At 53.9% G+C, this 57671-nt stretch carries 52 protein-coding genes and 2 pseudogenes (2 of these 54 cut by a window edge); 25 read left to right on the top strand and 29 right to left on the bottom strand.

Annotated elements, in window-relative coordinates; all coding sequences use genetic code 11:
- Positions 1 to 810, top strand: the 3' portion of a protein-coding gene (locus VHE34_RS13155; protein ID WP_325588583.1) for a site-specific integrase. Its footprint begins 501 nt before the window's first position; the window shows 810 of its 1311 coding nt (coding positions 502–1311); the start codon falls outside the window, past its left edge; it ends in the stop codon at positions 808 to 810.
- A 33-nt stretch (positions 811 to 843) separates the two neighbouring features.
- Here VHE34_RS13155 and VHE34_RS31135 read toward each other — a convergent pair whose 3' ends face one another.
- The gene (locus tag VHE34_RS31135) at positions 844 to 1071 is read right to left on the bottom strand and encodes a helix-turn-helix domain-containing protein (protein WP_414709897.1); all 228 of its coding nucleotides are present in this window, start codon (positions 1069 to 1071) and stop codon (positions 844 to 846) included.
- A gap of 339 nt (positions 1072 to 1410) precedes the next feature.
- Here VHE34_RS31135 and VHE34_RS13150 point away from each other — a divergent pair, with 339 nt between their 5' ends.
- Entirely contained in the window at positions 1411 to 3087 is a 1677-nt protein-coding gene (locus VHE34_RS13150) for a hypothetical protein (protein WP_325588581.1), read from the top strand.
- A gap of 78 nt (positions 3088 to 3165) precedes the next feature.
- On the opposite strand, the gene VHE34_RS13145 is transcribed toward VHE34_RS13150, so the two are convergent.
- The 4 genes and pseudogenes from VHE34_RS13145 to VHE34_RS13130 all read right to left on the bottom strand — a co-directional run bounded on the left by VHE34_RS13145 (position 3166) and on the right by VHE34_RS13130 (position 9589).
- Complete coding sequence (locus VHE34_RS13145; protein WP_325588579.1) at positions 3166 to 4113, bottom strand: hypothetical protein; 948 nt, start codon at positions 4111 to 4113, stop codon at positions 3166 to 3168.
- Positions 4114 to 4166: 53 nt separating this feature from the next.
- Complete coding sequence (locus VHE34_RS13140) at positions 4167 to 7964, bottom strand: hypothetical protein (protein ID WP_325588577.1); 3798 nt, start codon at positions 7962 to 7964, stop codon at positions 4167 to 4169.
- A 123-nt stretch (positions 7965 to 8087) separates the two neighbouring features.
- Positions 8088 to 8987: pseudogene (locus tag VHE34_RS13135) on the bottom strand (IS481 family transposase); the annotation flags it as partial.
- A 74-nt stretch (positions 8988 to 9061) separates the two neighbouring features.
- Positions 9062 to 9589: a hypothetical protein gene (locus tag VHE34_RS13130; protein ID WP_325588573.1), complete on the bottom strand. Its 528-nt coding sequence runs from the start codon at positions 9587 to 9589 to the stop codon at positions 9062 to 9064.
- Between the two features lie 168 nt (positions 9590 to 9757).
- On the opposite strand from VHE34_RS13130, the gene VHE34_RS13125 reads away from it, so the two are divergent.
- Entirely contained in the window at positions 9758 to 10672 is a 915-nt protein-coding gene (locus VHE34_RS13125; protein WP_325588571.1) for an ADP-ribosylglycohydrolase family protein, read from the top strand.
- A 289-nt stretch (positions 10673 to 10961) separates the two neighbouring features.
- On the opposite strand, the pseudogene VHE34_RS13120 reads toward VHE34_RS13125, so the two are convergent.
- The 4 genes and pseudogenes from VHE34_RS13120 to VHE34_RS13105 form a co-directional block, all read right to left on the bottom strand.
- Positions 10962 to 11315, bottom strand: a pseudogene (locus VHE34_RS13120) (DUF86 domain-containing protein).
- Entirely contained in the window at positions 11299 to 11601 is a 303-nt protein-coding gene (locus VHE34_RS13115; protein WP_325588569.1) for a nucleotidyltransferase family protein, read from the bottom strand. The pseudogene VHE34_RS13120 and the gene VHE34_RS13115 overlap by 17 nt, the downstream one beginning before the upstream one ends.
- Before the next feature lie 133 nt (positions 11602 to 11734).
- On the bottom strand, positions 11735 to 12427 hold the full coding sequence (locus VHE34_RS13110) for a LytTR family DNA-binding domain-containing protein (RefSeq protein WP_325588567.1): 693 nt from the start codon (positions 12425 to 12427) through the stop codon (positions 11735 to 11737).
- The gene (locus VHE34_RS13105; protein ID WP_325588565.1) at positions 12424 to 13476 is read right to left on the bottom strand and encodes a sensor histidine kinase; all 1053 of its coding nucleotides are present in this window, start codon (positions 13474 to 13476) and stop codon (positions 12424 to 12426) included. Before VHE34_RS13105 ends, VHE34_RS13110 begins: the two co-directional genes overlap by 4 nt.
- Before the next feature lie 329 nt (positions 13477 to 13805).
- Between VHE34_RS13105 and VHE34_RS13100 the strand changes: the two genes are divergently transcribed.
- Together VHE34_RS13100 and VHE34_RS13095 are read left to right on the top strand one after the other, a co-directional pair.
- Entirely contained in the window at positions 13806 to 14729 is a 924-nt protein-coding gene (locus VHE34_RS13100; RefSeq protein ID WP_325588562.1) for a GLPGLI family protein, read from the top strand.
- Positions 14726 to 17404, top strand: a complete 2679-nt coding sequence (locus VHE34_RS13095) for a carboxypeptidase regulatory-like domain-containing protein (protein WP_325588560.1) — start codon at positions 14726 to 14728, stop codon at positions 17402 to 17404. Before VHE34_RS13100 ends, VHE34_RS13095 begins: the two co-directional genes overlap by 4 nt.
- A 3-nt stretch (positions 17405 to 17407) precedes the next feature.
- Here VHE34_RS13095 and purU read toward each other — a convergent pair whose 3' ends face one another.
- Positions 17408 to 18235 (bottom strand): formyltetrahydrofolate deformylase, encoded by an 828-nt coding sequence (gene purU / locus VHE34_RS13090; RefSeq protein ID WP_325588558.1) that lies wholly within the window; start codon positions 18233 to 18235, stop codon positions 17408 to 17410.
- A gap of 88 nt (positions 18236 to 18323) precedes the next feature.
- Here purU and VHE34_RS13085 point away from each other — a divergent pair, with 88 nt between their 5' ends.
- Positions 18324 to 18992 (top strand): FadR/GntR family transcriptional regulator, encoded by a 669-nt coding sequence (locus VHE34_RS13085; protein WP_325588556.1) that lies wholly within the window; start codon positions 18324 to 18326, stop codon positions 18990 to 18992.
- 15 nt (positions 18993 to 19007) lie between these two features.
- Entirely contained in the window at positions 19008 to 19454 is a 447-nt protein-coding gene (locus VHE34_RS13080; RefSeq protein WP_325588554.1) for a GNAT family N-acetyltransferase, read from the top strand.
- Positions 19455 to 19457: 3 nt separating this feature from the next.
- Here the strand turns inward: VHE34_RS13080 and VHE34_RS13075 are convergent, their stop codons facing one another.
- From VHE34_RS13075 to VHE34_RS13065, 3 genes are all read right to left on the bottom strand, one after another.
- A complete protein-coding gene (locus VHE34_RS13075; protein ID WP_325588552.1) occupies positions 19458 to 19907 on the bottom strand; it encodes an SRPBCC domain-containing protein in 450 nt (149 codons plus the stop codon).
- Positions 19908 to 20022: 115 nt separating this feature from the next.
- Complete coding sequence (locus VHE34_RS13070; RefSeq protein ID WP_325588550.1) at positions 20023 to 20418, bottom strand: OsmC family protein; 396 nt, start codon at positions 20416 to 20418, stop codon at positions 20023 to 20025.
- Between the two features lie 26 nt (positions 20419 to 20444).
- Positions 20445 to 21857, bottom strand: coding sequence for a hypothetical protein (locus tag VHE34_RS13065; protein WP_325588548.1), 1413 nt, complete (start codon positions 21855 to 21857; stop codon positions 20445 to 20447).
- Positions 21858 to 21918: 61 nt separating this feature from the next.
- Here VHE34_RS13065 and VHE34_RS13060 point away from each other — a divergent pair, with 61 nt between their 5' ends.
- Genes VHE34_RS13060 through VHE34_RS13050 form a run of 3 tightly spaced genes read left to right on the top strand, consistent with a single transcriptional unit; the run spans position 21919 to position 25054 of the window.
- On the top strand, positions 21919 to 22266 hold the full coding sequence (locus VHE34_RS13060; protein WP_325588546.1) for a Bor/Iss family lipoprotein: 348 nt from the start codon (positions 21919 to 21921) through the stop codon (positions 22264 to 22266).
- A 17-nt stretch (positions 22267 to 22283) separates the two neighbouring features.
- A complete protein-coding gene (locus tag VHE34_RS13055; RefSeq protein ID WP_325588544.1) occupies positions 22284 to 23786 on the top strand; it encodes an FAD-binding protein in 1503 nt (500 codons plus the stop codon).
- An 11-nt stretch (positions 23787 to 23797) separates the two neighbouring features.
- The gene (locus VHE34_RS13050) at positions 23798 to 25054 is read left to right on the top strand and encodes a hypothetical protein (protein ID WP_325588542.1); all 1257 of its coding nucleotides are present in this window, start codon (positions 23798 to 23800) and stop codon (positions 25052 to 25054) included.
- Between the two features lie 4 nt (positions 25055 to 25058).
- On the opposite strand, the gene VHE34_RS13045 is transcribed toward VHE34_RS13050, so the two are convergent.
- From VHE34_RS13045 to VHE34_RS13035, 3 genes are read right to left on the bottom strand one after another with little or no spacing between them, the layout of a single operon-like run.
- Positions 25059 to 25793 (bottom strand): class I SAM-dependent methyltransferase, encoded by a 735-nt coding sequence (locus VHE34_RS13045; protein WP_325588540.1) that lies wholly within the window; start codon positions 25791 to 25793, stop codon positions 25059 to 25061.
- 28 nt (positions 25794 to 25821) lie between these two features.
- On the bottom strand, positions 25822 to 26703 hold the full coding sequence (locus VHE34_RS13040; protein ID WP_325590229.1) for an outer membrane beta-barrel family protein: 882 nt from the start codon (positions 26701 to 26703) through the stop codon (positions 25822 to 25824).
- Positions 26631 to 27434 carry a hypothetical protein gene (locus VHE34_RS13035; RefSeq protein WP_325588538.1) on the bottom strand — a complete coding sequence of 268 codons (804 nt, stop codon included), beginning with the start codon at positions 27432 to 27434 and terminating at the stop codon, positions 26631 to 26633. Before VHE34_RS13035 ends, VHE34_RS13040 begins: the two co-directional genes overlap by 73 nt.
- 38 nt (positions 27435 to 27472) lie before the next feature.
- On the opposite strand from VHE34_RS13035, the gene VHE34_RS13030 reads away from it, so the two are divergent.
- On the top strand, positions 27473 to 28228 hold the full coding sequence (locus tag VHE34_RS13030; RefSeq protein ID WP_325588536.1) for a hypothetical protein: 756 nt from the start codon (positions 27473 to 27475) through the stop codon (positions 28226 to 28228).
- 2 nt (positions 28229 to 28230) lie between these two features.
- Here the strand turns inward: VHE34_RS13030 and VHE34_RS13025 are convergent, their stop codons facing one another.
- From VHE34_RS13025 to VHE34_RS13015, 3 genes are all read right to left on the bottom strand, one after another.
- Positions 28231 to 29862 carry a hypothetical protein gene (locus VHE34_RS13025; protein ID WP_325588534.1) on the bottom strand — a complete coding sequence of 544 codons (1632 nt, stop codon included), beginning with the start codon at positions 29860 to 29862 and terminating at the stop codon, positions 28231 to 28233.
- Between the two features lie 9 nt (positions 29863 to 29871).
- On the bottom strand, positions 29872 to 31065 hold the full coding sequence (locus VHE34_RS13020) for a hypothetical protein (RefSeq protein WP_325588532.1): 1194 nt from the start codon (positions 31063 to 31065) through the stop codon (positions 29872 to 29874).
- A 162-nt stretch (positions 31066 to 31227) separates the two neighbouring features.
- Positions 31228 to 32001: a murein L,D-transpeptidase catalytic domain family protein gene (locus tag VHE34_RS13015; protein ID WP_325588530.1), complete on the bottom strand. Its 774-nt coding sequence runs from the start codon at positions 31999 to 32001 to the stop codon at positions 31228 to 31230.
- 269 nt (positions 32002 to 32270) lie between these two features.
- Here VHE34_RS13015 and VHE34_RS13010 point away from each other — a divergent pair, with 269 nt between their 5' ends.
- The 7 genes from VHE34_RS13010 to VHE34_RS12980 are packed head-to-tail and all read left to right on the top strand — an operon-like array spanning position 32271 to position 40284.
- On the top strand, positions 32271 to 33020 hold the full coding sequence (locus tag VHE34_RS13010) for an ABC transporter permease (protein WP_325588528.1): 750 nt from the start codon (positions 32271 to 32273) through the stop codon (positions 33018 to 33020).
- A complete protein-coding gene (locus VHE34_RS13005) occupies positions 33017 to 33784 on the top strand; it encodes an ABC transporter ATP-binding protein (protein WP_325588526.1) in 768 nt (255 codons plus the stop codon). The genes VHE34_RS13010 and VHE34_RS13005 overlap by 4 nt, the downstream gene beginning before the upstream one ends.
- Positions 33781 to 34758 carry an MlaD family protein gene (locus VHE34_RS13000; protein WP_325588524.1) on the top strand — a complete coding sequence of 326 codons (978 nt, stop codon included), beginning with the start codon at positions 33781 to 33783 and terminating at the stop codon, positions 34756 to 34758. Before VHE34_RS13005 ends, VHE34_RS13000 begins: the two co-directional genes overlap by 4 nt.
- On the top strand, positions 34755 to 36575 hold the full coding sequence (treZ, locus tag VHE34_RS12995; RefSeq protein WP_325588522.1) for a malto-oligosyltrehalose trehalohydrolase: 1821 nt from the start codon (positions 34755 to 34757) through the stop codon (positions 36573 to 36575). The genes VHE34_RS13000 and treZ overlap by 4 nt, the downstream gene beginning before the upstream one ends.
- Before the next feature lie 9 nt (positions 36576 to 36584).
- A complete protein-coding gene (treY, locus tag VHE34_RS12990; protein ID WP_325588521.1) occupies positions 36585 to 39014 on the top strand; it encodes a malto-oligosyltrehalose synthase in 2430 nt (809 codons plus the stop codon).
- A 25-nt stretch (positions 39015 to 39039) separates the two neighbouring features.
- A complete protein-coding gene (locus tag VHE34_RS12985) occupies positions 39040 to 39609 on the top strand; it encodes a 2,3-bisphosphoglycerate-dependent phosphoglycerate mutase (protein WP_325588519.1) in 570 nt (189 codons plus the stop codon).
- 60 nt (positions 39610 to 39669) lie between these two features.
- Positions 39670 to 40284, top strand: coding sequence for a hypothetical protein (locus VHE34_RS12980; protein ID WP_325588517.1), 615 nt, complete (start codon positions 39670 to 39672; stop codon positions 40282 to 40284).
- A 5-nt stretch (positions 40285 to 40289) separates the two neighbouring features.
- Here VHE34_RS12980 and bshC read toward each other — a convergent pair whose 3' ends face one another.
- The 5 genes from bshC to rimO all read right to left on the bottom strand — a co-directional run bounded on the left by bshC (position 40290) and on the right by rimO (position 46849).
- Entirely contained in the window at positions 40290 to 41897 is a 1608-nt protein-coding gene (gene bshC, locus VHE34_RS12975) for a bacillithiol biosynthesis cysteine-adding enzyme BshC (RefSeq protein ID WP_325588515.1), read from the bottom strand.
- A 127-nt stretch (positions 41898 to 42024) separates the two neighbouring features.
- On the bottom strand, positions 42025 to 43026 hold the full coding sequence (locus VHE34_RS12970) for a 4-hydroxyproline epimerase (RefSeq protein ID WP_325588513.1): 1002 nt from the start codon (positions 43024 to 43026) through the stop codon (positions 42025 to 42027).
- A gap of 4 nt (positions 43027 to 43030) precedes the next feature.
- Positions 43031 to 44509: an aldehyde dehydrogenase (NADP(+)) gene (locus tag VHE34_RS12965; RefSeq protein ID WP_325588511.1), complete on the bottom strand. Its 1479-nt coding sequence runs from the start codon at positions 44507 to 44509 to the stop codon at positions 43031 to 43033.
- Positions 44510 to 44545: 36 nt separating this feature from the next.
- A complete protein-coding gene (locus tag VHE34_RS12960) occupies positions 44546 to 45454 on the bottom strand; it encodes a dihydrodipicolinate synthase family protein (RefSeq protein WP_325588509.1) in 909 nt (302 codons plus the stop codon).
- A 78-nt stretch (positions 45455 to 45532) separates the two neighbouring features.
- Complete coding sequence (gene rimO, locus VHE34_RS12955) at positions 45533 to 46849, bottom strand: 30S ribosomal protein S12 methylthiotransferase RimO (RefSeq protein WP_325588507.1); 1317 nt, start codon at positions 46847 to 46849, stop codon at positions 45533 to 45535.
- 111 nt (positions 46850 to 46960) lie between these two features.
- Between rimO and VHE34_RS12950 the strand changes: the two genes are divergently transcribed.
- Complete coding sequence (locus VHE34_RS12950) at positions 46961 to 47437, top strand: hypothetical protein (RefSeq protein ID WP_325588505.1); 477 nt, start codon at positions 46961 to 46963, stop codon at positions 47435 to 47437.
- A 13-nt stretch (positions 47438 to 47450) separates the two neighbouring features.
- Here VHE34_RS12950 and ftsY read toward each other — a convergent pair whose 3' ends face one another.
- From ftsY to VHE34_RS12925, 5 genes are all read right to left on the bottom strand, one after another.
- Positions 47451 to 48419, bottom strand: a complete 969-nt coding sequence (gene ftsY / locus VHE34_RS12945) for a signal recognition particle-docking protein FtsY (RefSeq protein WP_325588503.1) — start codon at positions 48417 to 48419, stop codon at positions 47451 to 47453.
- A 69-nt stretch (positions 48420 to 48488) separates the two neighbouring features.
- Positions 48489 to 48662 (bottom strand): DUF4295 family protein, encoded by a 174-nt coding sequence (locus tag VHE34_RS12940; protein ID WP_188927787.1) that lies wholly within the window; start codon positions 48660 to 48662, stop codon positions 48489 to 48491.
- Between the two features lie 2 nt (positions 48663 to 48664).
- Positions 48665 to 48847 (bottom strand): 50S ribosomal protein L33, encoded by a 183-nt coding sequence (rpmG, locus tag VHE34_RS12935; protein ID WP_325588496.1) that lies wholly within the window; start codon positions 48845 to 48847, stop codon positions 48665 to 48667.
- A 31-nt stretch (positions 48848 to 48878) separates the two neighbouring features.
- Positions 48879 to 49115, bottom strand: coding sequence for a 50S ribosomal protein L28 (gene rpmB / locus VHE34_RS12930; protein ID WP_325588494.1), 237 nt, complete (start codon positions 49113 to 49115; stop codon positions 48879 to 48881).
- Positions 49116 to 49212: 97 nt separating this feature from the next.
- Complete coding sequence (locus tag VHE34_RS12925; protein WP_325588492.1) at positions 49213 to 51126, bottom strand: pyrroloquinoline quinone-dependent dehydrogenase; 1914 nt, start codon at positions 51124 to 51126, stop codon at positions 49213 to 49215.
- 176 nt (positions 51127 to 51302) lie between these two features.
- Here VHE34_RS12925 and ppk1 point away from each other — a divergent pair, with 176 nt between their 5' ends.
- From ppk1 to VHE34_RS12895, 6 genes are all read left to right on the top strand, one after another.
- Complete coding sequence (gene ppk1 / locus VHE34_RS12920; RefSeq protein WP_325588489.1) at positions 51303 to 53438, top strand: polyphosphate kinase 1; 2136 nt, start codon at positions 51303 to 51305, stop codon at positions 53436 to 53438.
- A gap of 10 nt (positions 53439 to 53448) precedes the next feature.
- A complete protein-coding gene (locus VHE34_RS12915; protein WP_325588487.1) occupies positions 53449 to 54351 on the top strand; it encodes an exopolyphosphatase in 903 nt (300 codons plus the stop codon).
- Between the two features lie 35 nt (positions 54352 to 54386).
- Positions 54387 to 55202, top strand: coding sequence for a 3-methyl-2-oxobutanoate hydroxymethyltransferase (gene panB, locus VHE34_RS12910; RefSeq protein WP_325588485.1), 816 nt, complete (start codon positions 54387 to 54389; stop codon positions 55200 to 55202).
- A 70-nt stretch (positions 55203 to 55272) separates the two neighbouring features.
- On the top strand, positions 55273 to 56337 hold the full coding sequence (locus VHE34_RS12905) for a sensor histidine kinase (RefSeq protein ID WP_325588483.1): 1065 nt from the start codon (positions 55273 to 55275) through the stop codon (positions 56335 to 56337).
- Entirely contained in the window at positions 56337 to 57035 is a 699-nt protein-coding gene (locus tag VHE34_RS12900) for a LytTR family DNA-binding domain-containing protein (protein WP_325588481.1), read from the top strand. The genes VHE34_RS12905 and VHE34_RS12900 overlap by 1 nt, the downstream gene beginning before the upstream one ends.
- Positions 57036 to 57224: 189 nt before the next feature.
- A protein-coding gene (locus VHE34_RS12895) for an aldehyde dehydrogenase family protein (protein ID WP_325588479.1) crosses the window boundary here: on the top strand, positions 57225 to 57671 show its 5' end (the start). The gene runs 1089 nt beyond the window's last position; 447 of the gene's 1536 nt are visible here — the first part of the coding sequence; its start codon is at positions 57225 to 57227; its stop codon lies beyond the right edge, outside the window.

Genomic DNA, 57671 nt, shown 5'->3' with positions numbered 1-57671 from the left:
TACGAGCATTTTGTCCGCAACAATCCCATGAAGGCCCACGACCGTTGTGAAGGAAACGGCCTTGCCAAGCATGTACAGCGCTTCAAACGTATCGTCAATTGGGCCGTCGAAATAAAATGGATCCAGATCAATCCGTTCAAAGAATACAGCTGTCCGCAGAAGAGGCACAGGAGGAAAAAGCTCAGCTTCCAACAATTGGTGGCCATCGAACAGCAAGCATTTTCTGACCCATCTATTTGTTATGTCAAGGACCTCTTTCTTCATAGTTGCTATACGGGCTTTGCCTTCGCCGACGCAATGGCGCTGCGAGAGGAACATTTCGAATGGGATACTGATGGCACGGTCTGGTGCAAGATATACCGCCTGAAATCAGACGAGCTGGCAGCAGTACCTATCTTGAAGTCCGCGGCGACACTGCTCCGCAAATACAAAGGTCGGTCCGATTATAAGCCTGGCGGCTCTATCTTTCCCCGGATTACGAACCAAGAAGTCAACCGTTGCCTAAAGGTCATCCAAGCTGTCTGCGGCGTCGACTTTTCCCTTACCTTCCACATTGCCCGCCATACCTTCGCCAAGACCGTCGCCCTCAAGAATGGCATTCCACTCGAGACCGTTCAGATCATGCTTGGACATGCGAAGATCACCACCACCCAAATTTATGCTGACGTTGACGAAGAGAAGGTACTGGACGATACCATCGGTTGGCAGGAACGGCTCGATAGAAAGCGGGAGATAGTATTAGCCAGCCAGTTAATGCAGAGAAAACGGACCCGATTTACCGAGCAGACCGACGACTGGCCAGATCAGTAACCGAAATCGCTGACCGCGACAACTAAGCGACGACTAGAAGCCTTCTTCGAGAAGCCGTCTAACATCTTCCCTACAGTAGTACACAGTACCTCCGATCTTTTTCCACCTTAGTTTCCGAGATGTCCGCAGAGATACCAACTTATTGACTGAGCAGCCAAGTATCTTGCGAACGTCTCTAGTTCTGTAACCTTCAACGGCAGCGGCTATTCCTTGGTTATTATGCGCGGCTAAGACAGCTTTAAAGTCGCTCAATAATTGCATCCGCAGCTCCTGTAAATCCTCCTTCGTCACTATTTCCGTGCTCATACGCTGCAAAAATGAAAACTGTCTTATAGAAAAACAATAGAGGCACAAATGTCTCGATAAAAAATTGGGCTTAGTGAGGCTCTCTTGCGCCTGAACCTAGTAATACTTCACTCATAAACCTACCTGCAGGCATTGAGAAAAGAGAATCATAAAACTTGTGAAACCGTTAAGCGTTGTCATTGAAAAGAGAGCAAATCCCATACTAGAAGTGACATGAAAGAACATCTTTCACATTGGTGAACAAAGAAATTGTAAATTGTGAAAACCAGTGGGTTCAATAGCCGCTGATATGTCATGCAAACCGAAGCAGATTTCATGGATCTCATTCATTGGGATGTTGGATTTGCCCTGAAGAAAATGAATGAGCAAATAGACGAGGGGCTGTATAAACGGCTGGTGATCAGCGCTGACCGGCCGCTGTTTCAGATATCCGGGTTGAAGGGCTACCTGGAACGCACATCCATTGCCAATCTGGCCAGAGTCCGGGATATTTATAAAAAAGCCTGCACTGTAGTGGCCCTGCACAACAGTGACTTCAAAGTTCTCGAAAATGACATAACCCATGAGCTTAGCCACTCTTTCGTGCTGCCCGGCGGCGGTTTTCTGCAAATCAACTGCGCGATGGAGTGCATCGAGATCCGCAACAAAGATATATTCAATACCATCCCCGCGAAAGACAATTATGATCATTTCTTTGAAGAACACCCTAATTTTTCCATCTATTCGAGCCAAGAATTTGCGAATGCCTGTTCCCAGGTACTCAATATTCTTTCGGCTTTTTTTCCACAAATCGGTAGTCCATCCGTCAATACCATGACAAACGAAGAGAAATTTTTGTGCCTGCTCCTTCTAAAGACGAAGAATAACCCCAAATATGGATTCGACCCAGCGATTCTCGCTCGACTCATCGGATTGCCGACGGCCGACCTGCCAATCTTGATCTTTCAGCTCTCGGAAGGTGACTATCTCAACACCAGGCAAGGTTTTGGGAATAGCTTAGTGATTACTAGTAAGGGGATACAGCTGGCTCGCGCCTTACTTGCCCACAATCGAATTAAGGTAGTCAAATTTTTTTCCGCAAAGTACTTATCGCCGACAAACGTCGCGGAGCAGAGCGTCATCTTTTATTACCACGTCATAGTACCGGATCAAAGCGAAGCTAACTATTCGATCACTATGCATGCAACGGATGTTGTGGCTGGAACCTGGAACCTGTCTTTTGCCGCAGACCGGCCGGGCGAGCAGTTATTACTCCTTCATGCCAAAGATCATATCGCCCGAAAGCTGCTACAAGGCGACCTTCAACAACACGAGGATGTTGAAATAAGGGCACGGGACCTGCGAAGCCTGCCACAGTACACGGCACAAGACCTTATCCCCGTTAAGGATGCTGAATTCCTGGTAGAACTCCCTCAGCGGACAGTCGAGCAACTGCCGCGGTCACTGACCGTCGAGCAGACAGCTGAAGAATTGGGCGGATGGATCCTGAAGACGAGAACCACAATTAATGCTTTGTTCAAGGCTAAATATAAAGAAGAGCTGTTTTTGCATCCTGATATAAAAAATATTCTCGATCTTCATAAGGAAGTCACCCATGAGGAGGCCTTCTATACCCGGGTCGTCTCCCTTGCTACAACGGTGGGGGACTTGAATCTCCCCATCCTGCGAAAGTTGACAAATCCCCCTAATAACCAAGTCAGGAGCATATCCCTACTTTCCGACTTTGTTCAAACATTAACAACTGACGCCACCGATATCATTCGTCCCATGCGGAATATCACCACCATTCGCAATGCCTATCCATCCCACAAGGACAAGAAGGAGACAATTGACGCTTACCGGGAAATGGGCATTACCCCGCCGGTCGTTTACTACTCCGATTCGTGGAAGTTGATTCTTACCGCCTATTGGAAAGCACTAGAATCGCTAAGGGACCTATTCCTTCAAAAATTGGGGGAGCCATCACCGTAAGCTGATATGCTACTGGTGAACGACTCCTGCGCTTCGGAGCGAAATTACATCATGCCGCTATAAATCTTGGTGGATCTTTCACCTAAGCCAGTAAGGACTTACGGTTGCCAGTACCTCCTGAACGAAGCCTCTTAATAATGCCTCTTGCTGCTCCAAGGTTGTCTCCTCGCTATTAAACAATTCAAAATACTCTTCTTTTAACTCGAACCATACGGCTGGGAATTCCTCATAGTCTTTGTAGGGCGCTTTGAAGTGCTGGCCGCCGACTGTCGATTGCTCTGGCATAACGTCAAAAATAGCTTTACACCATCCTTTGTCAAATCCCATAAAAATGCCAACCGTTTCGGTGTAGTAGACTCCTAGCCAGGGATAAATCGTTGGACCATTATCTCTTTGCAGGCAAAAAAAGCGGCCAGAGCGATTTTCCTCAAATGGCTTGCTGGCATTATGCACGTGGGACTTGTACCCTGCTATTGATTGTACAATTTTCTTTACGAGCAGGTTAAAATGGTAAAGAGCTGATAAGTTATTGATCATTATTTTTTTCAATTCAATTATCGAACAAACTTTCTTGAGGTACGAGCCATATCCATGAATAAACTCCCTACTTGATGCGTCGATTGTTGCAACGTCTTTGTTGCTCTTCAAATACTTGCTAAACTCCTCCCATGTTCTCATTTCGAAATTCGGCTCAGGGTCAATCGCATAGTTGGAGATATAACCATGTCTTGCTTTTGGCCATTGCTCCTTGTACTCAATAAAATGCTGATTTCTATCCATCACCTTACATTCGATCACAAATTCTTGGCCTTCAATTTTGATATAGAAGTCAACTCTGTTGGTTCCCTCCATATGTTCTCTTCTAAAAATCTCCAACTTTGACAAGTCGGAAACCTCCTTAAAGAAAAATTTAACAAAAAGCTGCCGGAAAATCGGAACGGATTCAGCCATCACCCAGGTTACGTCTGATAAATCGTTCTCATTAGAGAACCGGCGACTCAAATTCTCAAAAAAATAACTGACCATTGTTGATTATAGATCACTTTTTGCAAATAATGGCGGCGAAAGCATCAACGTCCTTACCAGGTTAGCGGCAATGTCTCTCGCTCCATTTCTTCTCGTACAATGCGCAAGGCTTCTGTTAAGAGCTTCTGAATATAGTTAGGGAGAATATGTTCAGCCAAGTAATTGGTTAGGAACTGCTCCTTTTCTTTATTTTCAATGCTAGGGTGACCGGGGACCGACCGCTTTCCGATATTAGTATTGTTTATGTACGATCCACCAAGTAATTTATCCGTGTCGCAAAATCCGGGACGGATAGCCATCATCTTATTAATGAGCCGACACTGAATGCCTAGAGTAGTCGCATCATAAACACCATACCCCTGAAGCGCGACCGCCAAATCCTCCAATTCATTCTGACAAGTGCACATTTCGATCACCCCTTCAAAGAAATGACTGAAATAGACAATGTCGCCTGGCTCTTTCGAAAGCCCTGGCCTGAAGTATTGGAGCAACTCCTCTCTTAAGCGGCGATCCAATAGTTGCGGACATGAAGGCAACCACGTCAAAAATGTCTTGAAAAGGTCACACCGGGCCATGAAGGTTAGATCACCATAATACCAGGCGCGGCAGAAAGTATAGTAACCCTCCCCGTTTCGCCTCATGGCTTCGTTCGCGAGGAACTCGAAGAGACCCGCGTCGCCCAAGGATTTGTGTATGAATGTTAACGCGGGTAGGAACGGGTTAGAGATCGGGTCGACAAAGGAGGCGATAAGCTTGAAGAAATCTATCACCTGGGTCGAAAATCTATCGCAGAAAGGTATATCTGCAGCAATACCATAGACAATCTCATCAATACTGTTGTGCTTTACCTTCTCCGCCAACTGCTTCAGCATATCGAACGTCCGGGGGGTGTCAACGGACGAGAAGCGATATAAGTTATGCGTCAACTGATAGCAGGAAAAATTGGATCCGTCCGCAATGGCCCACTCGAAATAGTTTAAGTCTCTTGTTTGAATCCGTCCATGATCGATGCGCTGTTTGGATGCCAGAATGGCAACTACAAGCGGCTTTGCCTCCCATATGTCCTCCAACGCCCATAGACGATCAATCAATCCGTAAAAAACCGTATCATCGTTCCAGAAGTAGTCTGTGATACCTGACAAGGCTCTTATGTAAACAGGTGCGCGTTCAATAACATAGCTGTAAAGCTCAAGGGCATATGTTGAATGGTCGATCCCAAGAAACCTCGCAACAGTCATCAACACCTCCGGCAAAAGATTATCGCATGAACAGAGGAGAGATTTCAGATCTTCGATCATTTCTGCGGGACCCGGATAAAGTGAAAATATCTGCTTCAACTTATCCTGAATATCCCTGGAGTCGTAACGCCGAGTTGAAAGGAATAGTTCCATTCGACTTTTGGGCGATCCGGCATCCAATAGCTCATCGAGCCGCTGATGCTGGGCTGCATAAGCAGGTTTTAACTCCCGATGCTTTCCTAGTTTGTTAGCTGATGCAATCACGGCGCGTTCGATAGGGGTTGCATCATTGGCTAATAATTCAGAAGTGTATTCCATTGCCAGCGCAAATGCCTCTGCTTCATCAATTTCATACTTTCGCTGAGCAAAACTAAACTGAAAATGGAGAACCCGACCTATTCTGGCAAACCACTGCGGATCAAGGTCTTGGTTCCCACGATGCTTCCGGTAGTATGCAATCAGGCCGGCCATCAGATCTTTACGAATTGTGCCTGTATGGGCGCAATTTGGCACTCTCCCATTAATAAAATGCATCTCATTCGTATAGGGATCGATGACGTCCCCGGTATGGTAATCGTCGACGTAAAGGCAATTTACAGTCGTTAGTGCTATCTCTACTTCTCTGGAGTCGCTAGAAGTGAAAAACGTCTTCGTCTTATCAACTAGGAAGCGTTGACGATGGCAACACGGCCCAGTTCGTAGTGGCGAATTTTCGAAATCGTAAGGTCCAAATCCAAAACAACGATAGACCAACTGCATTTCATTAAACTCCTCATTCATTCTCAAAAACATTGCCCAATATACGGGGAAACTCCCCTCGTTCCCGGATGATCGGAACAAGCGTCCCAGAAGTGTCATTGCATCTTCCTTCAGTCGGCCAAACGGCGATTCCGTCAAGACCGTTGCCTGGTGCAATGGATGGCTCTTATTTACGTAGGCCTGCAAAAATACCTCAAGGGTTTGCAAGCCAATGTGTGGGTTGCGTTGGGCTAGCCGGATTGCTGTCTGCAGTACGCGGCGAACGGCCGCTTCAGTGACTGTAGCTTCTTTAATCTGCTCTATATATTTGCGAATCAAATCCTCAATAAGTGCCTTACCGCCCACGTTGGCAATCTGGGCTTCCAGGAGATTGTTTACCATATTACCGAAATACTTCACCAGCAGAGGATTGTCGATGAAGTTTTGTACCCACCTCTTGCCTTGCTCGAACGTCTGCCGCAGAAAGGTATCGCTCACTGGATCTGGTTTTATCGCAAGTTCAGGATCTGTCCTGACTAAACCACATTTCTGTAGGGCGGCAATGATCTCGTCAATTTCCTCCACCGCGCAATTCGACAGGTCTGCCAGCAACGAATAGTCCTCATCCCGCGGCGCCAAAGGCGCCAACAAGGCCAATAAGCGGATCACTTTCTGAATTGTGCGTTTATCCAGTTTCGTCGCTCTTTCAGTCATATCGATCGCCTCGCCGACCATCTTAATTACAAATTCGTCAAAAACGTTATCCGTCGCAATTCCAGAAGGATGGACACCTCGTTGGACAAGATAGCACAAGGCGACCACCACCCCAGGCACGCCGAGCGAATGTCCCCGAAGCCATTGTAGATTCTCTTCCGGATGAAAGGGCAGCAACGAACGAATGATCTCTTTTGTTTCTACTGGCGATAAAGGCACAAATCGAACTTCTCTTACAGTCTTACTGTGAGATGGAAGGCTGCCCAAAATAGCAGCAAAGAAGTCAGTACGGGCTGTCAGAATAATCTTTATTCTTCCTGGGTATTTCTCCGCCTCGTTCTTTATGTCGGCAAGCAAGTCGAGGTGACGGTGTGCATCATCCAGAAGGACGACCATTTTTCTTTCCCCCAACAAAAGCTGAGCAAAGGTACTGGCGGAAAATCCATTGGGTTTCAGGACTAGCGCGAGCCAATCTTCGTTTAAATCAATCACCGTCTCAAAAAACTGGATCACCGTCCGCGTCTTACCATAGTTACCGGGCCCTGTTAGAACGGCCATTGCATCGGGACCAGACAAAAAATGCCGTAATTCTTCTATCTTGTCGATACGACCAAAAAACGGATTAGCAAAGGTATCGCGGAGATCAGGAGCATGCAGCTGCCGATAAAAATGAACTCTGTAATTTTCTAAAAGTGCCTTACCCCGGGCGAAAAAATGATTATAAATGATTGGATTCGAAAGGATCATCGTTTCGAGTGTGGCGTGATGCCAAATTAGGACGGTTGCCGGCTTTTTGTCCCCACGCCCAGCAAAGGTGGCAGCGGCAATGTCTTTTAACTCTCGATCCTCATCGGGACGTAGGTTCACAGTCGTCAAAAAAACGATGTAGTCTTCTCCCTTAAAATGGTTGTTGATGTCGTCACGGATATCTTTGCGGAGCTGGGCAAGAGCAAGTCCCTTTTCTGTACTCTTGAATTTATCCTGAAAGCGCCATTTACCAGTTTGGTCCTGCCAGGTCCCAACAAAGTACTGATCAATCCCACCGTCGGTACCAGGCGCGGAATAAAGGCTGGCCTTTTTAGAGACTATATGATACAAGATAACATTGCACAGGACCTGAAACGCCGTTCCATCGAAACCCTTCCATTCAATTTCAGCCATAAATTTACTTTGGATTTACCATGAAATTACGCATTTTTTGGCTTGTGAATTTAGCACCTATGTCGTGCGTAAAAGGTTAATAATGAACACGTTGATATCGCCCTGCGCCAGCGTCAATTATCCCTGTAAATTTGGAAAGCTGTTGTATAACTTCTTTCGGAAAGCTATTGCATAAAACTCTTCCTGCATTGTGCGGTGCAGTCGTTCACAAATGCCATTGGTTTGAGGATGGCGGACCTGCGTTTTACTGTGCTCGATTCCTTCAATAGCCAGGTACAGCTCGTATTCATGGTGTTCTGGCTTGCCCTTGTACTCGCTGCCGCGATCCGTCAGTATCCGGAGCAAGGGTATTTGACGGTCCTCAAAGAACGGCAGGACCCGGTCATTCAGAACATCTGCAGCAGTAATGGCATGCTTAGTTTCATAGAGCTTGGCGAAAGCCACCCGGCTGTAAGTGTCGATAAAGGTCTGCTGGTAAATGCGGCCGACGCCCTTGATATTGCCGACGTAGTAGGTGTCCTGCGAACCTAGATATCCGGGATGTTCCGTTTCTATTTCACCAAAAGACTCCCGGCGCTCCTTTTTCCGCTCCAAGGCCACCATCTGGGCTTCGGTAAGGATAAGCCCTTCCTCCGCTACACGGGCTTCTAAACGCTTTAGCCGTTTGTCGAAGATCTCCAGGTCGTGCCGTTGCCAGACGCTCCGGACGCCGCCGGCGGAGATAAAGATTCCCTGCTTACGGAGCTCGTTGCAGGCTCGGGATTGCCCATAGGCGGGATAATCAAGAGCCATTTTCACAACGGCTTCCTCGACTGTCGGTTCGACCCTATTCTTCAGTAACGGCTTTCTCTTGCTAACTTCCTGTAGAGCAGCCTCTCCACCTGTGTCGTACAATTCTTTGATCCTGTAAAAGCTATCTCGGCTGTAGCCGATCACTCTGCATGCCTGAGAGACATTGCCTAAATGCTCTGCCAAATTGAGCAGTCCTAACTTGCTTTTGATTAACTTAGATTCCTGATTCATGATCTGACATTTTGGGGGTTGATTAATAAGTGTGGTAACTTAAAGTTAACCCCTATTGTCAGATCAAGTCTTGACTAATTCAGATTATCACCATAAGCCAAACGCAAAGCCCTTTCAAAAAAGGCAAGATGTTTCCCCATTTCCTCTACCAAGACCTTGCCCTCAGAGCTCAATGACACACAAGAGACATTTACTTGTACCTCCAGGCCATTCACCGTTGGGAACCGATACCAATCGTCCGAGGGATAAAAGGTACTGAAGCCCTCTTCTTCCGCCCGGTTGGTCAAATCGTCATCCGATGGATCACCACCCAAAAAGCTGATGACAGGCTTGCAATCAGCTACGAAATCTTTGCTATCCTTCCCGTAGAAATCCGCATAATAACGTTCCAGTAGCGGAACAAGGTGCTTTCGCCTTGCCTCGCTTTTCAGGTTCCATGTAAGGAAGCTTCCCCTGGCTTCGTAACTAAAGCAATCCAAACTACCCACAACAGTTTTTGCCACCTTGATCTTAAATTCATCCAGGGAGATCCCTTGCAATTTTGTTGTAGGCACCGCAAAACTAAACTCGTGGATAAAAGCGGTTTGAATATACGTTCCCATATGTATGATGTTTAAATTTCAACAACCAACTCATTTGGCCGGGAAACTTAGACAGACTTGAAAAGAGGAACACAGCAAAGTGGAGATTGTAAACTTAAGCGAATTTAATTGTATGATAAAATTTAAATTGCATTAAATGGATGATCGCCTTCGCGATCAATTCAAGTAATGGTTAAAAATATCCACGACAGATTGAAAGGTTGCCTGGTCCTGGGCGCAGTGGGAGATGCCTTGGGTAGCTACCACGAGTCCAAGAGTATGCATCGACCATTCAGTTTTGACCATATCTCCGGGATCACGGATGATACACAATTAACACTGGCAACTTGCGAATCGATTTTCGAACAGCAGAAGGTCTCCCCTTCCGATATCGCCCAGAGTTTCCTAAAATGGTACAACCAACACCGGCTGGTCGGATTGGGTTCAAGCACATTGAAGGCTTTAAGAGATTTGCAGGTTGGCGCGCACTGGGCGCTTTCAGGTCGGACCGGAGAGTATGCTGCGGGAAACGGGGCTGCCATGCGGATTGCGCCGCTGGCCTTTTTCTTAGATGTACCCAACCAAAGAACCATGATCCGGGACGTTTGCTTTATAACTCACAAGAATGACGAGGCTTATGTTGGAGCGCTCAGCATCCTATATGCCATACATTCGATCATATGTGGTTCGTGGCGCGAAGGGGCAGACTTGATCAGTCTCATTACTTCCGAAATTCCGGATACATTGGTCCGAGACAATCTGCTGAAGTTGCAGGAAAATTCTTCCCTCACCATCACAAAGGCCGCAAAGTTGATCGGCTGTTCTGGCCACGTAGCCGAATCAGTGCCGCTTGCCATTTTTTCCTCGCAAAAGATTCGAGAGACCGATCCTCAAAAAATTATCGGTGAGTTGATCAATTGTGGAGGCGATACCGATACCAATGCCTCCATGGCCGGACATATCATGGGTTCGTATTTGGGTTACTCAAATATTCCGGAGGAAATCGGTTCGCTATTTAATAGAATTGAAGAAAAAGACTACATCCTGGACCTCTCCGAGAAATTGAGCGGCATTGCACCCATTCAAAGAGGCGCCAAGCCATAAATAAACTGTTACACCAGTCGCAATTTTTCGCATCGGAATTGACTGGCTTTGACTATTTTTGCTATAGCTCTTTACTTCAAGATCAGCCCGGTGAACAAATCGGTGAACAATTTTGGAATGAAAATACTGTTCACTGATGCTCAACAAATACGGATTCGAACTCAAAAGCCGCACTGGATTCGAGCCGGCAAATAGGCGCAAATAGAGTCAAAAAAAATGAATTAAGGCGGTCTATCCGGATAGTCTAACCGCCCCCAATTCTCCTTATCGCCGAATAGGCTTGCCACACTTAACCATTGGCAAATCCATCTAATATTACGGTAAATTGTTGTTTAAGTATGGGCAGATCGTTCTGTGCAATTTGCCAGACGATCTGGAAATTGACACCAAAATATTCATGAATGGAAATATTTCAAAAGCCAACGATATTCTTCCATTCTATGGAAGGATACTTATCTTTTATCGGAGAAGAAATGCGGCCGCAGGCCTCGCCGATGATTTCAATTTGTTTAATGGTAGCGAACCGCTTTTCTGAATTGGAGAGGAATTCGTCCAAGGATACATTTAATAGATAGAATTCTACTTCCTTAATCGCATCCAATACATGCCGGACGCGCAGCTCGTCGCTAAGCGGTGGCTTCATAGATCAGGATCTTGTCTTTTTCGATATACGGCTGAACGTATTTGGAATGGCCGTCACTGGTAACGACATCGACTTTATTGTGCAATAGGTCATCCAGTTCCCGCTGAAAGCTAAAAAATTTCATTCCTATGGGCTTGGAATAATCCAATTCCAACAATATGTCTATATCACTGGTTCCTTTAACGGCGGTGTTTCGCGCATAGGACCCAAACAGATAAACCCTCTTCACCGGTTTATCGGCGAAGTATTTCTGAAGAAGGTTGGTATCATGGGTGGAGAGAGCCATATGACAAATATAATCAAATTTTTTGCTGTCACATAACGGCGAATTAAAATGTTGTCGAGTACAGGTGCAAGGCACGCCCATCTCAACAGGGAAATGCTTACCAGATTACTTATTTAAATCATTTAAATCCATCTCAACCTATTCCCAGCCGGTCGCGCAGCGAATCCCGATAGGTACTGCCAATAGGTATCTTTTCACCATTCACAATGAGTTGATGAACCTCGATCATGCTGATATGCCGGATACCGACCACGTACGATTTATGCACGCGGATAAAATCCGCCGCGGGAAGAAGGTCAAAAATATCTCCCATATTCTCACGGAGCAGGATATTCCCTTCTTTCCGGTAAATGGTAATGTAATTGCCGTTCTTTTCAAGGTATAGAATCTCGCTGACCTTAACCCGGTAGGTCTGCGGCCCGCTTTTGATAAATACAGCAGGCTCTTCATCCGGGCCGGCGGGGTTTTTAGGCGATAGTGCCGCCGCGGCTTTATTGATTGCTAAAAGAAATCGCTCGAAAGTGATCGGCTTCAGCAGGTAATCCAGTGCGTTCAGCTCATAGCTTTCCACGGCGTACTGGCTGTAGGCGGTGGTGAAGATGATCAGGGGGCGTGGCGACAGGGTTTGCGGCAGTTGCATTCCGGTGAGGTCCGGCATATTGATGTCAAGGAAGATGAGGTCGATCTTTTCCCGGTTGAGAAACTCGATCGCCTTGAGCGGTTCGCGAAAGGCAGCCTTGAGGCTGACTAAACCGATCTTTTGACAATACCGTTCGATCACCTCGAGGGCCTTGGGTTCGTCGTCGATAGCGATGCAGGTGATCATGACAGATCGATCTCGAGTTTAATTATAAATTTCCCTTCTTCCCTGTCGATGGTCAGCAGGTGTTTGGCCGGGTAAGCCAATTCCAGCCTTCGTTTGACATTTTCCAGCCCGATACCGCTCATTTGCATATCCATTTTTTTTATTCGGCTGTAATCCGTGTTTACGCAGCTGAAGTTCAGCTTTTGACCGGAAACCGCTATAGCTATTCGTATTGCCGACCTTTGCCCGATGGCTACGCCATGTTTAAAGGCATTTTCCACAAAAGGGATGAACAGCATCGGCGCGATACGGGTTTCGGCGGTTCCCGTGTGATCAAAGATCACTTTTACTTCCTCGTCGGCATAGCGCAGCTTGTTCAGGGTGATACATTCCTCGAGATAGGCAATCTCCTTGCACAGCGGGACACGTTCCTCATTGCTGTCATACAACATATAGCGCATCATCCCGGAAAGTTTTGAAATGCCGTCGGCCAACTCATCGTTTCCCTTGCCTTGCGCCATCGAGAACAGGTTGTTCAGCGTATTGAACAGGAAATGCGGGTTGATCTGCGATTTCAGGAACTTGATCTCGGTGCTCAGCTGGCTGGCCTGTAGTTGGGCCTGAATGAGTTCGCTTTTTGCCCAGGCCTTCAAGAAGAACCAGGCAAGCGCTACACCCTCTATGACCAGAAAGGCAAACAGGATGAATGGCTGCATTTGGCGCCAGTCGCTGATCATAAAGGTAATGGCTTCGAAACGGGGACGCGGAAGAGGATCGCCGGGCTGCACCGGTCTGAATGCAGTTTGCCCGTTTGCCTTCGAGATCAACAGGGGAACCGGTATGGGGGCCGGATTTGCCTGCTCGAACAAGGGGCGGTTGAGAAGGTAATTCGCGCCAAAAAGTATCGTGAACCACGCAGCGCAAATCGTCACCCGGGCTATTCTCTTCTTATTTCGGATGATTTTCGGGAATAGCCAAAATACATTACCATAAAAAAGCGCCGCCAGGAAAACGAAAATTATATAGATATAGGCAGCGACGGGGCGATCATCATACCCGTCTCTCATCATTTTCGAATTAGGGCCGGTCTTAACCGATATCCGGATATGCGAACTGTCCAATGACGTAAGTAAATAAAAGACGCCCACCCAAAATACGAGGTGAAGCAAAATTTCTATCCAAAGTCTCTTTTTGGCCCCTAGCATTGTAACAAAGGTATACTATCATGCATTCCGTCAAAAAATAGGTGAGTAACCGGCCGGATTGCCTTCCGAACGAAGGCTTTTTGAAATCCCGGATCACAAATAGCCGGTTTTCAACACTTCCAAACGCTCGTTCCCACCTGCCTTTTCGGCAAACGGTTTCCGGGAAATAGTATTGTTGAAAAATCGCAAGAACCATGAAAAAGCAACTACTAATGGCAGTTACCGCACTGGTCGTATTTAGCGGCGCTGAAGCGCAAAAGCCCGATACGGCATGGTTGATGGTGCACTATAAGTTCTCCCACGTAAGGGACACTTCCAACCGGGCGAACCCCTACACGGAAAATATGGTACTTTTTGTAGGTAAAAGCGCGAGCGCTTACAGAAGCTACGACGGACTGGTAGCAGATCAACAGTTCAAGAAGGCCTGGGCGGAGGCAGTGGCCAACAGCCCGGACGGGAATGTCCGAATCAACCGCCGGGGTGTAGGTTCTCCGACCCGGTACTATGAGTATCCGGGTGAGCAGAAATTATACATCAAAGAGAACTTGATGGGGGACTATCTCATCGAAGGCCCGATGCCCAGCATCGACTGGACCATCAGCGGCGACACAGCCATCTTTGGGGGCCTCCATTGTCAGAAGGCCATGGGCCATTTTTTTGGCCGGGATTATATCGCATGGTTTTGCCCGGATCTGCCCGCACATACCGGCCCCTGGAAATTGAACGGCCTGCCCGGGGTCATTGTGGATGCCCGTGATACGAAAAATGAAGTGGTATTTGCCTTTGACGGCGTGGAGAAGACGGTCCCGTCGCTGCCAAAGGACCAGGCGGCAGCCAACAAAACAGAGGATAAGGATCTCCCGCCAATAGTACGGGGTCTGAATGATGACCCGAATGTGATAATGCCACCGACATCTCTCGTGACCAAAACCACACAAAAGGAATTTGACAAGCTGCGGGCGACCTTTCAGAGGGATCCTGCCGCGTTTGCCCAGGCAATGAATGAAGCCAACAGCCATAACGATGGTCCCAAAATGGATCATATCGTTGTTGGTCCAAAGGGTGGCCGTCCTGCCGGGCCCCCCCTCAATAACCCCATCGAATTACCTGAGAAATGACAGGCAAACCGATAGAGACTCCGGTCCTGCTTTTCATTGCCTTATTACTTTCCATTACAGGCTTCGCTCAAACGATCAGCGGTACAATACGGGATAGCACAGGGAAGGGGATTCCCTATGCCAGCATCAACCTGAAAAACTCCGTTGACAACCGGATTATCGGTTATGCCGTTACCGATGCTATCGGTACTTATACTTTGCATATCCCTTTGGGTGCGTCATTAGTCGGACTGGTGGTAGAAGCAACGAGTATAGGTTACAAAACGCAGAGCCGGCCGGTCGCAGACCTTCACCTTGCCTATGATTTCACCATGACCGTTTCCGCGAACCAGCTGCGGTCGGTCGAGATCAAAAACAGCCGGCCGGTATTGCGAATACATGGCGATACGCTTGGTTACAAAGTTTCCGAGTTTGCCGGTGCACAGGATCGGGTGATCGGCGATGTGCTTAAAAAATTGCCGGGCATAACTGTCGGTACTGACGGAACGGTCTTTTATAACAACAAACCGATCTCAAACCTGTATATCAATGGTGACAACCTGCTGGATGACAGATATAATATAGCCACATCGACTATTCCGCAGGGCGTTGTGGACCAGGTGCAGGTGATCCAGGGCGATCAGCCGATCAAGGTATTGCAGAATAAGGTGATGAGCGAAGACGTGGCCCTGAACCTGGCCATCAAGAAAGGCGCGAGAATGCAAGTCATCGGGCAGGAGAGCGTGGGTGCGGGCCTGCCGGGCAAATATGATGCCGATGGGAATGCGATGTTGTTCAAAGACAACTTCAAAGGGATCAATTACCTGAAATTAAACAATACCGGGTATGATCTGCAGCAGGAGCTGGTCGCTCACAACTTAACCAACTACCAGCAACTGATCGATAATGCCATGCCGGCGGCCTTGCTGTCCCTGGGCACCGCAAACAACCCGGCTTTATCGCGGGACAGGTACCTGTTCAATCAATCCGGGCTTCTCAACATCAATGATCTTGTCAAAATGCACAACAGCCTGCAATTGAGGATGAATGCCTGGTATTTCCATGATAACCAGCGGCAGGATTACAGTCAGCAGAGCAGCATCTTTCTACCCGGCGACACCGTCCGGTATACGGAAACCCAGCATACCCGTTTTCAGCCCAATAACCTGCACATGCAGTTTACGCTGAATAATAACACGAACAAGTATTACCTGGATGATGCGTTTGTGCTGGATAACAACCGGCTGGCTTATCATTCTTCTTTGACCACGGGCGACGCCGCGGTAAACCAGGTATTTCACGATAACCAGCTGAGCTTCTCCAATGAATTTAATTTGATCCGGTCCTTACGATCGCACGATGTTATCCAAACCTATTCCTATATCAGTCGCTCAGCAGAACCGGAAAAGAGGACTATCGGTCCCGACTATCAGCCGGCGATCTTTAACGCAGGTAGTCAATATGACCAATTGATACAAACCGTAAATGTGCCGACCTGGTATACCACCAATTATGTATCCCTCAAAATTCCCTCCGGTGTTGTCACGCAGAGTTACAAGGCGGGGTTGAGCGCACAATCGCAAACATTACTATCCAACCTCAACGTGGCGCAGGTGAATGACAAGCTCACCCCGCAGTCGGACAGCGCGGTGAACCATTTGAACTGGACCCGGACGAAACTTTATGCGGCCGCGGACTATGACCTGCCCGGAACGATCTTCCAGGCAAACCTCAGCCTGCCGGTGAGCCTTCAACAGATTGACTATTCGGAACACCGGTATGCGCTGGACAAACAGTCGACGCGTTTGTATTTTAACCCGGCAATAAGGGTAAAATACCGGGTTAGCACCGAAAACTATCTTTCCCTATCCTACTATTACCGCAATGAGACGGGTACTATCGAGGATATTTACCCAGGTACTATTTTGAAGAACTACCTGACCCTTTACGCCAATAGTTCAGACCTGGTCGAAAAGCAGGCCCAGCATGCCTCAGCGGGGTTCAGTTACCGCAGGTCGCTGCGCCTCCTTTTTGCAAGCCTGAATATCAGCTATGACCATCTCGCTGCGAATAAGATAGCCTCGATCATCGTTGCCGACAACCTGCAGCAGCAGGTGATGCTGCCTTTTCCCAATGCTACGAGTTCGTGGACGGTCAGTGGCACCGTGAGCAAATATTCCTTTGTTTTGAAAACCACCTTTAGCGCCGGGCTGCAGTGGCAAAGCGCCCAATCCGTGCAATTTCAGAATGAACAGTTATTGCCGTTCAACACTACGACCGAAACCGGTTCGCTCGGAACCGACACCAAAGTCGGCGATCATGTGATCCTTGACTATAAGGTCACACTCATCCGGACGGCCAGCCATTCGGCGGTAGATGCTTCGGCCAGCCATCTCGATCAGTTGCAGCAGCGAGCCTCCCTGGAATACAATCCCCTGACCGATCTGCAATTCAAGTTGTCGGGCGAGCATTACCTTACCCGGCAGCAGGGCAATCACGACCTGGCCTGTTTTTTTGCCGATGCCTCAGCAAAGCTCAGGGTCGGTAAATGGAAGACCTTCTTCGAGCTCAGCGCCGTTAATTTCGGGAATGTAACGACCTATAGGGCATCTTCTCTTTCGGCCAATACCTTTACGGCCAGTTCATACGCGTTGCCGGGACGGATCATTTTGCTGAAGATGATGTGGAATCTTTGAATTTTATTCAAACACCACGGTCTTATTCTTATACATAAGCACCCGGTCCTCAAACACCAGCCGGAGGGCCCTGGCCAGCACGGCCGTCTCGATCTCCTTCCCCGCCTTTATCATATCTGCAACGGTAAAAGAGTGGGTCACCGGAATGATCTGTTGAGCGATAATGGGGCCTTCATCCAGCTGGTCGGTGACAAAATGCGCCGTGGCGCCGATCAGCTTGACGCCGCGTTCGAAGGCCTGGCGATAAGGGTTGGCACCTACAAAGGCCGGAAGGAAGGAGTGATGGATATTGATGATCCGCCCGGGAAAGGCCGACACGAAAGCAGGTGAAAGGATGCGCATGAATTTGGCCAGCACAATATGATCAGGCTGGTGTTGGAGCAGAACGTCCAGGGTCTTTTGTTCGAACAGCTCCTTTTCCGATCCCTCATGGGAAATATGTGTAAAGGGAACCTCGAATCGCCGGCAGATGTCGCCCAGTATCGGGTAATTGCCGATGACGTGCTGGACGGAAGCGCCCAGCGTCTTGAAATGGTGGCGCACCAGGATATCCGACAGACAATGATATTCTTTTGTCACCAGCACAATGATCTTTTTCTCGGTATGCGGGTTGACCGATACAACGGCATCGGGGGGAAGGAGGGGGCGCAGCCGGGCCTCCAGCAGCTCCTCCGGAACATCTCTGTCCACTTCCACCCGGATAAAAAACCGGCTCTCTGCAGGGTCGACATGCTCCCGCAGGGAGACGATATTGAGTCCTTCCTCTGCAACTACGCGGGAAATTGCGGCAACAAGGCCTACCTGGTCCTTACATTGTATTACGATAAGCATATTTCAGTAAAATAAAGCCCCCCCGGTGTATTTGCAATAACATCAAATAATTCTATATTTACTTGTCTGATCACCAGATAACAACCCCATGACCCCTAAAATCATCGAACGAAAAAGCCTTTCGGCTATGGTTGCCCAGCATCTGCAGGAGCGGATCGAATCGGGCGAATATCCAATCGGCCGGCAGTTACCCTCCGAACATGAAATGACCCGTGAGTTCGGAGTAGGCCGAAGTAGCATCCGCGAAGCCATCCGCAAACTGGAGAACAACGGACTCATCCGCGTACAGCAGGGACTCGGCACCTTCGTCCTGTCCAATAAGCCCGCCCAGTCTCCCCTGTCTCAACTGTTACAGAGTGGCGACGAGGCGGATATCCGCGAAGTGCGCGAATTACTGGAGATCAAGATCGCCGAACGGGCGGCGCTGCATCGGACCCAGGAGCATGTCCGGGCGTTGACGGCCTCCTGGCAACGACATAATTCCGCCGCCGAAGCCGGCGAGCCGATCCCCTGGATAGAGGCCGATATCGACTTTCATACGGCGATCGCGGAAGCCTCGGGCAACAAGGTTCTGGCCAATTTATACCGGGTCTTTGCCTTGCAGGACCTCCGGAAGAGTATCGAAAAAAGCCATTCGAAGACCCACTCGCTGCAAAAGTTGAGAACGCTTCACGCGCAGCTGCTGGAAAGCATTATCAATCGGGAACCGGGAAAAGCGGTGGAGGTCACCTGGAAACTAAACCGACTCATCGCCTGATAAGAGCCAGATACCATGACGATCCTCCGCACTAATTCCGACTCCCCCGATTTCCAGCTCCTCGCGGCCGAACTGGAACGCCATCTTCGTGCCCGCGACGGCGATCTGCAGGAATATTATGCACAGCTCAACCGCATCGGGTCCATCCCACAAGTACTGGTGGCGTACAATGAAGATCGGCCCATCGGCTGCGGGGCGATCCGGGAATATGAAGAAGGTAAGGCTGAAATAAAACGCATGTACGTCCGGCCGGCCAACCGCGGGAATGGCATCGCGACCCGCCTGTTGGAAGAACTCGAGAACTGGGCCCGCGAAGGAGGCTGTACGGCCTGCGTCCTCGAGACCGGACTCAATCAACCGGAAGCGATCGCCTTCTACCAAAAGAACGGCTATCGAATCATTCCCCTTTTTGGCCGCTATATCGGAAGCCCAAACAGCGTCTGCTTCCAGAAAGAGCTTTGACGATCAGCTCTCTTTTGGATTTGGCTTGCCCTTGCCCGTCATGATCAGATCGCGCAGGCTGGAGCCCACATAGCCGGTCCAGGCGTTGTTGCAGACGTCGTAACATTCATACGCGGGAACGAGGCCATGCTGTGTGAAACGGACCTGTGTCTGCCCGTCCTTCGCCGTGATCTCGAATTCGATGGTGTTCCCCTTCCATTCGTCCTTGTCCTGGGTGAACTTAAAGTAGTTGTCCAGCACGAGCCAAACCACTTTCTTTTCGGGAACAACCTCGATGAGCCGCATCTTGCAGCGATGGACGTCCCGATAGTGATACGTGAATACGTCGTTGAGTTTTTGCGTACCACCTTCGATCTCTTCCGACCACCATCCCCTCACATTGTTGATCGCATCGAAGACCTGCTTTGGGGTCTGGGAGACCGTGAACTGGGTGCTGAAATCCTGATTAGCCATAATAGTATTTTTGGAACAATATTACGGCCCGTCCCTCTCGCGGATAGGGTGTGAATTGGACTTCCACGACGGTGGATTTGGCCAGCAGGATGGCCAGGGTCGCAGGCGGGCGTTACTACACGAGCTTTACGTTCACACCCTGCCGCAGGGTATTGTGGATCTCTGCCACCTGGTCCGTAGCCCGGATCAGCTCTTCGATCACGTCCGGCGAAGCATCCGCGCTCACCCTGGCCGTGTACTGGATATTGCGGCCCGGCTCGCCTTCGCCGCCAAATTCCGCGGTGCACTCTACTTCGACCGCTGACACGGCGATATTCCGTTTTCCGGCTTCCCGGTAGATATCGTTGCAGAAGCAGGTGGCCAGGGCCAGCATCAACAATTCTCCACCGTTGACAGCGGAGCCATAGCCGGCAGGCTTCACGGGTATCGGGAGATTCCTTGCCAGATCATTGGTCTGCACCTGCGTATTTTGGGTATGGAACCGGCTTTCGACCTTTGCTGAGATTTGCATATCTCTAAAATACGAAATTATTCCCGCTAGTTCCCACTGCAGCCTCCGCAGCCGCTGCTCCCGCAGCTCGAGCCACAACTGCTGCCGCCACCGCTGTCACTGCTTCCTCCACTGTCGATCCACAACCCGCCGTCACCGCTCGCCGGGCGGGCTGCTGCGAACATGCCCATGAGCAGCGCGCCTTCCGCAAAGCCCGCAATGGCGGAATTGCCCTCGAGGACAAAGAGCGGCACGGTGCGGTCACGGTCCCCATACTCCGGCAATCGCCCCTCATACATCGCCTTTATTTGGCTCACGATCATCCACCTCGGGGACAAGGCTTTCCATATGGCTGTCCCGATGATCGCCCCTGCGATGGTCTCGAAGAAAAGGAAGGTAACCGGCCTGCCGTTTAAAAAACCCTGAGCGATCCGCGCGACGGCCATCCCAAACCAGGCCACGATAAAGATCCCACTCTGCCAAAAGGGTTCCTGGCGTTTGGCCAGATCGCTAAGCGCCGTCAGCGCGGGATGTGAAAAACGCTCCCGTGCATACCAGTTGCCCGCAATGTATTCGTAGCTGTGCAAACTTCCGTTCTCTTCTTCGGCCCACGCCGGGATCAATGGATTGGTCTCTCCGTCCAACGGCGTGAACGAATAATTCTTCACCCGGAATTGCCGGCTTTCGCTGACCTCGAGCAGGTTTCGCTGGAGCAGGTCGAGAATACCCGCCTGCAGTGCACGATGCTTTCCGTAAAGACAATCCGCCACCTGGAAGGGCGTGGCATCCGGCGGAAATCTCTCCGCGATCAGCGGTAACACCGCCCGGCGCACGCTCCACCGGATCAGGAAGAGTGATGCCGCAAGCGCTACAAAGAAGACGCCGAAGAATACCAGGAAATGGGGGCCACCCAACGCAAAAGGCGAGAACGTATCATAAGCGACGCGAATGAACAGAAAAGGCATCAGCATCACGGCCGCGATACCCGCGCCTTCAGCGCTTTTCCACTGGAAGGATGGGATGTAAGGCACAGCAGCTTTCGAAACAACAGAGGGCCAAATGTCGGCCGGCGGCTCCTCATCGAATGTGCTCCGGTACAAGGCGAGGGTATCGTTATACCATCGCCAGTGTTTTGCCTCTTCCTGTGCACCGCCGGCGGATGGAAAATGATGCAGCTCCCGGCCCAACACTCCCTGGCAGAGATCTACCCAATAGGATTTCGTGTAGGTAAGATGAAGATGCCAAACCTCGTCCACGGGCTGGGAAGGCGCTGCGCCATCGGGCGAGATACAGCACAGAAACAGGAACCGCCGGTATTCGGCGATTGCCCGTTTTGTAAAAGCAGGCGTCCAGTTCTGCTCGGAGGTCAATTTCTCGGAAAAAGGGCGGGCCGCCGCTGCATCATCCAATGGGAACTGCTGGATGCGCGACCATAGCGAAAGCTGTTCGTTAGGGATCATAGGTGCTTAAAGCTAATAGAATTTCGGGAAAAAACATATATTCATATATAAAACAACTGTTATGTTGTCATTCAAAACCATTGCCCAAAACCTTCGCCTCCTCTTGCTCCTACTCGTCAGCGGGACGCTCTTCGCCAACTGTTATTCCTATCGTATCGCCACACATGCCCAGCCGGGTTCCGAGTTCCAGACCCGCACCGCGCACTCCTTCTTCTGGGGACTGGTGCAATCGCCCAAAGAGATCGCCACCCCGATCTGCGATTCACTGGATGTCAACGGCGTGTCGGTCGTGCAGGTGCAAAACAACTTCGGCTACTCGCTGATCACCGTGCTGACGCTCGGTATCTGGTCGCCGATGAAACTCCAGTGGAAATGCGGCAAACCCTGCCAGGTCAGCGGTCATCTCTAATCCTAAAACCGATCGGCATGAAGACAATAAAAACAGGGTTCACCACCTGGCAGAACCGGCACGAGACCTTCGTGGAGAAGATCAGGGACCTTTACACCCTCGGCAACGAAACCGGGCTCTCCCCTGTCGATACCTACAACGATACGACAAAGGGCCTTCAGGACCTTATCGCCCAGGCAATCGCGCAAAAGCTGCCGCTGCGTGCGCTTGGCGCGGGCTGGTCCTGGATGAAGATCGCCACCGCAGACAACGGCATTATGCTGGACACCAAACCGCTCAATGCGATGTTCGACATCTCCCCTTCCAGCGTCGACCCGGCCTATAAGGGCGACCCGGGCAAACTCTTCCTTGCCCAGTGCGGCAACGGCGTCTGGGAACTCAGCCGGTATCTCCGATCCCGGAACCTTTCGCTAAAGACTTCCGGCGCCAGCAACGGCCAGACCATCGCCGGGGTGATGGCGACCGGCGCGCATGGTTCGGCCTTCGATGTCGGCGCCGTACAGGAATTTGTGGTCGGTCTCCACGTCATCGTCAGCCCCACCCGGCATGTCTGGCTCGAACGGGCCTCCTACCCTGTCGTCTCGGCCGGCTTCATCCAAAAGATAAAGGCCGAACGGATACAGGACGACGATCTCTTCTACTCCGCCCTCGTCAGCTTTGGCAGCTTCGGCATCATCCACGGCGCGATGATCGAAACCGAACCGCTCTTCCTGCTGGAAAGCTATATGTCGCGCATGCCCTACGACGCGACCCTGCAACAGTTGATGCAGACCCTCGATTTCAGCAAGGCAAAGCTGCCCAACGGCAACGAACGGCCTTACCATTTCGCCGTCTCGCTCAACCCTTACGATATGGCCGGCGGCGCATATGTCACGACCATGTATAAACGCCCTTTCAAACCGGGCTACACTCCCCCCGTGACCAACCTCAACGGCATCGGTCCGGGCGACGATGCCCCCTGTTTCATCGGCGGGTTGACCCAGGTCGTACCGGCCCTGGTGCCCGCGCTGGTCAACAAGCTGCTGGCGGGCGCCCTGACTCCTTACTCCAAACAAACGGGCACGCTGAGCGAGACCTTTAACAACACCATGCTCCATGGGAAGCTGCTCAGCGCCGCCATCGGCATTCCCATTTCGTATGTGGGCCAGGCGGTCAGCCTGCTGATGGAGATCAACAAAACAGCCGGTCCCTTTGCGGGGCTCTTCGCCTGCCGGTTTGTAAAGAAGTCCATGGCAAAGCTGGCCTTTACGCATTTCGACTACACCTGCGTGCTGGAGCTGGACGCGGCTTTCTCGGATGCAACCTATGCTTTCTATACGGCTGCCTGGAAGAAATTCGAGGAAGCGAATATCCCTTTTACCTTCCATTGGGGGAAGATCAACGAGCTGAACATCGGCCGGCTGAAAAAGATGTATGGTGACAACCTGGCCAGCTGGATCGCCGCCCGCAACAAACTGCTGGATGCGGATTGCCGCCAGGTGTTTACCAACGCCACCCTCAAAGCCTGGGGATTGGTTTAAGAACGGATGCTATGCGCAAGCTGCTGCTTCAAACGATCCTGACCGGGCTCCTGGTGCAAACCGCCGGCGCCCAGACACCCGACAGCCTGATCCTCCGGCTGCGGACGATCAATGCCGCCGTAACGGGTCCCTCGCCTGCTCCCGGCAAGCACCTGCTGCTTTCCAACCGGGCGTTGAATCTCTTTCTTTCCGAAGCGGCCGGCTATTACCTGTCCTCCCCGGACGATCTTACCCTATACAAAAACTCCGTCGTTGCCAACGCCGTCGAAGGCACGGTCGCCATCTATCACAATATGAAGCAGCCCGCGGGCATCGATTCCTCCGTTCGCCGTTTCCTCAGCTTCGGCGCCCAGGTTAACGCCGGCGATGCCTTCAATGCCGCTGACGCGGGCCGGCGCTACAACAATCAATTCGGATTCCTGCTCAAACATACCTGGATCGGCAATCCCCATGTCACCGCCACACCCGGTCAGATCCGTACGATGGACGCCCTTCGGGCGGGTATCCTTCATTCACTGGAGGCGAAGATCCGCAGGAGGGCCGCGGAGCAAGAGACGGCACTCGACTCCATCGATCCCGTAAAGGATATCCCCGGTCAGGATCCGGCCAAGGCCAAAAGCATCGCCCGACGGCAATTGGATGCCAACCTGGAGCAGGAAATGGAACTCGAATACGCCCATGCGCAGGCGGAAACCCTGGCGCAAACGTTTAACTATACCGTAATGGCTTTCAACTGGACCAGCGTCAGCGTGTATATTCCCCTCATCACCGAGAACTTTGAAACCGCGGCTGCCGCCGGCGCCGATCCGACAACCCGTCACGCCTATCCCCTTCACCTGAATCTGACCCATACGCGTTTGTGGGAAGGGAGCCGTTTCGGCCGGCTCTTCGCTACCGTCGCGGGTGACCTCCAATGGAACAATTCCTGTGATGGCTATGCGCTTCTTAAGGCCGGCGATGGCTATATCGGGGACTACAGGAGTTTTCTGACGCCCGATCTGAAGGCACAGCTCATCTATCTTCCCACCAACTCCCATATCGGCGTCAGTTTCCTCGTAAAACAAGCCATCGGCGAGGTCCACGCGACCGATGCCATCCTCGGCTTCCCTATCGTGCTGATCAACAAAAAGGCGGAACCGGCCGTCAACTTCGAATTCCAGGTTCGGTTTTACGACCTGGGACATACGATCGGGCCCGGCACGGGATTCTCCGGTCACACGGCCGTCGGACTGACCGTCGGCGTGCCGTTTAGCAAGATCGCTTATTAAAAGTTCAGGGTTTTGCCACCCTGAGTAAGATGGGAAACCGCCCTTTTTTCACCCCTTCATCGCCCCAAAATTTTCTCAGTTCGGCGCTGACACCAGCTACGGGGTCCTCCCCGTTCGCCTTCCGATAATGTTTAACCGCACTCCAGGTGCCCAGATAGCCGATCAGGTGTTCGAAGTTCCATTCGACCTCGATGGCAAAGGCCGGCGCTACAATGTCTGCATAAGGAAAGGGGACGGTGCGATATTCTTCGTCGACATACCTACGTTCCCGGTCCCAATAAGGCCCGACCACGTCGCGGTAAAAATGATCCAGCACCGGATCGATTACGGAGGAAAGCCGGGGCAGATTGTACCCGATAATGGCCAGCACACCTCCCGGCCGGATCGTCCGGTTCACCTCGCGGTAAAATGCGTCGAAATCGAACCAATGGATCGCCTGCGCCACGGTGACCAGGTCGAAGGTCTCATCGGGGAACGAGGTCTTCTCCGCCGGCTGAACCGAATAGGCGACCCGCTCATGAGGGGCGGCGCTCGCCAGTTGAGCCGCACTGATATCTGTGGCCTCTACCCGGTCGAAGGATTGCGCGAGCACGACGGCCACCTGCCCATTACCCGTACCGCAGTCCCAGGCCCGCTCCCGCCGCGGGACCAGCGATAGCAAAAAGTCGAACATCGCAGCCGGATAGGTCGGCCGGTAGAGTGCGTATTGATCGGCTCCGGTGGAGAAATTATCTTTCATAAAAAGGGATCAGGCCCAAAGATAGCGCTTATTTTATCCGGTCTTTCTCCTCCCTCGCACGGTCGCTCCGGGTCCGCGATTGGGTCGTGGAACCAAAGGACCGGGAATACGTCAGCCGCAGCAGCGGAAACTTCCGGCTCTCGGGATCGTAGCTGAGGTAGTTGTGTGAATCGAACGCGTCCTTGCCGACGACACCGACATAGGTCTTGTAGTTCAGCGACCGGAAGACATCGGTGACGGTGAATTGCAGGGCGCCTTTTCCCAGGTCTTTCTTTACGCCAACATTCAGCTGGCCGGTGCCCAGGTTCTTATTGGTCGCCTCGTAATTTTTCCCTTCATACCATCCCGATACCTCGGCCGAAAGCTGCGGTGACAGCCGGAAATTCTCATGGAAATTGATCGAATACCCAAACCCCGTCTTTTCCACCGGCGTAGGGATAAAACCGATCCGGTATTGCCGCCATCCGCCGGTGAATCCATAGCTCATCGTCCACCAGTTGCCGATATGGAACGGCAGGTTGAGTTCGAGGTTGAGGTTATTCTGCCAGTCCAGGTTCACCGGCCGGATATAGACGAGGTTACTACCCGGCTCCGTCGTCAGGCCCCATCCGAAGATAGGATCGTCATCCCGCCCCGGCACCAGGGAAAAGGAATAACCTTTCCAGCTATAACCCGCTTTGAGATTGCTCGTTATCGTTGGCTTCAGAAAGGGGTTGACCGTGAACACCGCAAAGGGATCGCCATAGCCGATAAAAGAAGAAAGGTCCTTATACGATGGCCGGGTGATCCGCCGGGTGAAGGAGAGCTGCCACTGGCCATTCCCGCCCGACTTATGCGTCAACAGGAGATTGGGGAACAGCACGCCCAGCCGCCGGCGCGTGATCGGAACACCGGCGCCCGCATCATCCAGCCGGGTGTCGGAGTATTCATAGCGAAGCCCCAGGTCCAGGAAGCAGAAAGACTGTCGCCCGCGAGCCACACGATTTCTCCATGCCGGTCCGTAAAATTTCCCCGGACATCGCTCGGCCGGTTATTGGAATAATCCAGCCAGTCGGCCCCAACCACCAGCTTTTCCCCCTTCCCCCAATCCTTCTCCGCGGAAAGGGATGCGATGACACTCTCCCAATGACTACGGCCGTGAATGTTCCCATCGAGGAAAAGCGAGCTGTCCGGCGGGATAGTATAGATCCACCGGTTATGGGTAGTCGTTGTGGTCAGGCTGTTGTTGTAGCTCAGGCTCGCGCTTGTGGTCCATCCCCGTTTCAACCGGGTATCGACGCCAAGCAACGCATTGTGATTGTTGCTGATATAGGTCGTGGTGTCGTGGAAGACAAATCCGGTGCGACCACCCAATACCGGGTTGAGGGTCTGACCGTCGGCGTTGAATCCGCCGAACGTATGATCGTGCTGGAAAGACCAGAAGCCATACCAATCCGTCTTTCCATTATTGTGATCCAGGTTCACGCTGCCCCCGCCCTTTTCATAGTAGCCGTAGCCGCCATTCAGGGAGTAAGAGCCGGTCGTGCCCAACCGTTTGTTCTTTTTCAGGATGATGTTGATCACTCCTGCGCTTCCGGAGGCGTCATATTTGGCGCCCGGCGCCGTCAGCAGTTCGATCCGATCGATGTTATCGGCATTCAAATTATGGGATAAGATAAAGTTTTCCTAATCTTGTGGCCATGAGACTCCTTACCCCCTTACTCCTGCTCCTTTTCGGCTTTCTCCCTGCTACCCAGGCACAAACTGCCGCCAATGGCGCGGCTGCCCAGGTCCGCCAGTTGCTGAAGCCTGGACAATACCTTGTACATTATGTGCGGCCCGATCCCACAAAACAACTGACGTCCGATCAAAAAGCGCTCCTGGCCAAAGTGCAGAAGGCGCTCGCGGACAAAATGGGTTGGCTGTTCGATTCGACCGGCAAGGTGTCGGGCAATACCGCAGACATAACCGACAGCATACGGAAAAGAATGGGTTTGACGAAAGAAGAATGGAAGAGCTTCCAGGACATGGCCGACCCGGCCCAGCGAGGTTACCAGATATTTGGAGAGGACAAACTCGAGATCGTTGCCAATGGAGATAAGCTTTCCTTCAAAGGAACCGGCAATGCGGCGCACCTGAACTCCGTTCGATTCGATCTTGCCGGTAACCGGGTGTTATTTGGCGACAAACCAATGCCCTTTTTGCGGATGCATCACTCTAACGGTTCCGATAATGCATTTCATACCCCGGTAGTGACCTATGAATACGAGTTGGAGAATAGCTCGATGGCCGACAGCACGAATATGAACACCCTTCGAATGGAAAGATATGATTTTGGCGTGGCGCGTCTCCCCTTGGCCGGCAAGACGATCCTGATGTTTATGACGATGAATGTGCAAGGGGGCAGCATATCGGTCCAGCCGGGTATTGCGCTGGTGGCCATCCTGGAACAATAGCGCTATTTCACTGTCCTGTCGAATGCCGCCGTCAGCACCTGCCCGTTGCGCCGCACCTGGACCCAGATGCGGTAGTTCCCGGGTTGCGGGAATGTATAGGGAAAGCTGACCATATTCGTCATTTTCATGCTGCTGTCCGCCGGCGCGCCCGTTGCCGGCATCTTCATCTGCCGCATCAGCCAATCCTCCCGCTCGGCCGGCTTCATGTCCCGCAAGCGCGCAACCAGGTGGTCGATGCTGTCGCGGAACGCAACCGGCGGAGGAAGACGGTATTCATTGGCCGGCTGACCGATCCGCTCGACCAGTCCCTCCTGGGCAGCTAGCGAATAGGTGCCGACGGGATGCAGGTGGATATAGGTGCTTCCGTCATCCTTGATGATTGCCGCATGCGCCATCATCCCAAGGTAGGGCTCTAAAGCCGCCGGCGAGCCGTCCGCATTTTGCACCGCAAAGGAAAGGGTGTATAACTGGCCCGCTTCGAGATTCCCGGCCACGGCGCCTTCCGCCACCATCGTCGAACCGTCCTTCATCCGCACTCCCGCGCCCGGTTTGCCACAAACGATGGTTTCCTTATTGCTGGTCCTGCTGATGGAAGGGCCAGCAGCCGGCAGCGCAAAGGCATACGCATCATCCGGATCGGTACGATGCAGGCTATCGGCCAGGTCATGTGCAATGTCGAAGCTGTCTTTTAGCGTCTCGGCAAACCCCGAGAGATTGACGATATCGGCGAAGGCCAGGTAGTGTCCCTTCGGTAGCGGCGGCAGCACGGTCCGGAACGTCAGCGGATCGATCCGCAGGGGGTGCAGGTGGGCGAAGGCATCCATCGCCGGCACCCGCACCACGAAGAGATGCATCAGCTTGCCATGATCGGGGATGATATACGGGAGCCAGCCTTTTCGCTGCGCACCCGCCGTATCGATCCGGATCGAAAGGGTATTCACCCCGCTATCGCTTCGAAGCTGGTAGACCGCATGCATAGGCCGGTACATAAATTTCCGGTAACGCTCCGCCCAGTGCTGCCACCAGGCATTGCCGCCAAAAACGATCCCCGAAGAGAGGACCGCGGCGACAAGCATCGCCACCCGCCGGGCCCGGCGGCGGCCGGCAGGCACCGCTTCGCCGTTGGGTGTTATCCCATCGGCCACGCTCGACCCGATGATGGTCAGCATCAATACAAATAGCAGGATGCCCAATCCTGCAAGGATATAACCCGTTCCCGCCGGCAGCTTTTTTTGCGCCGTGGAAACGGCCACGATCGGCACCACCAGCTCACCGCTCCCCAGACTTCCGCTGACATGGAGCAGGATGCTGGAGCTGCCGTCGTTCATCAACCAGACGATGCCCTTGTATTGACCCGGCTGCCCCGCCACCGCGGCCAGGAGGTCGGGTGAAGGCGCTCCATTGCGCCCCGAATAGAAAAAGATCGGCTGCGCCGAAACGGTCGCCGCTCCACCGTTCTGGAGGAACACCATGACCTGCGCCGTACCGGGAATGACTTCCGGCGGCTTAACGCTGACGAGTAACCGATAAGCACCGGCGGTTCCTTCCATCGACACTTCGGGATTGCCGACGTGAGCAAACGAAAGGGTTTCCGTCATCGCCAGGAATACCAGCAACCAAATACATTTCTTCATGCGTGAGAATTAGCGTTGAATGTTTTGCATCCACCGGCCCCAGCGAAGGCTAAGCCTGGCGCATACCATGCCCAGGACCACCGCGATGGCGAGCGCCTGCAGCAGCGCCGGCCAGGGGGAGATATCCTCCGGCCTGAATTTATACCTCCATGGGGCGTTCGGGGAAAGCCCGAAATAGTAGGTATTGGCCGTAAAGAACCAGTTTCGGGCATACGGCGATTCCTGCAGGAAGCCGCTGAGCGGATACTGCACGGCCGCCAATAGCGTCACGAAGGCCAGGCTGAGCCATAGGGATTTGACCCAGGCTCCGCTCCCGTTGCGTTGCAGGATAAGATCCATTGCCATCGCCGGGATGATCACCAGCGCAGGGAAATTGGCGGGCTGGAAATGCGTGAGATGGGTGAGGATCGGTCCCAATTTCGGTTCCGCGGGGAACAGCTGCAGGATCCAGTTGGAAAAGGCCACCAGCAGGAAGTAGCCGCCGGTCACGGCCGTCATCCCCCACTTCATCCGCAGCGCCTTGCCGAAGGCCGGCAGCAGCAGGAGGCTGGCGGCGGCCGCGACGATATAGAACAGTCCGCCACGCATGGCCCGGACATGCAGATAGTCGGTAAACAACGTATACACCATGGTCAGCAGGCTGAGCGCACTGACCACAAAAAGGAACTGTAACAGCGCCGGGTTCCCATCCTCGCGGTTCAAATACTTACAAATGCTCACGCAGGCACCCAACTGTAAGCAGATCATCCCCATCGCCAGCAGGGTATGCGGCGGCGAAAGGATCGTCACGTCGAGTCCATACGCATTATGCCACCAGTCGTCGAAAGGCGCCGAGGTCAGCATGGCGATAGCGCCCCAAATGCAGAACAGGCTTCCCAGTGGGCTGTAAAAGATACCCCAGATCCGGATATTTGCCGCCTTGGCCGCTTCCCGCCGGAAAATGGAATTATACAGCACCTGGACACCGGAGAAAAGCCCGGCGAAAATGGCGCCCAGGTAAACCAGGATATGCGGTGGGGAAAGAAACTTGTCACGGCCGATGCTTCGGTGCCAGGAGATATCCCATAAAATACCCACGATGGTCAAGAGCGACGCCAGCGACACGGCGTAGATCGACAGCGGGATCGGCGCCCGGCCGGCCGCCGCCCGGGGCCCGGTCGCCGCGGTGGAACTGGTCAAAGGAGAAGGAATGGTTATGGACATAACCAAATATAAGAAAAAAGAGCCGCCCCGGAGAGGCGGCGATTGTCTGATTATGCCGCCGGAGGCGGCTTGTCCGAAGGACAATCATTAGCCTTTTGCTGAAAAATGCCCTATCTTTTCTAAGAGGGCATTTTCAGCAATATTTAGGGGGTAAAAAGAGGCTTAACTATTCAGAACTGTCGATTGGCTCAGGTACTTTTTCGAAGGAAAGTAGATGAACCAGCAGCTGCCGTTCTTCACCACGGGGATGATCTGGCCGGTCATCTCCGTCGGGATGGCCGGGCAACCGAAGGTCGTACCCATTACACCATACTTCTTCAGAATCCGCTGGCTCACATAACCCGCCCCGTGGATCACGATCGCGCGCTTCAGCGCGTTGTCGTTGAAACCGGGATCGACACCGGAGATCCGCAGGGAGTACCCATTGATGCCGGTATAGGTGCCGGTCGTCACATAGAATCCAAGACTGCTTTTGCAGGATTCCATCCGGTTCGAGAACGAGCTGGCATATTCTTCACCGGAGTTGATCCCATGCGCGACAAACGTGCGGTACAGCATCCGGCGGTTCTTTACATCGATGACATACAGCCGCTGGTTGCTTGAAGACTGGCTGAAGTCACAGATCGACAGGATATTCGTCTTACGCAACAGACCCTTCTTCTTCAATTTATAATAACCGGTCCAGGCATATTGGAAGGCTTTGCGGCTCAGTCCGGAGTCCTGCAGGTCCATCTCATCGTAAATGCTGGTGGCTGTTGCGACGATCATTCGCATCTCGGCGCGCCTGGCCGCGGCGGCCTCGTTGCGGGCCTTCTTCGCGTTCCATGCGGTCGTCGTGCGTCCAACAATACCTGCGTGTACCCGGGTGATGCTAAGGGTTAACAGGATCATGGCCAGGAAAAGCCATGCTGCGGGGGTTGAAGTACACTTTTTCATAACGACGGATTTGAGTTATAGGGTTATGTCAAAGAACCCAACCCGCATACCAGAAAATAACCGCTTGTTTCTCAATTCAGTACGCCTGTGCCAATTTCAGGACAAATCCCAACGCGGGAACGAAAGTGTAATTTTTGGAAAATTCCGAACAAGGGACCCCGGGGTCCGGCGCGGCCCCAAACGGTCCAGGTGGTCCGGCGCGGTCCTGTGGAAATTCCTTCCCATCCGCCGGCCGCGGACAGTGGCATACAATTTTACCCTGTACCGGAATGAAGGCCTTTTTTTTACGCGTGTATGATATCTATAGGTTTGCGCTCCGTTTTTTCCAGGAGGCCTTCATCCCGCCCTATGAATTCAAGGCCATCTGGGACCAGTTCTTCGAGGTCGGCATCCGTTCCCTTTCGATCATTACCCTGACCGGGTTTATCACCGGGCTCGTCTTTACCAAACAATCCCGCTCTTCGCTGGCCGAGTTCGGCGCCACCTCCTGGCTGCCTTCGCTCATGGCCATCGCCATCATCCGGGCGCTGGCGCCGCTGGTGACGGCGCTGATCATCGCCGGTAAAGTAGGTTCCAACATCGGTGCGGAGCTGGGTTCGATGAAGGTGACCGAACAGGTGGATGCCATGGAAGTGTCCTCCACCAACCCATTCAAGTTCCTGGTGGTGAGCCGGATCATCGCTACGACCTGCGTCGTACCCGTCCTGGCCTCCTATATGGGATTGGTCGGGATGCTGGGGGCTTATCTGAATGTCCATACCAATGAACAAACCGGCTTTTCTCTTTTTTTCCAGTCGGCCTTCGTGCGTATCCGCTTCCTGGACATCTATGTGCTCGTGTTCAAGTCGGCCGTCTATGGATTTACGATCGGGCTCGCAGGTTGCTACAACGGTTACAATGCCGACCAGGGTACGGTGGGCGTCGGCCGGGCCGCCAATACTTCCGTAGTCGTGTCCATGTTCCTGATCTTCATCGAAGAGATGATCATCGTGCAATTAGTTAACAGTTATCTCAAATGACCGACACCATACATAAAGAACCCGTCATCCGCCTGCGCAATATCCGCAAGCGCTTTGGTTCGCTCGAGGTCCTCAAGGGCGTCGACCTGGACGTATACAAAGGCGAAAATCTCGTTGTGCTGGGCCGTAGCGGAAGCGGCAAGTCGGTGCTGATCAAGATCATCGCGGGGATGCTCACCCCCGATACCGGTTCGGTCACCGTGCTGGGTGAGGACATCCGGTCCCTCCGTCCCCGGGATTTGCAGGCCTTGCGTACGCGAATCGGGTTCTCTTTCCAGAGCAGCGCGCTGTATGACGGAATGAATGTGCGCGCCAACCTGGAATTTCCACTTGTCCGCAATAAGCGGCACCTCGGCCGTAAGGAGATCGACGCGGCCGTCGCCAGGGTGCTGGAGGATGTGGGGCTCTCACAAACCATCGACCAGATGCCCTCGCAGCTCTCCGGCGGCCAGAAGAAGCGGATCGGAATCGCCCGCACCCTGATCCTGCAGCCGGAGATCATGCTCTATGACGAACCCACCGCGGGCCTGGACCCGGTGACCAGCGCAAACATCAACGAGCTCATCAACGAGGTGCAGGAGCAGTACAATACCAGCTCGGTGATCATTACGCATGATCTCACCTGCGCAAAGGCAACCGGTGACCGGGTCGTAATGCTGTCAGAGGGCTGTTTCCTCCGGCAGGGCAGCTTCGAAGAAGTGTTTGCCGGCGATGACGCGAGGGTAAAGGACTTTTATAACTATAACTTCATCTCAACCCCATGAACGAGATCAATACCACCAAGAGAATGGCCGTGGGTATTTTTATCACCCTGGGCATCCTGATCCTGGTCGCCGCAGTGTTCACCATCGGCGGGCAGCACAAGGCATTCGTGAAGAGCGTTCGGGTCCATATCCTCTTCGACGACGTGCAGGGTCTGCAGCCCGGCAACAATGTCTGGCTCTCGGGCATGAAAGTGGGCACCGTCAAATCGATCAACTTTTATCACAACAGCCAGGTGGCAGTGACGCTCAGCATCGAGAAGAAGGCTGCGCCGCACATCGCCGGCGACGCCCGCGCCCGGGTCAGCACCGACGGCCTCGTTGGCAATAAGATCGTCGTCATCAGCGGCGGTACAGACGGTGCACGACCGATCGCCGACAACGACAGCCTGCAAAGCGTGCACCTGCCCGGGACCCAGGAGATGTTCGCCACCCTGCAGGCCAGCAACGCCAATCTGCTCGAGATCACGGGCAACCTGAAGACCATCAGCCGGCGGCTCAGCGAGGGACGGGGCACCATCGGAAAACTGATCAACGATCCCGCCATTGCCGATCATCTCAAGATCTCCATCGAGCACCTGCGCGCGGCCGCCGCCAACAGCGAACGACTTATTGCCAATCTCGAGGAATTTTCCACCCGGTTAAAACAACCGGATGGTCTGGCCAGCCGGCTCGCCACCGACACCACGGTGTTCAACCGGATAAAGGGTGCGGCAACCCGGCTCAATGAGGCCGCGAACCAGGCCGGCGAATTCACTTCCTCGTTAAAGCAGGCCGGTGAAGGCCTTAACGACAAGAATGCTCCCGTCGGCATTCTTCTCCATGACGAAGATGCCGGCGCCGATCTCCAGCGCACTTTGAAGAATGTGCGCATCAGCAGTAAGGAACTGAGTGATGATCTCGAAGCCCTCCAGCATAATTTCCTGCTGCGTGGCTTCTTTCGCAAAAAAGAAAAGGAAGAAAAGAAAAAGCCATGAAGCGATTGCTACAACCGGTCGGCGCCTGGTATGATCCCGCCGTTACGGATTTCATTGTTTGGGCCCCCCTGGCCGAAAGCGTCCAACTTTTCCATGCGAACGCCCGTCACGCGATGCGGCGGGCCGGTGAGTACTGGAAGATATCCCTGCAGGTTAGTATCAACGACCGATATGGCTTTTGCATCGATAACGGCGACGTGCTCCCCGACCCGGCGAGTCTCAGCCAGCCGGATGGAGTGCATGGGCTGTCGGCCGTCGTCGACCGCCGCCGCTTCACCGAAACCGTCGCCGGTTGGCAAGGTATACCGCTCAGCAATGCCGTCATCTACGAGCTCCATACCGGCGCCTTCTGCCCCACCCACGACTTCGACGGCATTATCCAACGGCTGGAATATTTCCAGCAGTTGGGCGTCAACGTTCTTGAAATCATGCCCCTGGCGCAATGCCCCGGCGATCGCAACTGGGGTTATGACGGCGTTTTCCCGTTCGCCATCCAGCATTCCTACGGCGGCATCGGCGGTTTTCACCGGCTGGTAGAGGCGGCACATCGCAAGGGCATCGCCGTGATCGTCGACGTCGTCTACAATCACTTGGGTCCCGAAGGCAATCGCCTGCCTCATTTTGGTCCTTATTTCACCGAACGGTATAAGACCCCCTGGGGCTCCGCGATCAACTTCGACGGTCCCTATTCAGACGGCGTCCGCAATTACTTTTTGAGCAACGCCTGTCTCTGGCTCGAAGAACTCCACGCCGACGGTCTCCGGCTCGACGCGGTGCATGCCATTCTGGACACCAGCGCCGTTCCCTTTGTTCTGCAGCTCAAGGAGCTGGCGACAGACATCGGGATGCTCACCGGCCGCCCGAAACTCGTCATTGCGGAAATGGACCTCAACGATCCCCGGTTCATCAACCCGCCTTCAAAAGGAGGGTATGGCCTCGATGCGCAATGGAACGACGAGTTCCACCACGCGCTACGCGCCCTGATGACCGGGGAGACCCGGTCTTACTATTCCGATTTCGGCTCGATCGCTCAGCTGGAAAAGGCGTTTCGCAATACGTATGTGTACGATGGGGTCTACTCGCCTCACCGGAAACGGACCTTTGGTGGCCGCGCCGATCACATTCCGTATGATCAATTTGTCGTCTTCGCCCAGAACCATGACCAGGTCGGCAACCGGGCCAGGGGGGAACGCCTGGGCGCCTGGCTGAACTTCCAGCAGTTGAAGCTGGCCGCGGCGACCGTCCTGCTGTCGCCCTATGTCCCGTTGTTGTTCATGGGGGAAGAATATGGCGAGACCCATCCCTTTCAATATTTCGCATCCTTCAATGATCCGGCGCTGATCCAATCCATCCGCGAGGGAAGGGCCGCGGAATTCGCGGACTTTAGCGACGGCTCTCCCCTCGCCGATCCACAAGCCGGGTCAACCTTCCTCGAAAGCCAATTGGCGTGGTGGCAGGCGGTGGAGGAGCCAGGCGCCACGCTGCTTCGCTATTACAAGCATCTCATCCGTTTCCGGCAGACCCGGCCCGCACTCCAGGGACGGACACGCGATACGATGATCGTCCACCCTGCCCTTCGTCAGACCCTTGCCATCGAGCGGAAGATATTGAACGATCATATCTTCATCTGGTTCCATTATGGCGACTCAGCCGTCACGCATGAGAATATCACCTGGCAACATCTGACAAAGATCTTCGACTCGGCCGACGAATGCTGGAATGGGCCCGGATCTACCGCAGCCATCGATCTGCCCTCAGGCGCATCGATCCACATTGCTCCACAGTCGGTGGTCATCTATGAAAAGAAAAGAAACTGAATCGTCACCATGTTTATTCCCAATAGTACCTATCGCGTCCAGCTCAATGACAAGTTTACCCTTCGTGATCTCGAGGTGATACTACCCTACCTGCACCGGCTCGGCATAGATGCCGTCTATGCCTCACCCCTTACCACCGCTTCCAAAGGCAGTCAGCACGGTTATGATGTCACCAACCCGCTCGTGTTGAGTCCGGAGATCGGGACGGAAGAGGACTGGCAGCGACTGGCGACATCCCTCAGGAGCTTTGGAATGAGGTGGATACAGGATATCGTCCCCAACCACATGGCCTATTCGACGAGCAATCCCTGGATGTATGAGGTGCTGCAACGCGGGCGCGACAGCGTTTTCTTCGGCTGGTTCGATATCGACAATGACCCGCCGGCCAAACCGCTGGGCGAACGGCTCATGATGCCCATCCTCGGCAGCCCCCTCGACGAATGCCTGCAAAAACGGGAGTTGAGCCTGCAGGCGACGCCTCAAGGCTTTGCTATCCGCTATTTCGACACCGAGCTACCCGTCAATCCCGACCTTGCAGACTGGATCGACAAATCCGGCGGGCCCGAAACCATCAACGCCCAACCCGGCCTTCTCGGCCAATTGCTGCACCGGCTTCCATATATCCTAACCCACTACCGGCTTGCCGACGAACATATCAACTACCGGCGCTTCTTCACCGTCAACAGCCTGATCGGCCTCTGTATGGAGAAAGAGGCGGTATTCGACGGCTGGCATGCCTCTCTCCGGCACTGGATGGAGCAAGGCCGGATCGACGGCCTGCGTGTCGATCACATCGACGGCCTTGCCGATCCCAAAGCTTACCTCACGCGACTGCGGCAGGTGTTCGGCGAAGAATGTTATATCGTCGTCGAAAAGATCCTGCATCGCGACGAACCGCTGCGCGGAGACTGGCCCGTGCAGGGAACAACAGGCTATGAGGCATTGGCGGATATCAACCAACTGCTGACCGATGCGGCCGGAAGCCGGCAGCTGCTGGCCTTTTACAGGGAGAAGGTGATCGATATCCCTTCTTATGAAGGGTTGGTATACCAGCGAAAACACAACTATCTCCGGCGGAAGATGGGCGGCGAATGGGAGAATCTCTTCAACCGGCTGGTTGCCCTGCCGCAGGCCGGCGGGAAAGACCCCGACCGCTTAAAAGAGGCCCTCGGGGTCTGGATGGCCTCCTTTCCGACCTACCGTGCTTATCCCGATGCCGAAGGCGTCGGCGCAACCGACAGCGGGATGTTCTCGAAAGCCCTTGACCGGGCCCGGCAATCCGAGCCCGAACTCGCGGCCGGGCTGGATCTTCTCGCCCTGCTTGGCGAGCAGGAACAGGCACTGCCCTTCCTCCGGCGACTGATGCAGTTCACCGGTCCTCTCGCTGCCAAGGGCATCGAAGACACCGTCTTCTACGTCTACAACCCCTATATTTCGCATTGCGAGGTGGGCGACAGCCCTGCTCTTGCAGGCATCCCGCCGGAAGAATTCCACCGAAGGATGCAAGTGCGACGATCCAAGCAACCGCATTCCCTCAATGCTACGACCACTCATGACACCAAACGCGGCGAAGACGCCCGCATCCGGCTGAATTATCTCAGTGCGATCCCAGGGGAATGGATAGGCGCCGTGACCCAATGGCAACAATTGAATCAACCCGCCCCATCGCCCAACGACGAATACCTGATCTACCAGGCCCTGCTGGGCGCCTGGCCCGAAGACGGCAGGATCACCAACAGCTTTCGGGAACGATTCGCCACCTACCTTACAAAGGCCCTCCGGGAAGCGGATACCGAAACGCACTACACGGACGTCAACGAAGCCTATGAAGGACAATGCCAGGCCTTCGTCAAAGCGATCCTGCAAACAGGCTCGCCCTTCCTTGCATCCTTCGCCCCCTTTGCCCAAAGCGTTATCCGCCGCAGCTCCGTCTATTGCCTCTCCCAGCTGCTGCTGAAGGTAACGATGCCGGGTATCCCCGATATCTACCAGGGCGCGGAGCTATGGGAGACCAGTCTCGTCGATCCCGACAACCGCCGACCCGTGGATTATGCGCTTCGCATCTCCCTGCTGGACGAGCTGCAAAAAGCCGAAGTGGGCGGTCATCCACCGCCAAAGGGGACGGAAAAGATCTTCACGCTCTATCGCAGCCTCGCCGTCCGCAACCGCCTGCCAAAAGTATTTTCCGAAGGGGACTATCTGCCGCTCAAAACCGAAGGACCCCTGCTCGCCTTTATCCGTCATCAGGATGAGGATTGGGTGTTGGTCGCCGTGCCGCTTATCCGAAAAGACAGCCCCGATGCGGTATCGCTCACGCTGCCCCCGGAGGCTCCGCAACAATGGACCCATGCCTTCACCGGCGAAAAGCTAACCGCCATCGAAAACAAACTGGCATGGCCGCCAGGCCAAAAGCCCCTTATCCTCGCAACCGCACGATGACGTATATTTACCGCAAATCATTCCCATGCCCGTGCTCGTCCTCGTCCGTCATGGCCAAAGCACCTATAACCTCCAGAACCTGTTCACCGGCGAGACCGATGTTCCCCTCACGCCCCAGGGCCGTGAAGAGGCAAAGGCCGCCGGCGAAAAACTAAAAGACACTCCCTTCGACCACGGCTTCACCTCCGTGCTTCAACGAGCGATCGAGACAATGTCGCTGCTGCTGGAAGCCGCCCACCAGCCGGACCTACCGGTGACCCGCGACCGCGCCCTCAATGAGCGCAACTATGGCAACTTACAGGGGCTCAACAAGGCGGATATCGCGAAGAAATACGGCGAAGAGCAGGTCGCCATCTGGCGAAGAAGCTATACGGTGCGGCCCCCCGGCGGCGAAAGCCTGGAAGACACATACAAACGCGTGATTCCCTACTATGAGGGCCATATCCTCCCGCTGCTGCAAAAGGGAGAGAATATCCTCGTCGTCGCCCATGGCAACAGCCTGCGGGCATTGATGATGTACCTGGAAAAGATCAGTGAAGACGACATCGCGCACGTCGACCTGGCCACCGGCGTACCCCGGTTTTATCATCTATAGTACTTTTGTTCTATTGCGGGACGAATAACCGGGGAGTAGATTTGGTGAAACAACCAACACATGCCCTCCCCCAACCGCTGGCATATCCTTTTCGTGTGCTTTGGAGTCGCCGTCTATTCCCTGTTCGGCTGCTCGAAGAATTCCGATAACAACAATAATAACAAGCACGATTCCGACACCCTGCCCAAAAAAAAGGTGTACGATAGCGCCGTTTTCTACGTATCCTTCCTGATGAATGTTTACAAAAGCAGTGATGTTTTCAATGACACCTTCTCCGATGATGCCAGCATGAAGATCTATATTGTCAACGGCGTGGTAACGGTACCGCATGACAGCATCCTGAACTTTCCACCGGTCGTCTTTCCGGCATCGGGAAGTTCGGGTGGCTGGTCGGCTACCTGGATCCCGGATAATATCGGGGAGATCAACATCACCGCAGCCAACGGTCTGGTAATTCCGGGCGATACTACCGTCGCGATCAGCCTCACGCAAACGGGGGCCGTCACTCCCAACTGGAATCTCTGCTTTGGCAATTCCTGTTCGCCAACCGGCAACCAACCTTCTGTCGGATGGCCGCTGGCCTTTACCTTCAATCCGAAAAAACAAAGCCAGGATGCGTTCAAGCTTGAACAGCCCGGCAGTTACTGGGACATCTGGGTCTATAAAGATTATTAAGTAGATCAGGACTCCACCAACACCACGAACCCGCCCCATACCGGCGAATGGGCGTAAAGCTGTTTTATGATCCCCGGCCCATGGAGAGCATACCAGGGAAGGATATTTTCAACGCGCTCCTGCAGGTTGCCTCCCGGGAACAAAGCTTCCTTTACCTGGTGGATCTGCCGTTGCTGGTCGCCGAACTTCCGTTTCTCGGCTTTCAACAACTTTTTCTCCAGCAGCCGGATCGGCTCGATGGCTTTCACCTGCAAAGCCGCCACATGCTCTTCCAGCGTAGGGTCCACCGGCCGGGCAAGCGCCTTCAGGCTCTCATAATATTGGTTGGCTACGGCGATCTCTTCTTCCAGGCTAAGCGTCTGGGTGGAGTCCCGCTTGACCAGCTCCGTCATCAGGTCCTGCTCATCCCGGAAAAGATCTTCGACGCCAAATCCGGCGCGCTCCATCTTCTCCATCCATTGTTTTTCCACCAGCTGGAAACTGCTTCGCAAGACGAGGACCGGAAAGGGGGTCCGGTAGTGATCGAACAGCCCTTTCAGCTCGAGCCAGTAGGCTGTTTCCCCGCCGCCGCCGATAAAGGCAAGATTGGGCAATATCGTCTCCTGGAACAGACCGCGCAGGATCACATTCGGACTGAAGCGCTCGGGGAACCGGTGCAGTTCCTCGCGTATCCCGGCTTCCGTAAAGGCCAGCGCGGAGCCATGAACCTTGTAGTCGTCGCCCACCTTTTCAATTCTTCCACGAAGGTCATCCTTTAAATAAAAAAGATTGATATTCCTGGGATTCGCCTGTATATCATAGCTTTTACTCAACCGGTCGATGCTTTCGCCGACAATGCGCGAGGGCTCCTGCCGGAAGAGATCGTCCTCGAAGACGGCGATCATCTGTTTTTTGAAAGCGGCTTTGTCCGCGATGAGGACGAGGAGGCCCCACTCTGCGAACAACCGGTGCACCATCTTGAACGTCGCCGTCTGGATATCGGGGCTTTCGAGATAGGCCTCTTTCAGGAGCGCCATCAGCTGCCGGCCATAGGGCTGTACCGAAAGCTCTCCATCGATACGGTGATAGAGCTTGTCCAGTCCTTTGGTGCTCATGCGGCCCACGGCGCCGGATTGTTTGGTCTCCCAGACCAGGTGCTCGCCGCCGAGGGCGATCTGTCCCAGCTCTTCGAGGTCGGCATCCTCGCTGCCCATATAGAACACCGGCACGAAGTGATGCTCCGGATACTGCTCCGCCATCCATTCGGCCAGGCGGATGGTGTGCAGGATCTTGTATACAAAGTAAAGATGACCCGTAAAGATGGCCGGCTGATGCGCCGTACAAAGCGTGAAGGTATTGGGCCGGGCGAGGCTTGCAATGTTCTCCCTGACCTTCGGGGCATCCCCAAAGGCATCGGCGATCCCCGCATATTGCTCCTCCAGCTGGCTCACAAGCGTGGCCCGGTCCACGGGCTTCCCGGCCTTACGCGCCTCCAGGGCCGATCGCAGGCCTTCCGCATTGGCGGGATAGGAATAGAAAGGAGATAAATTTTCAGCCTCATCCAGGTAGTCCGTAATAAGACGGGAGAAATAGCCGGTCTGGCGGTAGGTGAGATTCGTCGATTTCCACTCCATAAGACAGCGAATTTATCACCTCCCGCCGACAAACGAAAATCGACCGGGGTAATTTATTCGAATGGAACCTACAACAGACCAACGGTCACTTTGTTCAAAGCTAACCTATTACTTAGTGAGGCTCAGGCTACAAGACCTGAAACCCATAGGCATAGGGATCGTCTTCGGGGTCGATGCTGATGGTATTATAGCCATAGATCTTCGCCCAGCCCTCGATGCTCGGCACGATCGCCGGTTTTCCGGCTACCGTCACCGCCTTTTCGACCCGGCCTGTAAAGCTCGATCCGATGATGCTCTCGTGGATGAACACATCCCCCTCCTTTAGCTTTCCCTTGGCGAACCATTGGGCCATCCGGGCCGAAGTGCCGGTGCCGCAGGGGCTCCGGTCGATGGCCTTATCCCCATAGAAAACCGCGTTCCGGGCCGTGGCCTTCGGATCGATGGTCTTCCCGGTCCAGAGGATATGCGTGCAGCTATGGATGGTGGGGTTCTCGGGATGGACGAACTCGTGCTGTTCGTTGATCCGCTTGCGCATTACCCGGCTCCAACTGATCAGCTGGTCGGCCGAATAGTCTTCCAACCCCTTAAAGTTCTCCTGGGGATCGACGATGGCATAGAAGTTCCCGCCATAGGAGACGTCGACTTTCAATGGGCCCAGGTCAGGGCATTCCACCGTGATATTCTCCGCGGCCAGGTAGGCCGGCACATTGGTCAGCTTGACGCTCTTCACCTTCTTACCCTCCTGCTTGTACTCGATGAGCACGAGTCCCGCCGGAGCCTCCATCCGGACCTTTCCCAGCGTCTTTGGCTGGATCAGCCCTTCTTCGAGGGCGATGGTGATGGTGCCGATGGTTCCGTGACCGCACATCGGCAGACAGCCGCTGGTCTCGATGAACAGCACGGCCACGTCGTTTTGCGGATCGTGCGGCGGATAGAGGATGCTGCCGCTCATCATATCATGACCCCGCGGCTCGAACATCAGACCCTTGCGGATCCAGTCGTATTCCTTCAGGAAATGCTGACGTTTCTCGCTCATGTTCGCCCCGTTCAGCAGGGGACCGCCGCCGGCCACCAGTCTCACGGGATTGCCGCAGGTATGCGCATCGACGCAAAAAAAGTTCTTCTTCATTTAATTAAATTCGGTCTCGGGTCAATTGATTGTTTACCATCCGCCAGATCCCGAGGGGATTGGCGTCTTTCAAAGCGTCCGGCAACAACGCATCGGACCAGCTCTGGTAGGCCAGGGGCCGTACCCAGCGTTTGATGCCGTCGGCGCCTACCGATGTGAACCGGCTATCGGTCGTAGCGGGGAAAGGCCCGCCATGCTGCATCGAAAGGCTGACACGCACCCCTGTGGGGACGCCGTTGAGGATCAACCGGCCGCAGATATCCTGGGCGGCTTCCACCAGCGCAGGGTGCTTCTTCAGATCCTCGTCGGTCGCCATCAGCGAGGTGGTCAGTTGTCCTTCGAGATGCCGGGCGGCCTTTACCAGCTCGTCCCCGTCGGCGCAACGGATGACCAGCGAATAAGGTCCGAATACTTCCTGGTGCAGCAAAGGATTTTTGAAAAAGGCTTCCGCCTTCGCGGAAGCGATCGTCGGCACGCCCTGGTTGGCCGCAGGGGCGGTCGCCGCCACGGCCACGGTCTCCACGGAGGACTGGCTCAGCGCCGCCTGGCGCTTTTCCCCATAGGCCCTGGCGATGCCCGGATGGAGCATCGTCCCCGGCGCCGACTTTTCGATCGCGTCGCCGAGCTCTTTTATGAATATATTCAATTCTTCTCCCTCGATACCCAGGATCAGGCCGGGATTGGTACAGAACTGCCCCGTGCCCAGCGTAACGGAACCCGCGAGTTGTCCCGCCAGCTCCTTCGCCGATGCCTTGAGCTTCCCCGGCAACAGGAACACCGGGTTGATGCTACCCATCTCCGCAAACACCGGGATTGGCTCTTTACGCTGGTTGGCCCAGTCGAAGAGGGCCTTGCCGCCGCCATAAGAACCCGTAAATCCTACCGCGCGGGTATACGGATGCGTTACCAGGGTCTTGCCGATCTCGTTGCTGACGCCATGTACATGGGCGAAGACGCCGGCCGGCAATCCCGCTGCCGCAACGGCCCGCCGGATGCCTTCCGCCACGAGCTCCGAGGTGGCGGCATGCGCGGGATGCGCCTTGACGATCACCGGGCAGCCGGCAGCAAGCGCAGAGGCCGTATCGCCTCCGGCGGTGGAATAGGCAAAGGGAAAATTGCTGGCGCCAAAGACCACCACGGGACCCAGGGCTACCTGCAACTTCCGGACATCGGGATCCCCTTTTTCCGGCACTGCGGTATCGATCCGCGCTTCCAGCCAGTGACCGGCCTCACAGGCCTCGGCATAGCTTGTCAGTTGGAATTGGGTCCGCGCACGTTCGTTCTTCAGCCGGGCCTCGGGCAGGTTCGTCTCGCGCATCGCCGTCCGGATCAGCTCGTCACCACCTGCTTCCAGCTCCCGGGCGATGGCCCGCATCAGGTCGGCGCGTTGTTTTAGAGTCGTATTGCGAAATACAGGGAAGGCTTCCCGGGCAGCCTGCATCATCTGGTCGATCTCGGCAGGCGAATGATCTTGATAAGGCATGGGATAATATTTTATAGTGACCGGGCCTCTGGCCCACTAAGCATATTCGGTCAGCACGGGACGGCTGGCGACACCCTGGCGGATCACCTCCAGCACCGCTTCCCGTTCCTTACCGATCAGCTGCAAACGCGGTGCCCGCACATACTCCGTACCCAGGCCTACCTCCGCCTCTGCCAGCTTGATATACTGCACCAGCTTGGGATGGAGATCGAGCTCGAGCAGCGGCAGGAACCAGCGGTGGATCTCCAGCGCCTCTTCGATCCTGCCGGCTTTCACCAGCTTGAAGATGGCCACCGTTTCCGCCGGGAACGCGCCAACCAGTCCGCCGACCCAACCACAGGCGCCCATCAGCAGCTCCTCCATCGCGATCGTGTCGACCCCGCAAAGGATCTTGATGCGATCGCCAAAGCGATTGATCAGCCGCGTGACATTCGACACATCGCGCGTCGACTCCTTCACGGCTTCGATATTGGCCAGCTCGACAAGTTCTTCGAACATGTCCAGCGTCACTTCTATCTTGTAGTCGACCGGGTTGTTATAGATCATCACCGGCAGCGGCGTAGCGCCTGCCACCGTCTTGAAAAAGGTCACGGTCTCGCGGTGATCGCTCTTGTAACGCATCGGCGGCAGTACCATCAACCCGCTCGCGCCCCACTGCCCGGCTTGTTTTGCCTGGTCGACCGCTTCGCGGGTGCTGCCCTCGGCAATGTTCAACAGCACCGGGATCCGGCCGGCGCTCTTCTCTACTGTAAATTTGATCAGCGTCTCCTTCTCTTCCAGCGTCAGCGTGCTGGCTTCACCAAGGCTTCCGCCGATGATGACCCCGTTGACACCGGCTTCGATCTGGGCTTCGAGGTTGCGTTCGAACATAGGAAGGTCCAAGGTATCCCGGGAGGTGAACTTCGTCGTAAGGGCCGGATATACGCCATTCCAGTTTATTCTCATGTGATCCTGATTTTTGAGCAATATTAGCGGTTTAGCCGCTTGAACAGGGCGCGTCGATTGACGGGTTCTTTGCAGATTTTAACTTGCACTCACCACCTCCCCTTCGAGGTCGTAATCATAGGCCTTCGTGATCCGCACGTTTACGAACTCACCGATCGGCAGCTTCTCCTCGCTCTGAACGATCACCTCGTTGTCCACCTCCACCGAATCGAACTCCGTCCGGCCCAGGTAACGCCCGGCCTCTTTTTTATCGATCAGGGTCCGAAACACCCGTCCCACCTTCTCCTGGTTCTTCTCATAGGAGATCTCCTGTTGTACTTCCATCACCTCCTGCGCCCGCTGCTGCTTCATCTCCGCAGGGACGTCATCGGCCAGCCCATAGGCCGAAGTGCCTTCCTCGTGGGAATAAGAGAAAATGCCTACGCGGTCGAACCGGTGCTCCTGCAGGAATCCCTTCAGCTCCTCCACGTCCGCCTCCGTCTCGCCGGGGAAACCCGCGATAAGGGTCGTCCGAAGGCAGATACCGGGCACCCGTTGGCGGATGGTATGGATCAGTTCGGTCATCTCTGCCCGTGTGATCTGCCGGCGCATCGCCTTTAGCATATTGTCGCTGGCATGCTGCAGGGGCATGTCAAGGTAATTACAGATGTTCGGTCGCTCGCGCATCACGTCCAAAATTTCCAGGGGGAATTTGGAAGGGTACGCATAGTGAAGCCGGATCCACTCCAGGCCCTTTACATCAGCCAGCCGGTGCAGCAGCTCCGGCAGCATCCGTTGTTTGTAAAGGTCCAGGCCATAATAGGTCAATTCCTGTGCGATCAGCATGATCTCCTTCACGCCGCGGCGGACCAGCCCTTCGGCTTCTTTCACGAGGTCTTCGATGGACCGGCTCACATGCCCACCCCGCATCAGCGGGATGGCGCAGAACGCACAGGTGCGGTTACAGCCTTCCGATATCTTCAGGTAGGCATAATGTTGGGGTGTCGCCAACAGCCGCTCCCCGATTAATTCCGCCTTATAATCGGCTTCGAATTTCTTCAGCATCAGCGGCAGCTCCATGGTTCCGAACCAGGCGTCCACCTCGGGGATCTCCTTTTCGAGGTCCTCACGATAGCGTTGGCTCAGACAGCCAGTGACATAGACCTTGTCCAGCCTGCCCTTCTTCTTCAGCGCCACCTGGTCGAGGATCGTGTTGACGGACTCTTCCTTCGCCTTATCGATGAACCCACAGGTGTTGACGACGACGATATTGTGATCCTTCTTCGTGCTCTCGTGCACCACGTCGATGGCATTGGCCTTCAGCTGTCCGCTGAGGACCTCGCTGTCGACCATGTTCTTGCTGCAGCCAAGCGTGATGATATTGACCTTATCGCGCTGTAATGTTCTCGTCTTCATAAAGGCTGCAAATTTACAAACTATTGATCATCTTTTATATATGAACTTCCAAAACGATCAATATGGCATGGTTTTTTATATATTTGTGCCATCATTTAACGCACAACAACTATGAGAAAAACCCTATTCGTTCTTTCGATCGTTTCCTTTTGTTTTTCAACCCGTTCGTTCGCACAGGCCGAAGGCAGCAGCTATGAGACCGCTATAGGGGTCAAGTTCTGGCCGGGCGCATTGAGCGTCAAGCATTTCGTGTCTGACGACCGGGCTTTGGAAGGTCTGCTTAATTTCTGGGACAACGGCTTCCGGCTAACGGGTCTCTACGAGATCCATGGCGATATCAACGGCGCACCCGGTCTGAAATGGTATGTCGGCCCCGGAGCGCATCTCGGGTGGTATAACGGAGCCGTCTATCACGATCACTACTACAACAGCGGAGCCCTCTCCATCGGTGTGGACGGAGTACTGGGCCTCGAATACAAATTCGATGGCGCCCCGATCGCCATCAGCGCTGACATCAACCCGTACATCGAGTTCAACCATCCCTACTTCGATGTCTTCGGCGGACTCGGAGTCAAATACACATTCTAAAAAAAGGGCCACGCTAGCGTGGCCCTTCTAAATTAAATAAGCTGTCGACGAACTCATGTTTGTCGAAGACAAGCAGGTCCTCCATCTTTTCCCCCACTCCAATAAATTTCACCGGTATCTTGAACTGATTGGCGATCGCCAGCACGACGCCGCCCTTGGCCGTGCCGTCGAGTTTCGTTATCGCCAGCGCCGTCACATCGGTAGCCGCCGTGAACTGCCGCGCCTGCTCCAACGCGTTCTGTCCCGTCGATCCATCCAGCACCAGCAACACCTCGTGCGGCGCGTCCGGCATGACCTTCTTGATCACCCGGTTGATCTTGCTCAGCTCTTCCATCAGGTAGGCCTTGTTGTGCAGGCGGCCGGCCGTATCGATGATGACGACGTCCGCATTCCGTGCGATCCCGCTCTGCACGGTGTCAAAAGCGACCGCGCCCGGATCGGCCCCCATCCCTTGCTTGACGATAGGAACCCCTACCCGTTCGCTCCAGATGGTCAGCTGATCGACGGCAGCGGCCCGAAAGGTGTCCGCCGCTCCTAGCAACACCGATTTGCCGGCCTTTTTGAAATTATAGGCCAGCTTGCCGATCGTCGTGGTCTTGCCGACCCCGTTGACCCCCACCACCAGGATGACATAAGGCGTCTTGCCGGCAGGCGTGCTGAAATCCCGGTAGCTCTGCTCGCCGGCATCCACCAGGATGTTCTCGATCTCTTGTTGAAGTATGCCGTTTAATTCGCTGGTATTGATATATTTATCTTTCGCTACTCGCTTCTCTATCTGTTTGATGATCTGCACGGTGGTATCGATGCCGACGTCCGCGCTGACCAGCGCATCTTCCAGGTTGTCCAGCACTTCTTCGTCTACGGTGCTCTTGCCGGCGACGGCTTTCGTCAACCGGGTCAGGAAGCCCTCCTTGGTCTTTTGCAACCCCTGGTTCAGGCTTTCCTTTTCCTTTTTTCCAAAAAGCTTATCGAATAGTCCCATAATGCAACATATGCAAAAAGCTGTCTCGCAGAGACAGCTTTTCAGATTATCTTACTAAAACCCTATGAATTATTTTTGAGCCAGGTACTCCTTGATCTTCTCCTTGTGCACGATGGCTTCCTTGAAGGTATAGGCGCCGGTCTTGGGGCTGCGAACAGCCTTGATCACCTTCGTCCAGTTCTTGGCTTCCGCGGCAGCCTTGGCATCCTTGGTTTTAATAGCGGTTTTTGCTGCTTTTGCCATGATTATTTGATTTCTTTATGAACGGTTACTTTCTTCAAAATGGGATTGTACTTCTTCAGCTCCAGACGCTCCGGAGTGTTCTTTTTGTTCTTGGTAGTGATATACCGGCTGGTTCCCGGCTTTCCGCTGGTCTTATGCTCCGTGCATTCCAGTATCACCTGAACCCTGCTGCCTTTCTTTGCCATGATCGGTTAAAATAATAAGTTTAAAAAATGGTTAGATCTTTTCGCCGTTAGCTCTCAATTCCTTAACGACGCTATACAGACCATTCTTGTTGATCGTCCGAAGACCTTCAGAGGAGACCTTCAGCGTGATCCACTTATCTTCTTCGGCGAGGAAGAACCTTTTGGTCTGCAAATTGGGCAGGAACCTCCGCTTGGTCTTGATGTTGGAGTGCGACACCTTGTTCCCGGTGACCGGCACCTTACCCGTTATCTGACAAACTCTAGCCATGACTGAAAAATTTATTAGGAGTGCAAAGGTCGGTAAATATCCGGAATCGCCCAAAAGAAATCCCTTTTTTTTCAACGACTTGTCCACAGACTGGGGATTATTTCAAAGCAAAAGCGATCACATAATCCCCTTGTTTGGTCCCCAACTTCCCGTGGCCGCCCGCGGCGATGACCACATATTGCTTGCCGTCAAGGGAATAGGTCATGGGTGTGGCCTGTCCCCCGGCCGGCAGTTCGTACTCCCAAAGCGTCGCACCGGTCCGCCGGTCAAAGGCCCGGAAATGCCCATCCATGCTCCCGGCCACAAAGATACAATTCCCACCGGTGACGATGGCGCCCCCGAAATTGACGGATCCCCATTTTTTCGCTTCGGGATATTTCACCGGGTCCATCATATATCCCAACGGCACCTCCCATTTCTTCGACCCGTCATGCAGATCGATGGCCACCAGCGTTCCCCAGGGCGGACGCACCTGCATGACAAAGCCATTTTCGGTTCGTTTAAAAAGATAATCCCGTTTCATCACATACGGTGTCCCCTGCTGCCGCCCCGTCTCTGCGCGCAGCATGGCCTGGTCCTGGCGTTCGAGGATGTCGACGCTGTCCCGGGGGATCATCCGGATGACGGCCGGAATGAGGTTGATATTGGTATACAGACAGCCGGTGACCGGATCATAGCACATCCCGCTCCAGTTGATGCCGCCTACATTGCCCGGGGCCATGATCGATCCTTCGACACTTGGCGGCGTGAAAGGCCCCAGGCTGCGATACCGGCTGATCCGCTGCCGGGCCTCTTCCGCGTCGGCCGGCGTAGGTCCCCAGGCATCCGCGGCCGTCAATCCCTGGATGCCCAGGGGGGCGGGCTTCACCGGGAAAGGCTGTGTGGGCCAGGCATTCTCGCCGTTGATTGTCGAAGCAGGCACCGGCCGCTCTTCAATGGGGAAGAGCGATACTCCCGTCTCCCGATCCAATACAAAGATGTGACCCATCTTGGTGCCGACGATCACGGCCGCCACCTTCCGGCCATTATGAGGTACATCCGCCAGTATCGGCTGCGCGGCAATATCGAAGTCCCAGAGATCGTGGTGCACGACCTGAAAAGACCAGACCCGTTTGCCTGTGGATGCCCGTAGCGCGACGATACTGTTCGCATACAGGTTCGAACCCTTCCGCTCTCCGCCATAATAGTCCGGACTGGAACTCGTGCTTGGCACGAATACAAGGTCCCTCGCAGCATCTGCCGAAAGGATCGACCAGGCATTGGCGCCGCCCGTTTGGTGCGCTTTGGGTCCCTGCCAGCTGACATAGGCGCTATCTTTCGGATCGGTGGGAATAGGGTTCCAGCTCCAGGCGAGCCGGCCACTGTGGACGTCGAAGGCCCGCACCACGCCAGGCGGGTAGTCGAAACGCTGGTTGTCTCCCAGCGAGCTGCCCACGATGACGAGGTTGCCTGTGACGGTCGGCGGCGAGGTCTCGGCAATATCGCCGCCCAGCCCTTCTTTCAGATCGACGATCCCTTCGCGGCCAAATCCTGTCGCCGGCCGCCCCGTCGCCGCATCCAGCGCGATCAGCCTGCCGTCGATAGTACCGATAAAAATGCGTTCCGCGGTCTTGCCGCCTGCCGGCCAGGCCGCCACTCCCCGGCTGCTGATCTCCGAGTGGTCAGCAAGCAGGCTGACCCTGGGGTCATAGACCCAGCGTTGCCGCCCCGTGGCCCCATCCACGGCGATCACCCGATCGCTGGGCGTACTGATATACAGGGTCCGCCCGACCAATATCGGCGTACATTCGAACGCCGCCTTCTGCAAGGCATAGGTGCCTTTGTAGGTCTCCAGCTCGCCGGTCCGGTAGGTCCAGGCGATTTTCAGTTGCGCGACATTCCGATCGTCGATCTGTTTGAGAGCGGAATAGCGGCTGCCGCCCGCATCCTGCCCATAATAGGCCCAGGAACCTTCCTGCGCCTGGCTGCTGAGCTGCAAAAGCAGCATACAAATGATTCCTGAATATTTCATGGTTGTACTATTTTGATCCAAACCTATCCCTTCCCGCCGCGTCAGGCGATTTTCTTTGACGAATGGACGCGGTTCGGTGACGTGTAGGTTGTTTATTAATAATTACTTAATTTTCACATCCCTTTTGCATTGTCTACTTTGCAGTTGAGCCAAAAAAGGTTCGTAAAAAAGGGAATATGGCAGAACCAATGAGAAGAAAAACGATACCCCGCGATATCAGCTGGCTTTCCTTTAACGGCCGTGTCCTCCAGGAGGCTGCAGATCCCACCGTTCCCTTGCGCGAACGCATCCGCTTTCTGGGCATCTTCTCCAATAATATGGACGAGTTTTACCGGGTCCGGGTGGCCACTCTCCGGCGGATGAGCGAGTACAGTGGCCGGAAGTCAGGGATCAACATGCATCTCGAAGCCTCCCCCGATAAGATACTCAACGATATCCAGGCCATTGTTCTCGAGCAGGGCGACGAATTCGACGCCATCTGGAGCGGCATCCGCAGGGAGATGGAGAACGAGAATATCTTCCTCGTCAACGAACAGGAGCTCGACTCCGCACAGCAGCAGTTCATCCAAAACTATTTCGAAGAGGACGTGCGTACCAACACGATCCCGCTGATGGTGGAAAGCATCCCGACCTTTCCCTTCCTGCGGGACAAATCCCTCTATCTCGGCGTCGTGCTCTCCCGCAAGGATGGCACGATGAAGCGAAAATACGCCATTATCGAGATCCCCAGCCGCGTGCTGGGCCGTTTTGTCATCCTGCCTTCGCCGATCCCCGAAGAACATCATATTATCCTGCTTGAAGATATCATCCGGTTCAATCTTCGCAATATCTTCGCCTATTTCGGTTACGACTCCTACGATTCCTGGGTCTTCAAGGTCACCCGCGACGCGGAGATCGATATCGATAACGATGTCTCCACAACGCTGATCCAAAAGATCGAGAAAGGCCTCAAGAACCGCCGCAAGGGAAAGCCCGTCCGCTTCGTCTACGACGAGCAGATGGACAAAGGCCTGCTCGACTACCTGCTCAAGCGGCTGAACCTTTCAAAAAAGAGCGGCAACCTCATCCCCGGCGGCCGGATCCACAATTTCCGGCACTTCATGGACTTCCCCGATGTCTTCCCCAAACAGGGACAACGCAAGAAGCCCTTTACCCATCCCGCCCTGCAGAAGACGCCCCGGGTCACCGACGTGGTCCTCGAGCAGGACGTGATGCTCCATTTCCCCTATCATTCCTTCAATCCCCTTATCGATATGTTGCGGGAGGCGGCCATCGATCCCAATGTGACCACGATAAAGATCACAGGGTATCGTTTGGCCTCCAATTCCAAGATCATCAACGCCCTCGTCAACGCCGTCCGTAACGGCAAGCATGTCACGGTGATGCTCGAGCTCCGTGCGCGTTTCGACGAAGAAGCCAACCTGGAATGGAAGGAACGGCTCGAGGACGAGGGAGTAAAAGTGCTCATCGGTATCCCGAATATGAAGGTGCATGCCAAGATCTGCCTGATCAAGAAGCGGATCAACAACTTTACCATCCACTACGGCTTCGTCAGCACCGGCAACCTCAACGAAAAGACGGCCCGGGTCTATGGCGACCACTGCCTGCTCACCTCCGACCGGCATATTATGGCCGATGTCAACCGGATCTTCAACTATCTCGAGAACTATAAGGACGGCACCGCTCCCCTCAAGGCCTGCAAGACGCTCATCCCCTGCCCTACCAACCTGCGGCGGGAACTGGTGAAAATGATCGCCAGGGAGACCAAGCTGGCCCGCGAGAAGAAACCGGCCGGCATCACGCTCAAGATGAACTCACTGTCCGACGAGGACCTGATCGAAAAGCTTTCCGAGGCGGCAAGGGCCGGGGTAAAGGTCCAGATGATCATCCGCGGCATCTTCTGCATGTTCAGTGAGAACAGCAAGTTCCTCATCCCCGTGAAGGCCATCAGCATCATCGATGAATATCTCGAACATGCCCGCGTCTTTATCTTCCACAATGGCGGAAACGAAAAAACTTACATATCTTCGGCCGACTGGATGGTCCGGAACCTCGATCACCGCGTGGAAGCGACCTGCCCCATCCTCGATGAAGGCATCGCACAGGAGCTCAGGGAGATCCTCAACATCCAGCTGTCGGACAACGTAAAAGCGCGCTGGCTCGACAACGAGCTGCTGAATAAGTATAAACGTGATCACTCTGAGACGAAAGTCAGGTCCCAGATCGAGATCTATAATTATTTGTACCAAAAAGCCCTGTATGCGGAAGAAGGAGTGGCGCCCACTCCGGAGCCCGCAACGGCAAATGAATGACCACCGGTAAATGAAAAATCGACTCGCGGCCATCGATATAGGAAGTAATGCGGCCCGGCTGCTGATCTCCGATGTGTCGGACAATTACGGGAAACCTGAGTTCAATAAGATCAACCTCGTCCGCGTACCTCTCCGGTTGGGATTCGATGTGTTCGAACAAAAAGAGATCTCCCCCGAAAAGGTCGACATGCTGCTCCATACCCTAAAGGCATATAAGCACCTGCTCGAAGCCTATGAGGTGGACTATACCAAGGCGGCCGCCACTTCGGCCATGCGTGACGCAACCAATGCCGCAGCGATCATCGAACGGGTAAAGGCCGAGACCGGCATCGAGATCGAGGTCATCAGCGGCGGCAACGAAGCCTCTCTCATCTACGAGAACCATATCGCCGAGAACATGGACAAGGAGCATGCCTATCTCTATATCGACGTGGGCGGCGGCAGCACCGAACTCACTTTCTTCGCCGGCAATAACCTGCTCTTCTCTTCCTCCTTCAACATCGGCACCATCCGCCTGCTCAAGAACCAGGTGTCGGTCGCCCAATGGGATGCGATGAAGGACTATATCCGGCGGGAGACCCGCAACTTTGCCGACAAGGTCGTCGCCATTGGGTCCGGAGGCAACATCAATAAGATATTCTCCATCTCCAAACGCAAGGAAGGTAAATCCCTGCATATCGACCTGCTCAAGGATTACTACAAGGAATTCAGCAGCTTCAACCTGGAGGACCGGATGCGGTTATATAAGCTGCGCGAGGACCGGGCAGACGTGATCGTACCTGCGCTGCAGATATATGTCAACGCCATGCGATGGGCAGGCGCCCAGGAGATCTATGTCCCCAAGATAGGCCTCGCCGACGGATTGATCCAGCACCTCTACGCGGACTTAAAAAAGAAAGGCGCCGAAGTGTAAAAAAGGGCTACCTTGGACGCCTAATTTTAAGACCTATGTCAGTCCATTCCGAGATAAAGAAAGTAACGACCCATACTTTGCAACGGATGAAGGAACGCGGCGAAAAGATTTCCATGATCACCGCCTACGACTATTCCTTCGCCCGCATCTTCGACGCGGCAGGCATCGACGTCATCCTCGTCGGCGACTCCGCCTCCAACGTCATGGCCGGTCATGAGACCACCCTCCCGATTACCCTCGACCAGATGATCTACCATGCCTCCTCCGTCATGCGGGGCGTCAACCGGGCCTTCGTCGTCGTAGACCTGCCGTTTGGCTCGTATCAATCGAATTCCAAGGAGGCGCTGGCATCGGCGATCCGGATCATGAAGGAAACCGGAGCGCACGGGATCAAATGTGAAGGCGGGGAAGAGATCCTCGAATCGGTCAAACGCATCCTGGCCGCCGGTATCCCCGTTATCGGCCACCTGGGCCTGACCCCGCAGTCGATCTATAAGTTCGGCACCTATACGGTTCGCGCCCGCGAAGAGGCCGAAGCTGAAAAACTGAAAAAGGATGCGACCCTGCTGGAGGAAGCCGGCTGCTCGGCCATCGTGCTCGAAAAGATCCCCGCCGAACTGGCCAAGATCGTCGCCGAAAGCGTCCAGATACCCATCATCGGCATCGGCGCAGGGCGGCATTGCGATGGCCAGGTCCTGGTCATGCACGACCTTCTCGGCATAAACACCGAGTTCCAGCCCCGGTTCCTGCGCCGTTACCTCAAGCTCCACGAAGAGATCACCGGCGCGGTGAAGCAGTACATAACCGACGTAAAATCAAGCGATTTTCCAAACGAACAGGAACAATACTGATTCCCCCATTCATCAAATAATTCCGCCGATCCGGTGATTCTTGCTAGTTTTGAAGGTTAACTCAAGTATAGTGAAGAAGCTCACCGTTCAGATCGTTATTCATATCGCAGCCTGGCTTTGCTTTCTCATGCTGCCCTTCGCTTTTTATCCGCGCCCCAACCCGATGGATGCCGCGTTCTTCACCGAGCGCTATTTCAATCCCTACTTTATCGTCAACACCGTCTTTATCATTGCCTTTTATTATTGCAATACCTACCTGTTCGTCCCCCGGCTCTTCGACCGCAGGAATTTTGTCTTCTACACGGTTCTGATATTTGGACTGATGATCATCTACGGCCTCATGCCCCGCATCTACCATGCCTTGTTCGGCAGTATCAATTTCAACCCCAGCCCGGCCGCGGCCGGCATCCGTCCGTCCGGGCCTCCCAGGTCCCGCCCCATCCTCAGCGCGGGAAATATCGTTCTCTTCCTGTTGGTGTTCGTCTTCAGCACGGGGATAAAGGTGATCAACCAATGGCTCCGCTCCGAACAGCGCAACAAGGAGATCGCCAACGAAAAGTTAAAAGCAGAGCTCAGCTTTCTCAAAGCCCAGATCAACCCGCACTTCCTCTTCAATACCCTCAACAACATCTATGCCCTCGCCAGCGCCCAGTCGGAACATACCGCGGCGGCGGTGATGAAATTGTCCAGCATCATGCGCTATGTCCTGACGGAAGCAAGGAACGACCTGGTCCCGCTCGAAAAAGAGATCCAGTTCACCTCCCATTATATCGAGCTGCAGAAGATGCGGCTCACCGACAAGACGATCATCGATTTCACCGTACAGGGCGACCCCCTGGGCCGGCAGATCGCCCCGCTCCTGCTGCTTCCCTTCGTGGAGAATGCGTTCAAATACGGTATCAGCACCCGCGAGCGGTCGCCCATCCGCATCCTGCTGGAAATAAAGAAAGATTCGCTGGATTTTTATATTTGCAACCAGAAACACCTCAGCACGATGCTGCGCGTGTCCGATAACACGGGCATCGGGATCAGCAACACCAAACGCCGTCTCGATCTTTTCTATGAAGATAAATATGCGCTGAATATCGAAGACAAGAGCAGTGATTTTTCCGTTAAGTTAAAAATACCGGTATAATGTTAACATGTATCGCCGTCGATGACGAGCCGCTGGCGCTCGAGGTCCTGAAAAAATACATCGCCAAGATATACTTCCTCGATCTGAAAGGGGTTTTCACCGATCCCTTCGAGGCGCAAAAAGTGATGGATGCGAATCCCGTGGATATCCTTTTCCTGGATATCCAGATGCCCGACATCAACGGCATCGAGTTCTCCCGCATCATCAATAAGAAAAATACGGCCGTCGTCTTTACCACGGCATTCAGCGAATATGCCGTGGAAGGCTTCAACGTCGATGCCATCGACTATCTCCTGAAGCCTATCGAATACGATCGCTTCCTTAAGGCCGTCTATAAAGCCAAGGAATATGTCGACTACCTGACCAGCCAGGAGCTGCAGGAAGGGTATATCTTCGTCAAGTCCGACTACCAGATGGTCAAGGTGAACCTGAAAGAGATCCTTTACATCGAGGGGCTGGACGACTATATCAAGATCTATCTGCCCGGCAAGGCGATCCTCACGCTGATGACACTGAAGACCATCGCACAGAAACTCCCCGCCAGGGAGTTCATCCGCGCGCACCGTTCCTATATCGTACCCATCAGCAAGATCGAACATATCAGCAAAAGCAAGATCAAGATCGCCGATAAGGAGATACCCATTGGCGTTAGTTACAGCGAGAGCTTCTTCGCTGCCATGGATAACAAATTGTCTTAAAAATGCCCTTATAGGGCATTTTTAAGACAACCCCGCCCCGGGGTTTTACGTATTCTTAGATGCCGGTAAGGTAGATGCCGGCATTGGACCAGTTTTTTCATAGTAGATTTTAAGTTAAGGTTGAGGCCACTGGTTAGTGGTTAGTTTTTCCTAAGTTTGCTTGCGATCTTCCGGTCGCAAGCATTTTTTATGGAATTTCTACAACAGCTGAACATCGGGCCGGAGAATACCGGCACCTCGACAGGGACGAATTGGTTGTCTTCGGGGCTGCCCTCGGGCGCCCCCGCCATCACCTCCGTTTCACCCGTAGACGGCAAACGGATCGCCACCATTACCACCACCGATAAGGCGGGCTACGATACCGTCATCGAAACCGCGCGTAAGGCCTTCGCCGAATGGCGGACCTGGCCGGCCCCCCGTCGCGGGGAGGTTGTCCGGCAGATCGGGGAAGCGCTCCGGGCCAACAAACAGGCCCTGGGCCGCCTGGTCTCTTATGAAATGGGCAAAAGCCTGCAGGAAGGCTATGGGGAGGTGCAGGAGATGATCGATATCTGCGACCTCGCTGTCGGGCTTTCCCGCCAGCTGAACGGGCTCACCATGCACAGTGAGCGCCCCGCGCACCGGATGTACGAGCAG

Origin of the sequence: Puia sp. (assembly GCF_035546395.1) — a bacterium.
In the GTDB taxonomy this organism is placed as follows: domain Bacteria; phylum Bacteroidota; class Bacteroidia; order Chitinophagales; family Chitinophagaceae; genus Puia.
This window is presented reverse-complemented; position numbering and strand designations above follow the sequence as displayed.

Coding starts and splice junctions, on each gene's coding strand:
- VHE34_RS13060 (WP_325588546.1), top strand. CDS start 21,919: ATGTTGTCATTCAAAACCATTGCCCAAAACCTTCGCCTCCTCTTGCTC.
- VHE34_RS13080 (WP_325588554.1), top strand. CDS start 19,008: ATGACGATCCTCCGCACTAATTCCGACTCCCCCGATTTCCAGCTCCTC.
- VHE34_RS12980 (WP_325588517.1), top strand. CDS start 39,670: ATGCCCTCCCCCAACCGCTGGCATATCCTTTTCGTGTGCTTTGGAGTC.
- VHE34_RS12970 (WP_325588513.1), bottom strand. CDS start 43,026: ATGAAGAAGAACTTTTTTTGCGTCGATGCGCATACCTGCGGCAATCCC.
- VHE34_RS13020 (WP_325588532.1), bottom strand. CDS start 31,065: ATGTCCATAACCATTCCTTCTCCTTTGACCAGTTCCACCGCGGCGACC.
- VHE34_RS13075 (WP_325588552.1), bottom strand. CDS start 19,907: ATGGCTAATCAGGATTTCAGCACCCAGTTCACGGTCTCCCAGACCCCA.
- VHE34_RS13140 (WP_325588577.1), bottom strand. CDS start 7,964: ATGGCTGAAATTGAATGGAAGGGTTTCGATGGAACGGCGTTTCAGGTC.
- treY (WP_325588521.1), top strand. CDS start 36,585: ATGTTTATTCCCAATAGTACCTATCGCGTCCAGCTCAATGACAAGTTT.
- VHE34_RS13055 (WP_325588544.1), top strand. CDS start 22,284: ATGAAGACAATAAAAACAGGGTTCACCACCTGGCAGAACCGGCACGAG.
- bshC (WP_325588515.1), bottom strand. CDS start 41,897: ATGGAGTGGAAATCGACGAATCTCACCTACCGCCAGACCGGCTATTTC.
- treZ (WP_325588522.1), top strand. CDS start 34,755: ATGAAGCGATTGCTACAACCGGTCGGCGCCTGGTATGATCCCGCCGTT.
- VHE34_RS13050 (WP_325588542.1), top strand. CDS start 23,798: ATGCGCAAGCTGCTGCTTCAAACGATCCTGACCGGGCTCCTGGTGCAA.
- VHE34_RS13030 (WP_325588536.1), top strand. CDS start 27,473: ATGAGACTCCTTACCCCCTTACTCCTGCTCCTTTTCGGCTTTCTCCCT.
- VHE34_RS12965 (WP_325588511.1), bottom strand. CDS start 44,509: ATGCCTTATCAAGATCATTCGCCTGCCGAGATCGACCAGATGATGCAG.
- VHE34_RS13110 (WP_325588567.1), bottom strand. CDS start 12,427: ATGATCACCTGCATCGCTATCGACGACGAACCCAAGGCCCTCGAGGTG.
- VHE34_RS12950 (WP_325588505.1), top strand. CDS start 46,961: ATGAGAAAAACCCTATTCGTTCTTTCGATCGTTTCCTTTTGTTTTTCA.
- VHE34_RS13145 (WP_325588579.1), bottom strand. CDS start 4,113: ATGGTCAGTTATTTTTTTGAGAATTTGAGTCGCCGGTTCTCTAATGAG.
- VHE34_RS13010 (WP_325588528.1), top strand. CDS start 32,271: ATGAAGGCCTTTTTTTTACGCGTGTATGATATCTATAGGTTTGCGCTC.
- VHE34_RS12900 (WP_325588481.1), top strand. CDS start 56,337: ATGTTAACATGTATCGCCGTCGATGACGAGCCGCTGGCGCTCGAGGTC.
- VHE34_RS12960 (WP_325588509.1), bottom strand. CDS start 45,454: ATGAGAATAAACTGGAATGGCGTATATCCGGCCCTTACGACGAAGTTC.
- VHE34_RS12915 (WP_325588487.1), top strand. CDS start 53,449: ATGAAAAATCGACTCGCGGCCATCGATATAGGAAGTAATGCGGCCCGG.
- VHE34_RS13130 (WP_325588573.1), bottom strand. CDS start 9,589: ATGGGAACGTATATTCAAACCGCTTTTATCCACGAGTTTAGTTTTGCG.
- ftsY (WP_325588503.1), bottom strand. CDS start 48,419: ATGGGACTATTCGATAAGCTTTTTGGAAAAAAGGAAAAGGAAAGCCTG.
- VHE34_RS13105 (WP_325588565.1), bottom strand. CDS start 13,476: ATGATGAGAGACGGGTATGATGATCGCCCCGTCGCTGCCTATATCTAT.
- VHE34_RS13095 (WP_325588560.1), top strand. CDS start 14,726: ATGACAGGCAAACCGATAGAGACTCCGGTCCTGCTTTTCATTGCCTTA.
- rpmG (WP_325588496.1), bottom strand. CDS start 48,847: ATGGCAAAGAAAGGCAGCAGGGTTCAGGTGATACTGGAATGCACGGAG.
- VHE34_RS13045 (WP_325588540.1), bottom strand. CDS start 25,793: ATGAAAGATAATTTCTCCACCGGAGCCGATCAATACGCACTCTACCGG.
- ppk1 (WP_325588489.1), top strand. CDS start 51,303: ATGGCAGAACCAATGAGAAGAAAAACGATACCCCGCGATATCAGCTGG.
- rpmB (WP_325588494.1), bottom strand. CDS start 49,115: ATGGCTAGAGTTTGTCAGATAACGGGTAAGGTGCCGGTCACCGGGAAC.
- VHE34_RS13000 (WP_325588524.1), top strand. CDS start 33,781: ATGAACGAGATCAATACCACCAAGAGAATGGCCGTGGGTATTTTTATC.
- VHE34_RS12985 (WP_325588519.1), top strand. CDS start 39,040: ATGCCCGTGCTCGTCCTCGTCCGTCATGGCCAAAGCACCTATAACCTC.
- panB (WP_325588485.1), top strand. CDS start 54,387: ATGTCAGTCCATTCCGAGATAAAGAAAGTAACGACCCATACTTTGCAA.
- VHE34_RS13005 (WP_325588526.1), top strand. CDS start 33,017: ATGACCGACACCATACATAAAGAACCCGTCATCCGCCTGCGCAATATC.
- VHE34_RS13100 (WP_325588562.1), top strand. CDS start 13,806: ATGAAAAAGCAACTACTAATGGCAGTTACCGCACTGGTCGTATTTAGC.
- VHE34_RS13150 (WP_325588581.1), top strand. CDS start 1,411: ATGCAAACCGAAGCAGATTTCATGGATCTCATTCATTGGGATGTTGGA.
- VHE34_RS12940 (WP_188927787.1), bottom strand. CDS start 48,662: ATGGCAAAAGCAGCAAAAACCGCTATTAAAACCAAGGATGCCAAGGCT.
- VHE34_RS13025 (WP_325588534.1), bottom strand. CDS start 29,862: ATGAAGAAATGTATTTGGTTGCTGGTATTCCTGGCGATGACGGAAACC.
- VHE34_RS12925 (WP_325588492.1), bottom strand. CDS start 51,126: ATGAAATATTCAGGAATCATTTGTATGCTGCTTTTGCAGCTCAGCAGC.
- VHE34_RS13015 (WP_325588530.1), bottom strand. CDS start 32,001: ATGAAAAAGTGTACTTCAACCCCCGCAGCATGGCTTTTCCTGGCCATG.
- VHE34_RS13115 (WP_325588569.1), bottom strand. CDS start 11,601: ATGGCTCTCTCCACCCATGATACCAACCTTCTTCAGAAATACTTCGCC.
- VHE34_RS13065 (WP_325588548.1), bottom strand. CDS start 21,857: ATGATCCCTAACGAACAGCTTTCGCTATGGTCGCGCATCCAGCAGTTC.
- VHE34_RS13085 (WP_325588556.1), top strand. CDS start 18,324: ATGACCCCTAAAATCATCGAACGAAAAAGCCTTTCGGCTATGGTTGCC.
- rimO (WP_325588507.1), bottom strand. CDS start 46,849: ATGAAGACGAGAACATTACAGCGCGATAAGGTCAATATCATCACGCTT.
- purU (WP_325588558.1), bottom strand. CDS start 18,235: ATGCTTATCGTAATACAATGTAAGGACCAGGTAGGCCTTGTTGCCGCA.
- VHE34_RS13070 (WP_325588550.1), bottom strand. CDS start 20,418: ATGCAAATCTCAGCAAAGGTCGAAAGCCGGTTCCATACCCAAAATACG.
- VHE34_RS13125 (WP_325588571.1), top strand. CDS start 9,758: ATGGTTAAAAATATCCACGACAGATTGAAAGGTTGCCTGGTCCTGGGC.
- VHE34_RS31135 (WP_414709897.1), bottom strand. CDS start 1,071: ATGCAATTATTGAGCGACTTTAAAGCTGTCTTAGCCGCGCATAATAAC.